Genomic DNA, 57,671 nt, shown 5'->3' on the forward strand with positions numbered 1-57,671 from the left:
ACAAAAATCGTGTCCGAAAACTGGTACTGGAATCCCCTGAGGATTTTACTTTTTTAACTCATAACAATGCACCCCAAAATACCTTGGAAAAAGCTGCTTACGATTACCTGAAGAATAGCATTCCGGGGCTCTTTAGCGAACTTCGAAATCTGGTAGAATCGCGAATGTCCGGTCAAAAAGGGGAGTCAACATATACGTTTTCGAGCCGGGGCGAAAGGATCAAAACCGGCAACGTACATGCCGACTACCTGATCTCCCTGATAAGAGATCCGGAAAACCCCTATACCGTAAAAGCATATAGAGGAGTAGTTTATTTGGAAGATCACTACCGGGAATTTGACAAACACGAGGTAACCTCCCGCATATTTGCCTGGGCAGAAAAAGATCAAGAAAACGAATCATTGACTGTTCCCTTAGAAGAACTTAAAAAATTTGTAAAAAGTGGCAGCAATTTCATACAAAAAGAATACGGTATAGTGTTGGAAGCTGGAAAAGACATCCCATCTGATGTTGGGGGATTAGCACCCTACACCCGGGTTTGGCAAAACTTTTCGGAAGCGTCACAAGTAAGACTTTTTGCAAACAGGCGAGCTCCTTCACCCGGATTCTTTGCCGGATTTTCAAAAGAGCGTTTGGAATTTATTGTGCAATGGGTACATCTGATCTATGAACAAAGAATTGCAGCAGAAAAAGAAAAAAGTACGGCAGAAAAGCAAGGAGAATGGGAAATGGCAGAAAAAGAGGCGTTAGAATCCTCAAAAGAAAATGCCGGAAAAGATAAAATAGAAGAGATTGATCAAAAACTAAAAGATCTGGACGACCAAATCCGGATACAACAGGAAAAGAAGGATTTTGATAAGGCTACGGAAGCATTTCCCTTAAAAAAACTGGATATGCTGTTAAAAAAACACCAAACCAAAGCCTGGGTATCGAAAAAAACCGAATTAACCAATTTTAAATACAAAGTATTAAACTTACTGTCCAGTACCAAAAAATGGGATGCACAGCTCGCCCTGATCAAATATTACCTACCTGATCAATGGGAAAAATATGAAACCGCAGCGATGATGTATGAGTATGATGAAAATGACAAACCGGTGTTAAAAACGGATATCAAAAACATCTTTGAAGAAAAACATCATGGGAAACAAGTCAAAATGGACGAATTTAAAAAAGATCTGGAAGCTGTTTTTAATAAACTGGCTGATCAATTGCATGAAACAAACCTGAGTTCACAACAGATAGAACAGATCAAAGGCATGGTATACCATAGAGGAGCTTTTGAAAATAAAGCTGCTAAAGAAGTGGATCAAGCCTTACATTATCCCGAAAGTGAAAAAACCGAAAAAGATTACAGCACAACGAATTACCAAAAACTAAAAAAACAAGCAAGAAAAAATCGTTTGAAAGATACCACCGGATTGGGAGAAGCCATGGAATTGTTCTTAAAAGCCAAACCGGAATCATACGAGCAATATCTTATGCTGAACGATCCTGAAATAAGCAAGTATTTAATGAGGAAAGCCGGAGGAATACATTCTAAAGACAGAGCGGAAAGAGTTGCTATGTTGATCGAACGATTAAAAGATCATGCCATTGTGCTTACTTACGATCTGAAAGAAGTGTTCTCCGATCTTGAAACAGGCGAAGATGTGATTATAACCGCCAGGGATGTCAAAAAAATAGGAGACCTTAAAAAGAACAAGGAAAAGGACCTGAAGGCCATACAATCGCTAGAAGGAACATCCGATGAATGGAAGCGGACAGAAAGTTTTGCCAAAGACATCAAAGAAGGCACCAAAGAGGTAAAAGAAATCACCGAGTATCTCGAAAAGAAGATCAAAAAAGAAGTGGAAGAACTGCCGGATTTAAGTGGAGAGTACGATCCTGAAAAGAAAAATAGAGAATTGCTGGATGATACGAAAGGAAAAGAAGAACTGACAGAAGATGAAAAAAATAAAATATGGGATAATGTATCCAAACTATTAATAATCTCACAAAGATCAGAAAAAATCCTGGTTTTGGATCGTAAGCTGAAGAAATGGAAAAAATCAATACAAAAAATCGAATTGAAAAAATGGAATGATGAGATGGCTCCATTATTAGCAGATGCATCAGAAATAAAGGAAAAGTTACAGCTTGAAAAAGAAAAGCTAAAACAGGCAAAAGAAAACAAAAATTCTGCAGAATATGTGGCAAACATCATCGGAAACATTGAACAGGTCATAGGAGTCATTGAAAATCTGGAAAAGGATGAAGAGATCAAATCGCTGAACGATAAGATGGGACAATGGAGAGAGAAATTAAAAAACATTGAACTTCAGAAATGGACCGATGAAAAAGGCGCACTGGAAGCAATACAGACCATAGATCAAGAAGTAAAAGAAACAAAAGAAAAAGTAAAAAAACATGAAGAAGACAAAGTAAAATACGAAAAAGAATTTCTACCCGACAAAAAGGAAAAACTCAACCCGCTATCCTCCGAAACCTATCAGGAACAAAGAACAGAATATTGGGCCATTATACTGGCCATGCAATACGACCGTGAAAAGATAAACCATGATCGCAATCGATTTTTGGAATATGCATTTAAAGCACAACAAGAAAAAGTATCAGGAACGGCTCTGGCAAAAATCATACAGGAATTGAATACAGAAGCCTACAAGGCAATGACTACATCAAAATTCAATGCTACCGAAGGGGAGAAAAAAGCGGTTGAAACGCTAAAATCATTTTTTGAAAACAGTCAGGCGATACAAGTGACAGACCTATTGGAAGCCTCTAAAGGAAAAAAATATGTTGAAAAATTGACTAGCGATACAGATGCACTCAAATTTGCCCATGACAGTCTCACCGACGATGAACTACTTACTACTTGGGTAGGTAAGAGCATGCAGGAGCTTAAAAAACTGGCCGACGAACGTTTTGACCATCAATTGCAACAAGGCCCCAATGGCCAGGAAAGTGATGCCCGAAACATCATTAACTTTCCCATAGAACTCAACAGCGAAATAGAGATACTCCTTCATGCAGTAGCTAAATCAGAAAAAAAAGTCTTTGAATCCAAACGCAAAATATTTGAAAAGCTAGGCAAGATCTTCATCGACAACAAAACCGAAGAAATGCGGAAATTAAGGCTTTCGCAACTGGAAAAAATACATATAGGAATACGTATCATGGCCGAAAATCAGGTAAAAGGTTATAAGCAAACACAAACCGGTGCCCAATGGCATTTTATGAATGCAGCAGGATTTGCGGCCTCAGGGGCTGAAAGCGAAATGTTACATGCTTTTCGAACCATTATAGAAGAAAAACAGGACGACCGGACTTACGAAGAAAAACTGGATAAAATTGCAAAACTGGTTACAAAAGCTGACCTGGCTATAGGGCATTGGCGTGATACACAAGACAGGCTTAACAAGCAGGTGATTAAAATAGTAACTTCTATTTTAACTTTTGCGGGAAGCACAGCAGGACTGGCTCTTGGACAGTTTCATGCCCCTTTGCTCACTAAAATAATTTGGAGTGTATTGCAAAAACTCATACTCATTTCCGTAGAAGAAGGTATGAAATCGTGTTTGGCTCGTGAAGGGGAACAGGACGCGCAAGATGTTTCCATAGATACTCTGGTGAAATTAACAAGCACTGCTCTGGATACTGTTATTAAACATGGTTTTAAAGAGTTATTGGCCACACAATTGGATCACATCATAGCCCGGAACCCTGCTAATGCGGGTCAAACCAAATTCATTAAAACCGGCTTAAAAATTGCACTTTCCATTCCCCAAAAAGAGATCAGCACTTTAAGTGAAGAATCCATCAAACTCATCCCGGATTTATTTCTCAAAAAAGACCCTGATGTATGGAATAAATTAAAAGACCACTCCACTGACTTGTTGAAGCGTCAAGCCAAAAACATCGCCCAAATTACTGTTCTGGGAACCGGCAAACTGTCTTATGGTATGGGCATTGGCGACAACAAATTCAACATGAAAACCTTTAGAGGAACCATTGCACCGGAAGAAATAAAATTCCTTGTCAGAGATGCCTTTTTTAAAAATATCCTGATCAAAAAAATTGCCGGTGAAGCCGGTGGAGCTGCCAAAACCGGTGTTGCGAATGTAACAGAATCCAAGCCGGCCAAAGAAGACAAAGCCAGGAAGGATTTTAAACTTGCAGAACCCGATTTTGATCTTCAGGAAAAGAAACTTGAAGAATTATGGCAAGACTTCAATCCGGATAAACTGGATGAGGTGACCGGAACCATCATGCGAGAGGTTCTTACCACTCTGGGGCTATCTATAGACAAGGAAGCAAAAAAAACCAAAGATGTAGTTGAGCAGCTCCAAAAAGAAATCACTCCTCAAAATCGCGAAAAACTAAAAACATGGCTAGAGGATACATTTGAAAGGATGTTTAATATCTTAGAAGAAGAATTTCCAAGCTATAAAAACAGACTGAGAAAGATCAAGACCGAAGCCTTAAAAAAATTAAAGGACTTAGCAGTGAAAAAGAAAGTAAAAGAAGCTACGGCAGATCATCCTCCGAAACAGAAAGAAAAGCAAGATGCAAGAGAAGCTCCCGAAGTTTCCGGTAAGCATGAAGAAACTTCAGCACAGGCAAATCAATCTCCAAAAAGATCGCAACGAGTCTCAAGAGAAGCTCCCGGGGTTACAGCGCAAACTTCCGCAGAAAGTAAATCACCTGAAAGCACTCCTGCAGGAGCTCAAGCAAATACTGCGGGTCTGCCCGAAGACATTCAAACCGGCATAGAAAATGCTACGGGATATGCTATGGACAGTACAACGGTACACTACAATTCAAACGAACCGGCAAAATACAACGCTCATGCAATTACCAAAGGAACAGATATTCATGTAGCACCGGGTCAGGAAGAACACCTGGAACATGAAGCTGTTCATGCATACCAGTATATAAGTGGAGAACTGGACAAATCTGAAAAGAAAGCCGAAGAAAAAGAAAAGAAAACCGGCAAAAAAAGCAAAAAGAAACGAGTACCGGTATTGGCAAAAAGCAAAGCAGGTAAAGAGGGAATAAAGATTAACAATGATCCTGATCTCGAAAAAGAAGCAGATGTTATGGCAACGAAGGTAAAGGCCCAACATACCTTACATCAGCCACCAAAACGTACACTAAAACGAAAAATGCTTCCTGAATCCAACGTAGTACAGCGTGTGGTAACACAGATTGGAATGAAAGAAGACGCTACTATCAATGCTGTGGATATTATAGGGCGACCTGCCAGTGTTTATTCAGGTACCATGGGCGATCACAGTACTGCCTTTGCCGTACAAAAGACAGCAGTGATAAAACAGTTACAGGGTAAAACCATAAATGAAGCCGTGACAAACATGGACAAACTGGCAGCAAAATTAAATGATTTACCCGGCCATAAATCAGAGGTGATAAGTCGATTGCCGGAATCACAAAAAGAAAAATTGAAAAATGCAGAAAAAGAACTGAACACTATAAAAGAAGTATTGAAAACAGCTATGGGTGATGGAAGTTCCGTTGACCGCCGGATTGATTTACTACAACGATATGTAGATGCTTATTTGGAAGTACGTGAACTCATCCCTTTCTCTACCCTCAACGTAGCAGCCAAGTCAAAAGGTTTGGCAGGAAAAGGGAAAGGAGAATCCAAGCCCTTGAATTCATTACTAAATAGTGGTAGCAGTATGTCAAATGAAGACAAACTAGAAGCCATCATGCAACTCTTCGACAGATCATCAGTCGCTATGGTTGCTGCAGAGCAGAACCCTGATTTAATGGAGCAAATGGCACCCGGCATAGATACAGGAAAGAGTATCATGGACAACCTTAAAATGCTTTTAAAACAACATTTCACAGCAATCAAACAAGCCTTTCCGGAACATGCAGGAGTTATAGATTCTATTACGGATGAGAATACATTTATTAAAAAATATTTTGATAAAATATTGGAAGAATTGCTTGTAAAACAATATAACGAATTCTTAAATGATTGGCGTTTAGAAGAAGGTCATATTCAACAAGCCAATAGTATAAGTCTGAAGAAACGCGAACTTATTACAAGAGTGGAAACTCATAAGAATACGATAGAGGAGTTGGAGGATAAACGAGACGAAATAAAAAAACAACTAGGTGTACTGGGACTAACACCAAGCTTGAAAGATTGGCCCAAAAAAATACAAGAATCTATCGGAGGTACACGCAAGCGCAAGGCTCCCGTAGCCTTTGACGGGGGAGACGATCCGGATAAAAAGAAAACAAAAGCTGAACCCAAGGTGAAAGCTGTTTTAAGTGAAGAAAAAACTGCTGGAGAAAATAAAAAAACGATTGGCATACAGGTGCTATTAGACGATCATGGAGTTATTACTTAAGTGCAGGCGAAGGGTCGTACGCCTTCTCCTTTTGCCTCTTCCGAAGGTATGGGAGCGCATACCACGGCTTGGATTGTCCATCTTGATGCGATTGAAACATCCCTCAAAGGGAAAACTGTAAAAGAGGGATTAAAAAAACTGGACGAAAAGAAACGGCATGCTGTAAAAGAAGCCAATAAGCGTAAAGCAGAATTTCCTGATATAGATGGATACAGCAGTCATGGTCTGGAGACTAGCGAGAAAAGACTGGATCAAATTGAAAAGGACAAGGAAAGTAGCAGAATACACGATATTATATGGCTACAAAACTATATAGCCGAGTTACTTACCTATACCAATTACATGCCTGGTGCTACCCTGCTAGCTGCAGATATAGGAGGCAAAGGTGAAGGCAAACACAGATCAACTCTTCTGGAATGGGAGAAAAAGTTATCGCAAGGCGATACTGCCTCTGAAGAGGAGAATAAAAAAATTAAATTAGCAGTATCTGGTCTGTTGGATTTAGGAAGTGCTGAAGGGAAACAAAAAGGAATACTAAAGAGATACCATAAAGAAGCGATAGCACAGGCGTATCCAAATGTTGCGAAATTACTGAATAAAATTGGATAGTTCTGAATGCGCAAATCCAGAGACATATAAATTTTTACGAATAGAGACACTATCCAAGTGAGATATTATCAACTCAACATTCGTCATGCACTATACTTTTCATAAGCCGCCGCTAGTTTAACGTCGTATTGATTCTCTGCGTACCCCGGACCGTTATAACCGTAGGCAAAAGCTGCCCAATCCTTGTTTTGCAGATGTCGTACCAAATTATTGGTTTCAATAAATCCGGCAAAGGCTTTTAAATGCTCGTCTTCACTAATGTACTGTGTCATGACATAATAGGTTACGGTATCAAAATGACAGGCTTTATAATTAAACCCCATAATTTGAAACATTCCCCATGAAGCAGATGCCAATGCAGCGGTTTCCTGTATGTTCATGGCCTTGTTCAACCGCATGTATTGATCTTCTCCGTAATAATCTCTTACCCAACTAGGATACAATACATTTTCGTTACCGACAACATAATCTTCAGGATTCATTCCTGCTTTTTCCAACTCACGCCAAAAAATATGTCCTTCAAATAAAATCTTAGGCCTACCGTCAGGTAAAAATCCTTCCCCATTAGATTCTACTTCACAGACGGCTTTCATGGCAGCCACTTCTATCTGCAATTGCAGTGCAACCTCCTCAATAGCTGTTTCTGTAAGTTTCCGGCAGGAAATAAGATCATTTCCGGAGGAAACTTCCGTTAATGCGTCCCATGTAGCAGGTCCCACTATTCCATCTATTGCCAATCCATTTTCTTGTTGAAATTTTTTTACGGCATTTTCTGTACCGTCACCAAAAATTCCGTCAACAGTCAAATTATATCCTGACTGATTCAATAATTGCTGAAGTTTTCGTACGTCTTCTCCTGTAGAGCCTTTTCTTAAAGTAGTCATTTAAATGGGGGTTTGGTATTTATTTTATTAAGCTAAATTAAATAATTTTTGGAAGAATACAATCCCAAAAACAATTAAATTTTAAACTCCCGCCTTTTTTAGGGATAAACTTTGTTCCTGTTGCACAAGTCTAATGTATTAAATAATTATGTATCTTAACATATGCAAGGCAAGAAAATCTATCAGGAAAAGTTATTCAACCATTTTCAGTTAAGTGATCGTATTCCCAAAAACAACTTTTACCGTGGTTTGTCAGAAGTCTTAAACTTAGATTATTTGTATAAATTTACTAAAGAATACTATGGAAGTAGTGAACAAAAAAGTATTGATTCCTGTGGTATTTTTTAAACTCTGTTTATTGAAAAGGGCAGCTATGAAAGATTAAAAGATAAATTCTCTGAAAAAATAAGCGATATTGAGATAGAAATTGACAATTGCTCTGATATATAGAAAGATGTCAAAAAATTTATTGAATTTGGTCTGGAGTTGCTTCTTAACCTTGATATTTACTACAAAAAATCAAATTCAGAAATTAAAAGGTAAATAATTGGTTCGATATTTTCCGAAAAATTAGTTTTTGAAAATAAAAAGTATCGAACCATAAAATTAAATGATGCGGTTGAACTTATTTTTAATTATAACAAGGAGTTACAAACTTTTGTAAATAAAATAAGACAGGCTAATAATAACCTGTCTTATTCAGTATCGGGAGTTGGACTCGAACCATCAACCTTCGGGTTATGATCCTCAATATTTGAATCTTAATATATATTATTTTACTTGATTATCAATATTTTAAAATTTTATCTTATTCAAATTAATACATATTAAACTGTATTAAAACAGTATTTGTTGTACCTATGTTGTACCTAAATTTCGTATCTTTACATCAGTAAAAATAAGCAACGGTATGAGTACAATTACGGCTGTATTAAGAAAAAAACCTAATAAGCAAGGTTTATACCCTATCTGTGTTCGGATTATCAAAAATAGGAAATCTACTTTTATTTATACCAAACAATACATTGAATTAAAGTATTGGGATAAACAAAACCGTCGTGTAAAAAAGTCTCATCCTAATTCTACTCGGTTGAATAATTTGATTTCAAAGAAAATATCTGAAGCTAATGAGGTTGTACTAGAAGATGAAATACAACATAGTAATTTATCTTCCAAGCAAATTCATACGAAAGTAAAACGAAAAGGAAAAAGTGTCTCTTTCTTTCAATTGGCTTCTGAAAGAATTAAAAATAAGTATTTAAAAGGAGCCTTTTCTGTGGCTAAAGAGAGCTATCTATTCTTTATAATATTCAAGAGTATGTAAACCGCAAACCTTCTGAATCTATCTTACAAGCAAGAGAAAATATTAAATTAAGAAGAAAAGAAAGAATTTCTCAGGGAAGGAAGTATCAGCATCATACAATGGAGGTCATCAAAAAATTCTCAAAAGATAAATCTTTGTATTTTGAAGATATTACTACTTCATTTTTAGAAGGGTTTAAAACTTTTTGTGTCTCACACTTAGGACAGAATAAAACCAGAACTGTTACCAATCAGCTAATTTTGATAAAAACATTATATAATCAAGCTATTAAAGAAGGTGTTGCCCTTGAAAAGCATTATCCTTTTGCAGGAGAAAAAGAAAAGATTAGTATTCAGGCAGGAAATAAAATTGGATTAACTATTACTGAAATAAAACGTATTGAGAATCTAGAATTAGAAGCAAAGACATCTATTTGGCAGACAAAAAATGTGTATTTATTCTCTTACTATTTTGCTGGTGTTCGTATCTCTGACGTTTTGGAACTCAAATGGAATAATTTTATTAATGGCAGGTTGTATTATGAAATGAACAAAAATGAAAAGGCTGTTAGTCTTAAAGTTCCTGAAAAAGCACAAGCTATCTTAGGTTTGTATTTGAATGATAAACAATCTGAAAATGATTATGTTTTCCCTTTTTTGAAAAAGGCAGATCAAAATAACAAGGAAGATATTTTTAAAAAAACTCGAAATGCTACTAGTCTTTTTAACAAGCATTTAAAGAGAATTGCCAAGTTATGTGATATCAAAATTAGTCTTAGCAATCATATTAGCAGGCATTCTTTTGGCAATATTGCTAAAAATAATATAAGTCCTGAAATACTTCAAAAGTTGTATCGTCATTCTAACTTGAAAACGACTATAAACTACCAAGCAAATTTTATTCATAAAGAAGCAGATGAGGCTTTGGATGCGGTGATTAATTTTAGCAAGTAATTCCTCTTTTATTTTTCACTATCTTTACAAATATTTATCAAATGTTTTTTGAAATGTTGAAAGAAATCTAAAAGTTGCTGATTTATGAGCACCCCGATAAAAACTATTTTTTGTATTGTATGCCTATTTGTTTGTCTCTGTACTTTTGGACAAAGTTTACCTGACCTTACACCTTCTCTTCCAACGACAAGCCACCTGTTTACTGCCCCCAAAATAGGCTACCCTCAAACATATATATCGCAATCAAATAAAAAACATTTGCGACAACTCTCGGATCAATCTCAAAAGTTGTGTGTGAATTTAAAATAGTATTGTGATCTTTGTAAAAAAAGGAGGTTGGATACTTATATAGATTTACTAAAATTAATTTTACCAGAGTTGTTAGTTGAACATTTTGATTTGTCAAAACATAGTGTTGAAAATGAAGTGATGCATTTGTATTTTGAAGAACGTAACATAGTTCCCAAAGAAGAATCAGAACGTATCTTGATAGCTCACGGATTTCATAAAGAGCTTACCATTCAAGACTTTCCATTACGAGGCAACACAGTATATCTTCACATTAAACGTCGTAGATGGTTAGATAGGAAGACCAAACAAATTGTACAAAGAGATTGGAATTTAGTAGCACAGGGGACTCGAATGACAGAGCAGTTCGCTGCTTTTTTAAAAGAAATTAGTAGATAGAGAAACCAGTGATTGTAGAACTATAGGTAGATTTTACGGAGTTGATGGTAAAAAACTTGGACGTCAATATCGTGATTATTTAAGTGAGTTTAAACAATGGAAACAAAAAAAACATGCTAAAGAGTGGCATGTTTTTCCTGAAAATATAGGTGCTTATTTATCTATTGATGAAACAGCATTGTCTAAAGGAGAACTCTACACCATTATTACCAATAAAAAAGCCAAAGGTAAAAAAGGAGCTATTGTAGGGGTTTTTGCAGGCACTAAGATAGAACCCATTATAGAACAGTTACTTAAAATATCCTCTAAAAAAAGAAACAAAGTCAAAGAAATTACACTAGATATGGCGAACTCTATGAAAAATATAGCCAAAACATGTTTCCCTAAGGCCATACAAGTAACTGATAGATTCCATGTGCAAAAACTAGCTCTAGAAGCGCTACAAGATATTAGAATAAAACATCGATGGAATGCAATAGACCTAGAAAATGACCTAATCAAGTTAGCAAAAACAAAAGGTAAAGAGTATCAACCTGAGATATTTGACAATGGGGACACTAGAAAACAACTCTTAGCTAGAAGTAGATATTTACTCTATAAATCTCCTGAAAAATGGACACAAAATCAATATCTAAGAAGCAAAATACTTTTTGAAAAATATCCTGATATTCAAAAGGCTTTTAACTTAAATCAGAGCCTTAGAAATATATTCAATACAGCTAAATCAATACAAATTGCATATACAAAACTAGCACATTGGTATAATGATGTAGAAAAATCTGGTTTTAAAGCTTTTAATACAATAGCAAATACAATTTCTATAAATTATCGGTCAATACTCAATTATTTTATCAATCGGAGTACAAATGCTTCTGCTGAATCTTTTAATGCTAAGATTAAAGCCTTTAGAGCGCAGTTTAGAGGTGTTAAAAATGTAGAATTCTTCCTGTTCAGATTAACACAAATTTTTGCCTAAAACACAACAATTAGTCTTGATCCGAGATTCCGGTAATTTAAGGAGCGGTATAAAAAAAGGCTATACGGTATCACATGTTCATATTAAAGCACAAGAAAACGGAGTAAGTGTAGATCCTTTAAACCATTTTAATACTCAAATATATCCTAATACAGGTCAAATAGTAACCCCATGTAATAACTAAAAATTTAAAAATCATGAAAAAAATATTAATAACAACATTATTTTTTATAATTATATTCTCATGTAAAATACAATTAAATAATTTAAATGATACCGAATTATTTGATGGAATTAAATTCAACAATGTATCGCTTAGATCAATTATGGATTCTAAAGGAGATGTAACTCAAATGAGGGCTTTATTTGGAAATGATATTCAACAGGAAGATAATAATTCTGGTCCATTTATTGGAAAAGATATTTTTAATAGTAAATTTTATTTTCATTATGAAGATGAAACTGATACAGGCCAAGATTTTGATTTGACTTATATAAAGGTCAAAAATTCCTCAGTTATTGTAAATATAAGAGGCTTGTCTATCAAAATAGGAGATGACAGGAGTAAATTTGGCAGTTTACTATTCAATACTCGTTTTAATGGCTATGTTTTTACAGATCAAGATACCGGAAGTGTTTCACTGTCTTTTCAAATTGATAATGATACTAATAAAGTTACTGAAATAAAATTTACTGCTTATTAGAAATGTAAAACGGGTGCATAACATTTTGTCGTTTTAAGCAGCTTTATTTTTCTCAGTACAGATTAGGTTAACTACTTTGTTCCATTTATCACTCAGTTTAGTTGTTCTTAATGTGAGCATATTTTGAGCTCCAATTTTAGACCAACGTTGTCCAGAGAGTTTCATTCTTTTTTGAACAACCTCCCTGTTAGCTGCTTCTATGGCTCCAGATCCTATAATACCTGCTCCTGTATTTTGATATTGCTGATAGTCCATACGCGACCTATTTTCGGTATAATATGTGATAAGTTGGCTTTGTTGTTTACGTTGATTTTGCTTTGTCAATTCTAAGTTTTTGATATTCTCAATGACTTGATTTACTTGACTGTTTTTTAGTAGTTGCTCCTGTTGACCAACCCAACTGTTATATGACTCTTGATTAGAGAGACAAACCTTAGCAAAATCGTGTAAATGTTCTAAAGCATGATACCAATCCAATATTTGTGTGGCAAAAGGGTAATGTTGATCTACCCATTTCCATATCCATCTAGCACCATCACCAACAAAAATCAGTCGCTTATCAATACTCCTGTAACAGCCTAAGTATCTATCCATTCTATCTGTAAACTTATCAGCTTTGCCTAAATATGCTTCATACAACGAATGGCGTATCCATCCACGTTTATTTGATATGTCCATACAGCTACTCTGTTTAAAAATTCTGCCTAATTTTACTTCTTTCCAAGCCTCTTCCCGAGTGAAAAGCATCGACCCATCGACCATAGCATATATGCACTCTTGGTTATCTACCTTAAGAATATCAGGTTCAACGGCATCAACCTCCAATACTTTTTCTTGCTCTAATAAACCACCATAAAAGTCTGTGACTCTGTAAAGCTGCATCGCATTGACTGAAACACCTAGAAGATTCGATAAAACTTCATGACCATCTCCATAACAATCGTTTTGACCAATATAAATCATTTTGTCTTGCATATAGGGACTTATCTTAAATCCATTGACTTTTTCACTAAAGGGATGAGTGTTGTTAATCTCTATCTTTCCGTAACGTGATAAGTTTTTTTTTACGCCTGTCTTTAGATGGTTCGCTTATACTTCTCTCTAAAACCTCTCGACCATAGTCCGTCCATATTTGATCAAAAGTCTTTTCGTAATCATAGTAACTCTTTATGTTTGATAATTTTGCTATCGCTTGATAACGCTTCTTGGCTTGGGCTAAAAATTCCTCTTCGCTAATCATAATGGTGTCGCTTTTAAAAGTTAATCCTTAAAAATAACTATTTCGCGACAAAATGTTATGCACCCTGTAAAACTATAAGAAAATGAGTTCTGTTTTTATTTGTATTCAATGGTAAAGAAAACCCATCGGGAGATCTGTGTAGACAAATGTGAAACGACCAAAGATGATCTAAAAAAGGTATTTACGGATACCGATGAAGATATTTTAGAAGAAATAGCAGATGCTATTAACAAACACGGAAAAGACTACGGTATTGATACTGATGAAAAACTACAACACTTTCTGGCACAAGCCGGACATGAAAGTAGTTTTGCTCCCGCAGGAAAAGACGAGTTTGAAGCTTTTGAAGAAAACCTGAATTACAGGTGGGCCAAGCTAGGAACTAAGGATTACTGGGAAAAATACTTTAATACTGTTGCCAGTCCTACGGCAGATTCCACAAAAGCAAACCCCAACGATTATAAGCGAGATTCTACATCTATATATGTAAACAAACAAAAATTTGCAAATAGAGTGTATGATGATACTTACAGAAGCGCAAAAACTAAATTAGGAAACGTAAATACCGGAGATGGTTATAAATTCAGGGGACGCGGTATTTTTCAGCTAACAGGAAGGTATAACTACCAGTTGTTTACTACATACTATCAAAGCAGGTATGGTAGCACATTGGATTTTACTACCAATCCGGGCTTGGTTGCTTCCGATACATTCACAGAATACACCAGGGCATCGCCCATTCTGACTTTATGCAGATATATAAAGGAATCTATAAATTCCAGTTCTTTTTTCAAAGCAATCAAATCATAATTTTTACTTTGTAAAAAATAGCGGTATACTTTCGATAGTTTACGTGTAAATTCTTCGGCGGCATTGGGATTGTGTTTTATTTCCGAAATCAATACATTCAGACTGTTAAACAAAAAATGAGGGTTTACCTGATTTTGCAATACCCGATAATCTGCCTTGAGTTTTTCTTGTTTATAATGTTCGGCTTTCAATAACGAGTTCTGCCATTGCTGGAAAAAATTGATGGTCATGGAAACCCCAATAAAAACCAATAAAAAAACAACCGAACCTACAAATATAATGACAGGCGCACGGGGATAGACCAATGACTGCCCATTAATGAAATACCAAACCGTAAAAGGAAGAGCAATAGAAATAAGAGCCCACAGAATAATAAAAACGAATTGAATAACCATTCGTTTTTTAGGAAAATCGAACCATGGTAGTTTTTGATTCAAATAACGGTCAAAAAACAGACTTCCCTCGGTACTCATATTAAATAACAAAATGTAAAAAAACAGAAAGACTTGTCTAGAAATGGTCGAGTTATATTTTATATCATTGTCGTGCATAACAAAACTCACCAATTTCAATACAAGAATGGCGTATAACGAAACCAATACGATACGAATCAACATCTTTCTGATACTCTTTGTCATTTGTAATTTCAACAAATCTAACTAGGGCGTGTTAACACTAAGCCAAAAATTGTCTTTTTTGCTCTTTTTCTGCCTTTTTTCGTTAGTTTTTTTAAACGTAGCTCGGCTATGTTCTGCAAAAACTGCCTCAAAATCCAAAAAAATAGCTAAAAAATCCATGATTCTCGTTTAGTGTTAACACGCCCTAATAAAATAAAAATTAACTTCTTCTATTTTATATCTATTTTCCTTTAGGTGGAACCCATACAATCCCAACATTGAAAAATGGAGCGGCTTCTGAATCAAATTCCAGCACATTATCATCAGCACCTACAAAGTTATACCTTTGGTTGGTACTGAGTCCGTCATAAGCTTCCAAACGGAGGATTTTGGTTAATTGATAATTAGCCAGAACCCCAAAATAGGCACGCGAATAATTTATTTTATCCACATCGGGCAAATTCCTATCTCGGATATTAAAATTAGCTCCATTAAGTGCATACTTCAGCCCCAATTCCAACTTTTCATCGGGCAATAGCGCATAGGTGTATTTAAAATTCACGGGTAAGATAGCATTCACTTCGTGTTTATTGTTTTTGTACTGAAAATTAAGAACAGGTAACACTCTAGGAGTTCCAAAACGATTCGTATTGGCAACACCAGCACCTATTTAACTTATCATTTAGTGTTCTTGTTGCAATTACAGCCCCTTGAAAAACAAAATCACCTGAACTTAACTTTTCTTCAAAATCTGACACAAGAGTAGGTTTTAGATTGACCATTAATCCCCATTTTTTATTCCATTGGTGTAGTATTACTAATTGATAATAAAATTCTTGTAATTTTTTATCATAAGGGTTTGAGGCTAAAGAAGGAAAATCATTCATCGTAGCTTCTACAAAACCGTAGCCTACACCATTAATCAATACCGTTTTATTGTTTTTTAACCTTTTTGGAAAATTTACAAAAACACCAAATTCTTGAAAATCTATCTCTTGATTTTCAGAACCGTCTTTTACTTCAGATTTTAAGTAATTGTTGTACTGAATTCCTGCCAATTTAAAATCTTGACCATACCCTTCTGCCACTAAAACGACCATTAATAAAGTAAGAAAACCCACTTTATTAATGGTTCTTATTTTGTTAAAATGCATATATCTTATTTCTCAACCCAAGTAATGGTTTTGTTAAAAAATCCAACGGATAATTCAATATTCAATTCCTTTTTATTTGGAATAAATGTTGTGTCGTACCATTTCTTACGTTTTGGAGAATATACTTTGCCTTTCCATTGCCCTTCTACCTGTTTTACATCTTTAACCATTAATTTCCCTATTTCAGCTTTTTCATTGTTAGATGAAACTATCTTTCCTGTATAGGCTTCATTTTCTTGTGCTATTTTAATAACGGTGTTTTGTTTTCCAACAACCCATTCTCCAACTACACTTTCTGATTGTGCATAAATAGTGATGCTAAATAATGTCATTAATACTAATGTAATTACGTTTCTTAAATTTTTCATTTTATTGTTTTTACTTGTTTAAACTGTTGTGCATTTTAAATAATGCTGATTTTAATATTGTTGATATTTCTATCAAAGAAAATTTGTTGATGTATTGAATTACAGTTAAAGCAGATATCTTAGATATTATTCTTGTTTTAAATCCTTCAAAAGTTTTAGCATAGTTTCTTCGAATCATAAACTGGTCATATAATTGTGAGAACAAAGTTTCTATACGTTTTCTAGATTTTCTAAAAATATAAGCTTGTTTCTTATACTGATTTTGATTATTTCTCATTGGTGTATTTAATTTAATATCATAGGTTTCAAATAAATTAAGTTGAACTTCTGCGGATAAATATCCTCTATCACCAATTAAAGTAGCGCTTTTAATCTGCATTTTAACCGCTTTAAGATAATTGATATCATGTACAGATGCTGGACTAAAATCGATACTCTGAAAAACACCGCTCACAGAACAAATTGCGTGCAACTTATACCCGTAATAATTAGTACCTTGAGATGCACAATAACCTTTGTCTGGAAAGGTATGCATTGTTTCTTTGCAGATTTTAGAACGATAACTCCTTGATAATTTGCAAACTTCCAAAGGCATACTGTCAACGATAAAATAATTCTCAAATTCATTAAAGTAGGAAGCTAATTTTAATCGAATACTGTCCAAATGATCTAATAATCTACGCCTTCTTTTGTTATAAACATTTCGTTCTATTTTCTGGTAAATTGCAATTGGGAGTTTCCTAAACAAATCATTCTCGCTATCAATTCCCATAAATTCTACCGTTAAACTTAAACTGATGAGTTCTAAATCACTAAGTTTAGGTTCACGCCTTTGATAAATTAAAAGTTGTTCTTTTGATATTTTTCTTAATACTTCCAATATTCTTTCGTAATTTGCATTTAAGTTGTTCATTATAAATGATTTGTGATTAAATCAATTTACTGATTTTCAGTAAGATGAACAACTTTTTTGTCCTAAATCATAATGCACAACGGGTTATATCTTATTAGGTAAAGAAGTTTCACCTGAAAATGCGGCTAAATTCTGCCGGGAATATGGATTAAATAAATTTATCAAAGAATTCCCACAAGGGTATGCCACAATTTTAGGTGAAGAAGGAATTAATTTATCAGGTGGGCAAAAACAGATCATTGCTCTTGCAAGAGTATTATACAAACAACCGCAACTACTTATTTTAGATGAGGCTACTTCTGCTATGGATAGAAAAACAGAGAAGTTTAGTATTGATCTTATTTCTGGGTTAAAACAGAAGATGGGAATTTTATTTATTTCTCATCGCCTGGAAACACTAAAAAAATATGCTGATACAATTTATGTTTTAGAAAATGGCACTATAACTAACAGCGGAAATCATCAGCAACTCTTGAAGACTCCTAATTTTTACAGTGAATATTGGGGTTCTATTAACACCGATTAAACGAGCTTTCATATTTTGCTGCTTTTCTATGTCATTTATATAAAGAATAACTCCAATTTTCACATTAATTCAAAAAATTTAAACAGACACCTTCGAATGAAATTTTGTACATTTATTGATATAATTTTTAGCTAAAACTGATTGTGAATAGTAAGATAATTCCATTTTATTGTTTTATCATATTGTTTTCTTTTTGTCAAAAGAAAGAATCAAAATATACTAGTTCCCAGGTATTTCGATACAATGAACATTCCAATATTACTTCATTAGATCCGGCATTTGCAAAAGACCAAAGAAATATATGGGCAGTACATCAACTGTATAATGGGCTGGTGCAATTGAACGATTCTTTGCGTATTGAACCTGACATTGCAAAACGTTGGAATATTTCCAAAGACGGAAAAACATATACATTTACGTTAAGAGATGACGTCTATTTTCACAAGCATCAATTATTTGGTGCTAAGGCTACAAGAAGGGTAAAAGCCGCCGATTTTGTATATAGTTTTGAGAGGTTGACAACTCCTGAAGTGGCTTCACCCGGGGGGTGGGCCATGCAGCATGTAAACGATTTCAGAGCGTTGAATGATTCCGTTTTTCAAATACAGCTTAAAAAAACGTTTCCGCCTTTTTTAGGTTTACTGGCAATGAAATATTGCGCTGTGGTTTCCAAGGAAGCCGTAACGTATTTTGGGGATGAATACAGAGCAAACCCTATAGGAACAGGCCCTTTTCAGTATAAGTTGTAGGTAGAAAACACCAAGCTGGTTTTAAGAAGAAATCCAAATTATTTTGAGAAAGATGATAAAGGGAATAGATTGCCCTATCTGGAAGCTATAGCGATCACTTTTTTACCGGATAAGCAAAGCGAGTTTTTACAATTTATCCAGGGGAACCTGGATTTTATGAAGAGCCTGGATGCTTCGTACAAAGATGATATACTGTCAAATAACGGGCAGTTAAAAGAGAAATATAAAAAACAGATAGTCATGCAAACAGGGCCGTATTTAAATACGGAATATCTGGGTTTTTATTTGGGAAGAAATGAAGAATCAGCCATTAAAAATAAGTGGCTTCGGCAGGCAATTAATTATGGATTTGACAGGAAAAAGATGATAACATTTTTGAGAAACGGCATTGGAGCTCCGGCATTGAACGGTTTTATTCCTAAAGGGCTACCTTCTTTTAATGGACAAAAAGGCTATGAATACAATCCTGACAAAGCCAAAAAACTTATGAAAAGATATATTAAAGAAACTCAAAATTCATCACCGGAAATCACCATTACTACAAATAGTAATTACCTGGATTTATGTGAATTTATTCAGCGAGAACTGGAAAAGATAGGCCTTTCTGTAAACATCAACGTTATTTCGCCTTCTACCTTACGCCAGGGTAAGGCGAATGGGAAACTTCCTGTTTTTAGAGCCAGTTGGATTGCCGATTACCCGGATGCGGAAAATTACCTGTCTTTGTTCTACAGTAAAAATTTTACACCTAACGGGCCTAATTATACCCACTTCAAAAATGATACTTTTGATGCACTTTACGAACAATCTGTTTCCGAAGTAGTCATGGAAAAACGACACCGGCTATACCAAAAAATGGATAGTATTTTAATTGCAGAAGCCCCGATAGTTCCATTGTATTATGATAAAGTGATTCGTTTTAATCAAAAAAATATAGTTGGATTAGGAATAAACGCCATAGATATGTTACACCTGAAAAGGGCCAGGAAATATTGATTTGATTAGTGTTTGTTTTGCTTTATATCGGGAAAAACGCGAAGAATTTGAAACGGAATATGACACTTTTAAACTCGGAGTTTTGATTCGGCAAGCAAGAGAAGAAAAAGGGCTTACCCAAGATCAGTTGGCTGAATTGGCAGGAACAAATAAATCTTACATCTCAAAGTTGGAAAGGAACTTAAAGGACATCCGTTTTTCAACTTTGCAGCGAATTATAAACGAAGGGCTGGGTGCGCACCTGGATATATCTATCAGGTTTGAATAAAGGGATCTATGGAAAATAGGTATATAACTTGTATTTACATTGATTTGAAAAAGATCTCTAATACCAAAAAGAATACTAAAGTATAACAAAGTGGTAGATTTTTCGGAGGTATATCAAAATACGAGTTCTTTAATTTTCTGTTTCATACGTTTTTTAACATCCGTAGGGTAGGAACGCTCTCCCATAAAAACATCTGCCATAGCTTCACAAAAACGTTGTCCATATCTTTTCAATAACAGATTTCTGATGGTTTTTTGCTCGTAGAAAAATTTGGCCAACCATTCACCTGTTTTTAGTTCCGGAAGTAATTTTTCTTGTAATTTTTCGATATAAATTCTTTCAGCCTCGTTTGTATTTGACGGAGCTTCCACAATGGCTTGCGCTGCTAACATCCCGCTGTAAATAGCATTGGAAATCCCTTCTGCGGTAACCTTTAGATTAGCAAATAGAAATAATTACTTAAAATAAAAACATAATAGTTATGATGAAATTTCTTTTTTTGCTTCTTTTTTTCTTTGTTAATAACTCTTATTTTGTTGATAACCAAAAACACAAAAGAACGGAGTGAACTTTAGCGGCCAGCTAGCTTTTTAGAGCCATCCCCCGTATTAGTCTCCGTTCTTTTTAAAAGTTACTTAGAACCATATAGAATTTCAGTTTCTGCCCTTATTAAAGGTCTTAGTTTAAGTAACTATTATTAATATCTAATTACAAAATTATGAAAACAAATGAAATTATCGGAATCGATGTCAGTAAATTATTAATTGATGTTTGTATCTATTCTAAACAAATTGTTCAACAGTTTGAGAACAGTAAATCTGGATTTAAATTAATGCTAAAGTGGAGTTTTAAAAATTCGTCTTTCTCTAAAGAAGAAACCATGTTTGTATTTGAACATACAGGAATGTACTCTCATTTATTATCTGTGTCTTTAACTGAACAAAAATTATCTTTTTTCATAGCTTCTGGTTTAGAAATTAAAAGATCTATTGGTATTGCTCGTGGAAAGGATGACCAAATTGATGCCAAACGCATTGCTCTATATGGGTATCGATTAAAAGAAGAACTTAAACCCAGTAAGCTACCTAAAAGAAGTATATTACAACTAAAAAGTCTCTTATCTTTAAGGACAAAACTTAACAAACAAAGAGCTGGTTTTAAAGTTACTTTGAAAGAACAAAAAAGAATTTATAAAGCAAAAGAGTATAAAATAATCTTTGACGTTCAACAAAAAATGATTGCAGAACTAACCAAACAAATACACAAGATTAATACTCAAATGCAAGCTATTATTGACCAAAATATAATGTTAAAAGAAACCTATAAACTTGTTACTAGTGTTAAAGGTATAGGAATGCAAACTGCTATAATGATGATTGTGTTTACTGACAATTTTTCAAAATTTGAAAACTGGAGAAAGTTTGCCTCTTATTGTGGTGTTGCTCCTTTTCCTTACCAATCTGGAACTAGTATTAAAGGACGTACAAAAGTCTCTCATTTGGCTAATAAAAAATTGAAAGCAATTATTAATATGTGCGCTATTTCTGCTATACAACATAACCCAGAAATGAAATTATACTATCATAAAAGAATAAAACAAGGCAAAAGTAAAATGAGTACCGTTAACATTATTAGAAACAAATTAATAGCAAGAGTGTTTGCCGTTGTCAAACGACAAACACCCTATGTAGATACTTTTAAATTTGCTGCATAAATTAGTAAAAATAATATCTCAACTTTTACTTGTTTTTATCATAGAATACGGGGTCTGCAAAACCGGCAGCATCTCCTGTCAGAAAAACATTGTTTTTTACAAAGCCATCCGTCCTTGATGTTACGGGAATTTGAAACCCGTGTTGTGATTCACTAAGGATGGCTGTCAAACCGATACTTGCCAGATACTCCTGATAGTATTTTTTTAAATTTATTTTTGCCCTTCTTGCAGATGCAATTCCAACTGACAGGTGATTTTTTTTAGGGAAACTCCATGCATATCCATAAGGAATAGCATCCATGTCAAAACGAACTTCTTTAGAAAAAAGGTCAAAGTTTTCATCGGAAACCTGTACTTCATATTCCAAAGCAGGAATTAAAAAGCGTGTATCTGTTTTCCATCCGGCCAATTTAGCAGTAGGACTTAGTGCTCCGTCTGCCGCAATCACAAATTTTGAAGTGATCGTTTGTTTGGAGGTAGTTATCGTAATTTTATCATTTTGATGTGTTATGGCTTTTAATTTGTTATCTTCTAATAATACCACACCTAATGCTGTTGCTTTTTCTGTCATGAGCTTGTCAAATGCATCTCGCATAATCATCGTAATGATAGGTTGTTCTCTTTCTGTTTTAAAGTGCAACTTTTTACCTAAGTAGATATCTACCTTGTAAAATTCTCTTTCCACAACGGAAGAAATATCAAAAGGCAATGCTTTACGTCCTCTGTATACAAAACCTCCGCCGCATGTTTTATAACGAGGTAGCGTTTCCTTTTCAATAATGACGGTAGAAACGCCATTTTTAGCCAGATGAAATGCTGTACTAGCTCCCGAAGGGCCACTCCCGATAATAGCGACATCAAAGTATTTCATGATTTTTAATTTTGAACAATATACTAGTGAGACCTTTGCAAAATAGTGATATATTCCGTATTTGAATTGATTTGACTTCAAATTTCTTCCTTCCCGAAAATTTTAAATCCTCAAAACCAATGGGTTATTCCGGTTGAAAATGTTCTTCGGGTGTCGAACTTTTTTGTCAAATCAATTCGGCAAAGGTCTCCTAATGCTATTTATTTTGAGATGCTTATAGAAAATATTTTTTATTGAATAGATTCTTTAGGTGCTTAATGCAGTTTAAAGTTAAAAAGTTTGAAAGGTAGGTTCCGGGTTAAAAGTCAAATATTTTATACGAATTATTGCTATTTTTAACTGCCTTTTCAGTTCTTTCTCTATGCGTATCAGTAATAAAAATCTGTCCGAAAACATCATCATGAACCAAATCTATGACCTGTGCTACTCTCTTTTCATCTAATTTATCAAAAATATCATCTAACAGTAAAATCGGTACTATCTTGGATTTTTGTTTCAGAAACTCAAACTGTGCTAATTTTAACGCAATTAAATACGATTTTTGCTGCCCCTGAGAGCCAAATTTCTTAATAGGGTGATTCCCTATATCAAAACTCAAATCATCTTTGTGAATTCCCACACCGGTATATTGCAACATTCGATCTCTTTCTATGGATTGTTCCAGTAATTTTTCCATAGAACCTTCGTGTAAATGACTTTTATAATGTAAATTCACTTGCTCTTTATTCCCGGAAATCATTTGGTATTTGGCATTAAAAATGGGCGAGAATTGCATCAAAAATACTTTTCTTTTTTTGAAAATTTTAGTCCCAAAAACGGGCAATTGCCCGTCATATACTTTCAAATTTAACGCATCGAAGGTTCTGTTGGCTCTAAAGTACTTTAACAATGCATTTCGCTGTATAATGATCCTATTATAAGAAATCAAATCTCTTAAATATTCTTTATCCAACATGGAAATAACGCTGTCTATAAATTTTCTCCTGACATCACTTCCTTCAACAATTAAATTACTATCTGCAGGTGAGATCATCACCAGTGGCAACCGACCGATATGTTCGGAGAGCTTGTCATATATTTTTCCATTCCTTTTTAAAACTTTCTTCTGTCCTTTTTTTAAACTGCATACTATTTTTTCTGTCCTGTCTTGTAAAACATAATCTCCGTTCAATACAAAAAAAGATTCCCCGTGTTTTATGTTTTGGACAGCTACAGGATTAAAATAACTTTTTGTAAAGGATAAATAGTAAATGGCATCTAATACATTTGTTTTTCCAATACCATTATCGCCTGTAAAACAATTAATCTTCTCATGAAAGTTAAATGTTTTATCAGTTATGTTCTTAAAATTCAGTATTGAGAGTTTTTGCAAGTGCATTATTAAGAATGATTCAAGAGTGCGCAAATTATTGAAAATTTTACAAATCCAATTAAAAAAACTATTTTTGCGCCAACAATTTTTAAAAAATATGGCAACATACAAAAAGAAAGGAGCCAAACCTAAATGGAAACAAGGACAGCAGGCAAAAGGTACAGGTGGCGCTACCGCCGAAGTTTTTAACACATTGGATGAGACGGCTTCAAAATCGGAACAGTGGATCGAAAAAAATAGCAAACCTCTGTTTTACGGGTTAATCGTGGTTGCTACCGTCATTCTGGGGTTTTTAGGATACAATAAATATATTGTTGAGCCTGCGGAAATAGAAGCGTCTAATGACCTGGCATTTCCGAAAAAATATTATGATGAAGCTGCTACTACAAGTATCGCCAGAGATTCTCTTTTAAACCTCGCTTTGGAAGGTGCCGAAGGCAAATATGGTTTTTTAGATATAGCCGCCGTACATAGTGGTACAAAAGCAGGAAATTTGGCAAATTACTATGCCGGGTTGTCTTATTTACAATTAAAAGACTACAAAGAAGCCATCAATTATTTGGAAAATTTTTCCGCAAATGATGAAATGTTAGGAGCTGTTGCTTTAGGTGCCATTGGTGATGCTTTTGCCGATATAGATCAAATGGAAGATGCATTGTATTATTACGAAAAAGCAGCTACTAAAAAAGACAACGAATATACGGCTCCGTTGTTCTTATTTAAAGCCGGTACCATTGCTATGAACGAAAAGCAATTTGGCAAAGCATTGGATCTGTTCACTCAAATTAAGGAAAAATACCCTAATTCCAACCAGGGTAAAGATATTGATAAGTACATTAGTATGGTTACCTATGTTCAATAATGGCTACCGAGAACTTATCACACTATGATAAAGCAACCGTACCGGACGCGACACCTTTTCGATTTGGAATTGTGGTTTCCGAGTGGAACCCGGAAATTACTTCGAACCTTCATAAAGGAGCTATAGCAACATTGCTGGATTGTGGTGCAAAAAAAGAACATATCATCTCCCGGACCGTGCCCGGAAGTTTTGAGCTGGTCTACGGCTGCAAAAAAATGATCGATTCTCAAAATGTAGATGCCGTTCTGGCAATAGGTAGTGTCATACAAGGCGAAACAAAGCACTTTGATTTTGTTTGTAACGGGGTTACACAAGGAATTGTTGATTTGAATATAAAATATGATGTTCCCGTTATTTTTTGTGTCTTGACAGATCAAACAAAACAGCAAGCTATTGACAGATCGGGAGGGAAACTTGGAAATAAAGGAATTGAATGTGCCATAGCCGCTGTAAAAATGGCAGCATTAAGACAGATTTAACAAGATACTTTTTAACATATCTTGACCACTACTCTTTTATTCTTTACATTTGACATACTAACAAAAACCGGTGTGGTTTTTGTTAGTAAATGCAGCAGTAATCACTTATGGCAATATTTAAGAATAAAATAAGGAAATTTGAATATAAACCCAGGTATTATAAGGGAGAAGGAAGTCCCTATGCAATAGAACATAAATTTGATAAATATAGAACCACCCTTAATAACAAAGGACTCAAAGCAAAATTTACCAATGCTATTGAAGAGCTTAAAAACTCAAAAGGGAAAGGTATAAATAAGACCATACTTATAATTGCTAGTATTCTCGTTTTATATTTTTTATATATTATAGATTTTGACTTGTCAATATTTTTTACCTCCAGTAAATAAATGTCAGATATCATTCAACTTTTACCGGATCATGTTGCTAACCAGATAGCTGCAGGAGAAGTAATACAAAGACCTTCTTCTGTTGTAAAAGAGCTGTTGGAAAACGCCATTGATGCGGGAGCTACGGATATAAAACTGCTTGTAAAAGATGCCGGTAAAACTTTGATCCAGGTAATTGACAACGGCAAAGGTATGAGCACCACAGATGCCCGCATGTGCTTTGAAAGACATGCGACTTCTAAAATCAAAAATGCTCAAGATTTATTTGATTTGCACACCAAAGGTTTTCGCGGGGAGGCTTTGGCATCTATTGCGGCCATAGCACATGTAGTGCTCAAAACCAAACCGGAAGGAGAAGAGCTCGGAAATCAGATAAAAATAGAAGGGAGTAAAATCATCAGCCAGGATTTTGTTTCTTCGGCTGTCGGAACCAGTATTGCTGTTAAAAACCTATTCTATAATCTTCCCGCAAGAAGAAATTTTTTAAAATCAGATGCCATAGAAACTCGCCATATGGTAGATCAATTTCAAAGAGTTGCACTGGCACATCCTGAAATTGCGTTTTCATTACATCATAATTCAAATGAATTGTATCATTTAAAAGCTGAAAATCTCAGAAAAAGGATCATCGCTATTTTTGGTAGTAAGATGAATGAAAAATTAGTTCCTATAAACGAGCAGACGGCTATTTTAACAATGACCGGGTTTATTACCAAACATGAATATGCCAAAAAAAAGAGAGGGGAACAGTTTTTCTTTGTCAACCATCGTTTTATTAAAAGTGCTTATTTAAATCATGCAGTGGTTGCTGCTTTTGACGGTTTGCTGGAACAAGGCGCATATCCTTCTTATTTTTTATATTTAACGGTTCCTCCCCACAGTGTTGATATCAATATACATCCTACCAAAACAGAAGTGAAGTTTGATAACGAAAAAGATCTGTATGCGATCATCAAAGCTGCTGTAAAACATAGTTTGGGACAATATAACATTGCTCCCGTACTGGATTTTAACAAAGATCCTAATTTGGACACTCCTTATCATTACAATAAAAAGGAGACATCATCTGTTCCGAAAATAACCGTAGACCCGAATTTTAATCCTTTTGAAAAACAAGAAGGAAAAAGAATACCAATTCCCCAAAAAAGAGAACAAGACTGGGAAGTGCTGTATTCCGATTTAGAGCCGGATACCTCTCGGATCCCAAAAGAATTGTTTGAAGTTGACACCCAAAAAGAAACCGGAAAAACATTTCAGATACAGAAAAAATATATCTTGAGTTCTATTAAGTCGGGAATCGTTCTCATTCATCAATCGCAGGCGCATCAACGCATCTTATATGAAGAATTTCTAAAAACCATCACTATTAAAGAAGTCAATAGCCAACAATTATTATTTCCGGTAAACATTCCCTTTGCTACTGCCGATATGGAAATGCTACAGACTATTAAACCGGATCTGGAAAGTGCAGGGTTTGTTTTTACGGAATTTACCAAAGAAAGTATAACGGTTACCGGGATTCCGGTTTCTGTTACCGATAGCCAGGCATCTTTGGTTATTGAGCAGTTATTGGAAGATGTTAAATCGGAAATTCCAAACACAGGTTTTAACCCTTTTGATGTGATGGCCAAATCTTTTGCCAAAACGCTGGCTGTTAAAACAGGTACATATTTATCAGAAAAAGAACAGGAAACTTTGGTTTACGATTTGTTCTTATGTAAAGAACCCGCTATTTCGCCGACAGGAAAAGCTACCTTTAAAACACTAACGTTACATGAATTAGATTCCTTATTTACCAATTAAAATGAATAGACTTACTGACGCCATAAAACATTTAATCATCATTAATATTATCTTATTTATTGCTCCGCAATTTTTGAATATTAATTTAGCAGATGTACTCGCTTTGTATTTTCCTCAAAATGAGCATTTTGGATTTTGGCAGTACATAACACATATGTTTATGCACGGCAGTTTCCCCCACATACTTTTTAATATGTACGGCTTATGGGCTTTTGGAACCCCTTTGGAACAAATGTGGGGACGAAATAAATTTTTATTCTTCTATTTTTCGGTTGGAATCGGAGCGACGGCAATTTATACGTTAGTTAATTATTATCAGTTTAATGGTTTTTATGAAGCTTTAGTTACTAATGGATTAAATAGCTCTGATATCAACTCAATTTTAACAACTGGTAATTATAGCAGATATGCAGATATTATTACCTTAAATAATGCTGAACTCACAGAATTTTATAATCTGTTTCATACTCCTGCTGTAGGCGCTTCCGGAGCTGTATATGGAGTATTAGTCGCTTTTGGTTTGCAATTTAAAGACGCTAAACTTGCATTGATATTCTTCCCTGTTCCTATTGCTGCCAAATATTTTATACCCATATTAATTGCAATAGATTTATTTTTTGGTATGACAAAATACTCTGTAGGAAATATTGCACACTTTGCTCACATTGGCGGCGCACTTTTTGGTTTTATCATTGCCTATTATTGGAAAAACAAACAATTTAATCGTTGGAGTTAGAAAAATGAGTTTTTTTAAAGAACTACAGCGTCGATATATAAAAGGCACCATTGTAGAGAAATTGATCTATATCAATCTCTTTGTTTTTTTGATTACACTGCTCTCTCAAACGGTTAGTGAATTGAACCAGGTTGATACGAATTTCGTGATAAAATGGTTTTCCCTGTACTCGGATTATGAACACCTGTTCTCTACTCCGTGGAGTATCCTCACCTACGGTTTTTTACATGCTGATTTTCTGCATATCTTATCAAATTTAATAGGCTTATATTTCATCGGGAACCTGTTTATTCAATATTTTACACAAAAGCAATTACTCACATTTTATATGCTGGGGACTTTTTTCGGAGGAATGCTGTTTTTAGCGGGGATTAACTATTTCCCTGCATTTAAAAATCAACTGTTTTCTTTAGTGGGAGCTTCTGCAGGAATCTCAGCGATCATTGTGGGTATTGCCACCCATATACCTCAATATCAGTTTAAAATCCGTTTCATAGGTTTTGTAAAGCTTTGGTATATCGCTGCTATTTGGGTACTTTTTGTCACTATACAACTCTCAAGTGATAATGCGGGCGGTCATTTTGCTCATTTGGGCGGAGCACTTTTCGGTTATCTATATGTACGTCAGGCAGGTACTCATAAAAAAACGCCTTTTTATAAGAGTATTTTTAACTTGTTTAAAATAAAACGTACCCCGTTAAGGACTGTTTATAAGTCAAAAACAAAACCTACATCAACCTTTAAAAGTATGAAAACGGATCATCAAAAAAAGATAGATATCATTTTAGAAAAGATTAGCAAATCAGGTTATGATACTTTATCTTCGGAGGAGAAAGCCTTTTTATTTAAACAAGGCAAAAAATAAGATGAAACATTTCTCCGGAAAAATACATACGATCTTATTTGCTTTAAATATCGTCCTGGCATTCTGTACGTTATTTTCTTATTTTGCGCCTTGTATATCACCGATACGTTACCCTTCTTTTGCTGTCATAGGCCTCGCCATTCCTGTTTTACTCATTGCAAATATATTTTTTACGATTTATTGGTTGATCCGATTAAAAAAACAGTTTCTTTTATCGTGCATTATCGTAATACTGGGAGCTAATTATATAGGTTCTTTATTCCTTATATCAGGAAAGAAAACTCCCATTGATGAAGACATAAAAATAATGAGTTATAATACCAAAGGGTTTAGTCATTTTGGGTGGGCAAAAAGAAATGAAACAGCACAGCGTGTTTTTGATTTTATCAATGCTCAAAACCCGGATATTTTGGCATTGCAAGAATATTATGTACATCCGAAAGTACGGCTTTCGTATCCGTATGAATATATCAAACTCAAAACTCCTACTAATAAATTTGGACAGGCTATTTATTCCAAATACCTTATAGTGAACTCCGGTTCTTTACATTTCGAAAACAGTGCGAACGACTGTATATATATTGATATTCTTATCGATAAGGACACAGTCAGGGTATATAATATTCATTTGGAATCTCTAAAAGTAAACCCGAATAAAGAGCATTTTGGCCAACAAAATTCTGAAAAGTTATATCAAAGAATAAAAAAAACATTTCTAAAACAAGCGAAACAGACTCATATTTTTTCAATTCATAAAAAAATGTGGAAAGGGAAAATGATCATTTGTGGCGACCTTAATAATACTGCTTTTTCCTGGGTCTATAACAAAATTTCCGATGCTATGTCAGATGCTTATATGGAGGCCGGTAGTGGATTTGGAAAAACCTATGATTACCTTTTCCCGTTACGCATAGATTTTATTCTGACAGATAAAGCAGCTCGTATTTGTCAATTTAAAACATTTAATGTTCCGTATTCCGATCATTTTCCTATTATGACACGTGTAAATTGGAAAGTTTCAAGTTTCAGGTAGTCAATGTCTAAATAAAATTGACCGTTTTATTTAACTTTCCAACTTTAAACTGCATTATAATATTCCAAACTTTCAATAATCAGTTTATTAGGTACCTTACAATCCAGTTGAAAATCTTCATAATCATTCAGTAAAACAAAATTCACTTGCCCGGCGATGTTTTTTTTATCGTGCTTTAATAATGAAAGAATGGCATCAAAATCTTCTTTTAGAATAGGTATTTTATCAAAAATAGAGCGTATGAGGTTTTTAACGGATGTAGTTTTTTCCATATCAAAATTTAGTATTCGGGAAGAGATATAACATTCACATATCATCCCGATAGCAATCGCTTCACCATGTGTTAATTTTTCTTTGTTCGGATTTTCCAGATAATAAGATTCAATTGCATGTCCGATGGTGTGTCCAAAATTTAAGACTTTGCGAACTCCTTTTTCTTTGGGATCTTTTAAAACAATGTCATTTTTGATCTTAACAGAAGAAAAAATTAATTGATTTATTGTTAAGATGTTAACATTTTTTACCTCTTGTAATAGTTTATAATGATGTGTCAGTCCATATTTGATAATTTCAGCCAACCCCGAAGTCATTTCCCGAGCTGCTAACGTATTTAAATACTCAGTATCAATAATGACCATTTCAGGATTTGAAAATACCCCTATTTGATTTTTTAAAACTCCCAGATCAACACCTGTTTTTCCACCTACGGAAGCATCTACCATACTCAACAAAGTAGTTGGGATATTTACAAAATCAAAACCTCTTTTAAAAGTAGCAGCAACAAATCCGCCCAAATCGGTAATAACACCCCCTCCAAGTGTAATCAATAAGCTTTTTCTATCTGCATCTGATTTACTTAACGTATTCCAGACATACATACAAGTATTCAGGTTTTTGTTTTCTTCTCCGGATGTTATCTCGATGACTTCAATCTGTTTATTTATCCTTAAAAAAGAAATGCATATCGGATAACAATGAGTGATGGTGTTTTCATCTGCCAGGATAAAAATGGAGGAGTAGTTGTTTTTTACCATCAAGGCATTTAGCTTTTGATAGCCATCTTTCTGAAAATGAATAGAGTATGTGTTTGCTTGAATAGTATTCATCTGTTTTAATATATACCCGCAAATTAAATAGAAATTATTGAATAATTCACGCTGACTAAGTACCTTTGTAATCATAGCAGGTTGTGTTCTTTATATTAGGATTAAAAGATTGAAAGATTTAAAAAAGTGTTCTGATTATTCTTTTATATCGTTTTAACTTTTTTCTCAAGAGAGTAATGTTGTTTTTGTAGTGTTTTAAAAAGGCTGAACGAACTTTAAACTTTGTAACTTTCAAACTGTATCAGGTATCTAAACAGATATTCAAATAATTTAAGATTAACATCAAAGAATGAAACTTTTTGACAATACCGAAATAGCTTTTTGTTTAAAATCTGATTCCGAATTGGAGCGTGCTTATTTTCTGTTTAAGATGATTCAAAATCAACCAATGGTTAGAATTGGAACAGCCGTTACAAATTTTGCGCTCAAAGCACATTTACCGATAGAAGGGCTGATTAGGTCTACAGTGTTTGATCACTTTTGTGGTGGAGTTACGGAAGAAGATTGTATTCCGAATATAGAACGAATGTATTCAAGGCAAGTGCATACCGTCCTGGATTATTCGGTAGAGGGTAGAGAAGAAGAGGCCCAGTTCGATGGCGCTAAAAATAAGATGTTAAAAAGTATTGAGTTTGCAAAAGGAAGAGCACCCGTACCTTTTATTGTTTTTAAACCAACAGCCGTTGGACGTTTTGCTTTGTATGAAAAAATAGCGGAAAAAACAGCGTTAACTCATAACGAAAAAAGTGAATGGTTAGCTGTTGTGAGTCGCTTTCGGGAAATTTGTAGTAAAGCCAAAGAATACGACGTTCCTGTTTTAATTGATGCCGAAGAAAGCTGGGTGCAGGGAGCCGCGGACAATCTGGCAGAAGAACTCATGGAAACGTATAATAAAGACAAAGCCATTGTATTTAGCACGCTCCAAATGTATCGTTATGACCGAATGGATTATCTAAAAAAATTACATCAGCGGGCAAAAGCAAAAGACTACTATCTCGGTTTAAAAATTGTCCGGGGTGCCTATATGGAAAAAGAACGCGAAAGAGCTGTAGAAAAAGGCTATCCGTCTCCAATTTGCGCAAATAAGCAAGCAACGGACGAGAATTATGACAACGCACTTCAGTATATGATGAGGCATCCTAAAATGGCATTATTTGCAGGAACACACAATGAGGAAAGTTCTTATTTGCTGATAAACCTGACCCATGCTTATAAAATAAAACCGGAAGATAAAAGATTATGGTTTGGTCAATTGTACGGTATGAGTGATCATATTAGTTTCAATTTAGCTAAAGAAGGATATAATGTTGCCAAATATGTACCTTATGGACCTGTACGGAATGTCATGCCCTATTTGATACGAAGAGCAGAAGAAAATACTTCCGTAGCAGGGCAAACTAACAGAGAATTGAATTTAATTAAAGAAGAACGAAAGCGCAGAAAAGTTTAAGTGAGCTCAATGAATTCCATAGATGAAATAAAAGAATTATTGCAAAAAAATAAAAAAAGATTAGTAAAAGAACTCAGGGAAAGTAAAGAAGCAATGGCGTTGATTAAAAAGTCGACACATGCCACCCTGAATGAAGAAGAGAAAGAAAAAATAAAAAAACAACTACTGGATATTTTTAAAGCAGTTCCTGCTTTTACGGTTTTTATGCTTCCCGGAGGTGCTTTATTACTTCCTCTTCTGATAAAACTAATTCCGGATATTTTATCAAGTGCATTTAGAGAGGATGAAGTCTGATATAGTTTCAAGTGCGAAAGTTGCAAAGTGTAAAAGTTGGAACGTTAAGTTCCGTATCATAACTCCAAAATCATTTTAATATTTGCTCTTTCATACCAAATGTCTTTTTCTAGCATTACTTCTTTAAACCCGGCTTTTTTATACAAATTGATTGCCGGAGTTAACATCTTATTTGAGTAGAGCATTATTTTTTTCCATCCTTGTTCTTTGGAAAAACGAATACAGTGGTTCATGAGTTGTTCTCCTATTCTTTGCCCTCTATATTCTGGAGAGACTGCCATTTTACTTAATTCGTAACATTCACTTTCATTAATAAGCGCTACGGTACCCACAATTTTAGTATTGAGTTTTGCAAAAAATATGTAGCCGTTATTGTTGATAATATAGAGCTGCGGGTTCTCCAGAACCTCTTTGTCATGCGGTTCCACATAAAAATACCTTTCTAACCATTCGACGTTTAATTTGTAAAAATCTGCTGCGTATTTAGCTTGGTAGTCAATGATCTCTATTCTTGACATGGTTAGATATTCGTATTTATGATGGCTATCATTTCTGTTTCCAAAGTCATTGCTTTTTCATAAACGGCTATTGCATCTGAAAGTATTTGATCGGCAAATGTTCTATCTTTTATATCTTTTGCATTGATTTTGACATTAAAATAAGCCCCTATGACGGCTGTTCTTGCACATAATGCACCAACACCTGCATCAGACAGGGAATTTTGCAATCCGTCTTTTGCCATAGCCATCATTACTTCCATGGAATTATAGGCTGTTTTCATTACTTTAAACGGAATCTCAGTAGCATATTTGGTTGCTTCTTCTATCGCTTGCTTTCTTACTTCTTGTTCTTCAGGGGTAGATTTAGGCAATCTAAAACTATCTATAATCTTATTAAAAGCACGGGTATCTTCATCTACAAGAAATAGCAGTTCATTTTTATATTGCTGTCCTTTTTCCGCCCATCGGGAATAAAATCCCCACTTGTCATCCCAGCCGGGTTTATGCGCAGATAAGTTAGCGACCATTGTTCCCAAAGAAACTCCTAACGCTCCTACATAGGCAGCAATACTCCCTCCGCCGGGAGCCATTGATTCGGAAGCCGTTTCTTCTGCAAACCCTTTTACGGAGTAATCAATCAGTTTTTTATCCGCATTTTTAGACAGTACATGCTCAATAATTCGTTCATCCGGATGAAATGGTTTTAAATCATCCAGCCCAAGCGATTTTACCGCTATTTTTATTTTTTCACTTTCATTAATACCTAAAGAGCGTTGCTGTTTTGTTAAAAAATAATTGGCTGCATCTATCATGGCCTGTAGTGGTACCAGACCCACTAATTCGGAACCGGTAACACGCAAACCTCTTTTTGTGGCGGCTTTAACCGTTTCGTCAAAAGCCGTATGCATTGCAGTGATGCTTATATTGGTAAGGTTATAAGAAATCTGGGCGATGCCATATTCTTTGATATACCAACCGATTCCTTTTACAGCTTTTAATTTTCCCGGAATCCTTACGGGTTCTCCGTTTTTACCCAATACTTTTTTACCGGTAATCGGGTGTCCTTCTCTTTTTATTCGTCCGGCTTCCCTGATATCAAAAGCAATGGCATTTGCACGCCTGGTAGAAGTGGTATTTAAATTGATATTGTATGCAATTAAAAAATCGCGGGCAGCTATTGCCGTAACTCCATAAGAGATGACCGTTTTACTGAATTTTGCAGGGCCAAAATCCGGTGCCCAGTTCGGGTCGGATAGTTTTTCTTTTAAACCTTCGTACTCCCCGGAACGGATCGTAGCGAGATTCTTTCGCCCTTCTCTTATAGCGGCATTTTCATAAAAATAGCCGCTAATACCTAACTCCTCCCCAATTTTTTTACCTAGTCGGTGTGCAAAAGAAACTGTTTCTTCCATACTTATATTTGCAATCGGAATGAGCGGACAAACATCTACCGCACCAAACCTGGGGTGTGCCCCGGAGTGCTTGCTCATATCTATTAATTTTGACGCTTTTTTTATCAATAAAAAAGCAGCTTGAATTACTTTTTCAGGTTCACCTACGAGAGTAATCACAGTTCTGTTTGTGGCTTTTCCGGGATCAACATCCAGAAGTTGAACACCTTCTACGGTTGTAATCGTATTGGCAATTGCATTTATTTTCGTTTGGTCACGCCCTTCACTAATATTGGGAACGCACTCTATTAATTGTCTATTCATTCTTTATCATTATTATATACAAGAGCCCTTTGCAAAATAATGATATATTCCGTATTTGAATTGATTTGACTTCAAATTTCTTCCTTCTCGAAAATTTTAAATCCTCAAAACCAATAGGTTATTCCGGTTGAAAATTTTCTTCGGGCGTCGAACTTTTTTGCCAAATCAATTCTGCAAAGGCCTCTATAATATGGTAAATGTAGCAGATAAATAACTGGATTCAAAATGTTTTTTTATTACAGTAATTTCAAGTGATAAATGAGTTCACTTTTAAAAAAATGTTACTGTACTTTATAAGTGAGTAAATAAAAATACCGAACCCCCAGTAAAAGTAATAAAGGAATCGCTGCTATTGAAAATAATTGGATTCCGGTAGTCCAGAAGAATATGAGTATCAGTAACAGTATGGAAATAAAGTACACGTATTTTTTCAGATATCCCTTTACTTCATTTTTAAGCAGGTAGAATGCCACTAACAGGTTAGGGGCAAATGCCCATAGCATATTGAAATTATTTGGTGTGGTGTAATGATTGGTGAAAAACCATAAAAAAACAATTCCTATGCCTATAACACCGGTTGTAAAAAAGAGTATAAAATCAAACTTCTTTGACCTTTTACCACTTTTTTTATCTCTAAAAGTGATATACCATCCTACTAACAAAAAAACAGAAAAAATGATCAGGGGACTAGTACTACTGAATTTTTGTACAGGCTCGTCAAAAATCAGAAGGTCATTTTGTTTTTTTACCAATGGTTTTTCTTCCCCGTTGATCTTAATTTTTCCTTTTTCAAAGGCTAGAAATACAAAATCCGGCAGGTATAAATACTCAGTCGGAGTGGCTATTTTATCGAGTTTAGTCCCCAATGCCAAATGGATCCCAAAACTTCCCCAGGTATTCCAGTACAACTCATCATTCATGAGTTGTCTTAATGTTTTATCGGATGTATAGGCTTTGTAAAAAGTAACGTTGTCTTTCAGAATGGATTTTGTTATATCTCTTAATTTCGTAGCGCAATTATTGAAATACGGATCGTATAAATAAGAAGCATTTTCAGGCCTTGCATTGTGTTCCAAGTATTCAAAAAATGCTTGCTTTTGCTCTTGAGTAAGGTCTAATATTTGTTCTTTAATCCAGCGTTTGTCTGCCTTGTAACCATCTAAAAATGTTTGAAAATGATATCTGGCTAAAAAATAAACTAATTTTCCTTTGGCAAAATTGGAATAGAAATCAGGAGCGTTGAAATCAAAAACGCCATAATTATATGCAATGTCAAAATTGAGAACAGGGTCTTTGATTCTAATAGTGCTATGCCCAAAAACTTCATATAAATTTTCTCCGGCTCCTACGGTAATAATACTCACTTCAGCATAAACAGATAGTTTTAAATATTGCGTGTATGAAGAATGAAAAAAGAGGATAAATGGAAGTAGAAGTAATCGCTTTCTCATAAATTAACGTCTAAAAAAGCTATAGTCCAGTTTTATGGAAAATATATTAGAGAATAATGCATTACCAACACTGCCTATATTTGTAAGTGCATAATCAACTTGAATACCGTTATATATAAAACCAACGCCAAAGTTGGGTTGTAAAGACAAAGATTTTTGACCGTTAAATTCCGTTGTATTCTGAAAATTACCAACACCTGCTCTTAAAAAAACAAAATCATCAAAATCCAGTTGAAAGCCTATTGCAGGGTCTATACTGACAAAACTTGTAGAAATCAGATCGTTCGTTTGTGAAAAACGCATATTGAGATCAATTTCGGAAAGCAAGTTAAAAAACCGCCCGATACGAAATTTCTTTGCCACACCAAACTGGACTTTTGGTTTTGTAATTTCTGTTGTTTCCGGTAATTCCTGATTTTGCCCGGGAATAGCATTTTGGATTTTGGCAAATTCTGCCTCATCAATATTCCATACATTAAAAGTAGTGGTAATATCCCTTACCATTAATCCTACACTCCAATGATTTCTTTCAAATTGGATACCGGCATCCAAACCAATTCCCCAGGAAGAGGCAAAATTACCGATAATTCTTCGCACTATTTTTGCGCTCCCGCCTATATGTACATCTTTAAAAATGAGGTTTCTTGCGTATGCAATATTAAAAGCGTAGTCCACGGCAGAAAATAAACTAATTCTATTGTAATCTATATTTCCCTGGCTATCGATTAATTCGGTAGTATTTAAAATATCATCGACACCGAAACGGATAATGGAAAACCCCAGAGCACTATCTCTATCTATAGGTATTGCAAAAGCAGCATAGTTATAATTGGCAATGCCTGCAAAATAAGAAGCATGCATCAATGAACCTTGATAATCTTCAATATTTACCAAGCCTGCGGGGTTCCAATAGATAGCATTCACATCGTTAGTAGTAGCCACAACAGATTTACTCATCCCAAGGGCGGCCGCATCTACGCCAATATTCAGAAATTCATTAGAATAATTACGAAAAACTTGTGCATGAATAAGCACTGGCAATGCAAGAAGAAGAACAAGTAATTTATTTCCGAACATATAAGATTAGAATCAAAAACAAATATCCGAATATATATTTGATTAAACTTCTGTTTCTTATAGATATTGTCTTATTTATAAAAACTTTCGCCCGGATTGCAAATTAGAACTTTGTAATAAAGGTTGAAATTATGATAGATTTTTTTTTAGTATAAATGCATCATCCGGATTAAGTGAGTGCTTTTTAATAAAAGGAAGGGATATAGGGTTTTGAACTGGCTTTTCCACAGTAATCTTTAGCACTTTTAAAACCAAAAACCGGAGCAGTATAAAGCGTATCAAAGTCTTTAAAAGTTCTGACTTTGTATAATGCTTTTTTATCTAATCGATATTCAGGAAACTTTTGACTTTTCTGTCAGACTTTCAACCGCAGTGTTTTCAAAAATGCTTTCATATATCTTATTCTTTGGTTTGCTCATTTCTTTTCCGCAAGAGGCTAAATCTACCGGAGCAGAGATTGCAATGGCTACTTTTATTTTGTCAGACATTTTATAGGTATATTCTCCCATGTATTTAAGTACGAGATTGCCTCCTAAGCCATAACCGGCAATCGCTATTTTTTGATACGTATATTAATTTGATATATAGTGTATTATAAAATCCAGGTCATCGGTTTTTCCACTATGATAAGTAGGCAACAATAGATTATCTGTTCCGCTACACCCTCTTAGATTAACACAGACAGTATCTCTAGTCCCGCTCTATTGAATTTAGCTGTGGCAGCAATCATATATGCCGATTCGGAGCTACCCTTCAGCCCATGAATCAATATCACCAAGGTATCAGCACCTACAAAAGAAAAATCCAGATATATAAAATCATTATAAGGTACTAAAATACCCATTTCTAAAAGGTAGAGAAGGCTTAAAATCAGAGAGGGTGCATAACATTTTGTCGTTTTAAGCAGCTTTATTTTTCTCAGTACAGATTAGGTTAACTACTTTGTTCCATTTATCACTCAGTTTAGTTGTTCTTAATGTGAGCATATTTTGAGCTCCAATTTTAGACCAACGTTGTCCAGAGAGTTTCATTCTTTTTTGAACAACCTCCCTGTTAGCTGCTTCTATGGCTCCAGATCCTATAATACCTGCTCCTGTATTTTGATATTGCTGATAGTCCATACGCGACCTATTTTCGGTATAATATGTGATAAGTTGGCTTTGTTGTTTACGTTGATTTTGCTTTGTCAATTCTAAGTTTTTGATATTCTCAATGACTTGATTTACTTGACTGTTTTTTAGTAGTTGCTCCTGTTGACCAACCCAACTGTTATATGACTCTTGATTAGAGAGACAAACCTTAGCAAAATCGTGTAAATGTTCTAAAGCATGATACCAATCCAATATTTGTGTGGCAAAAGGGTAATGTTGATCTACCCATTTCCATATCCATCTAGCACCATCACCAACAAAAATCAGTCGCTTATCAATACTCCTGTAACAGCCTAAGTATCTATCCATTCTATCTGTAAACTTATCAGCTTTGCCTAAATATGCTTCATACAACGAATGGCGTATCCATCCACGTTTATTTGATATGTCCATACAGCTACTCTGTTTAAAAATTCTGCCTAATTTTACTTCTTTCCAAGCCTCTTCCCGAGTGAAAAGCATCGACCCATCGACCATAGCATATATGCACTCTTGGTTATCTACCTTAAGAATATCAGGTTCAACGGCATCAACCTCCAATACTTTTTCTTGCTCTAATAAACCACCATAAAAGTCTGTGACTCTGTAAAGCTGCATCGCATTGACTGAAACACCTAGAAGATTCGATAAAACTTCATGACCATCTCCATAACAATCGTTTTGACCAATATAAATCATTTTGTCTTGCATATAGGGACTTATCTTAAATCCATTGACTTTTTCACTAAAGGGATGAGTGTTGTTAATCTCTATCTTTCCGTAACGTGATAAGTTTTTTTTTACGCCTGTCTTTAGATGGTTCGCTTATACTTCTCTCTAAAACCTCTCGACCATAGTCCGTCCATATTTGATCAAAAGTCTTTTCGTAATCATAGTAACTCTTTATGTTTGATAATTTTGCTATCGCTTGATAACGCTTCTTGGCTTGGGCTAAAAATTCCTCTTCGCTAATCATAATGGTGTCGCTTTTAAAAGTTAATCCTTAAAAATAACTATTTCGCGACAAAATGTTATGCACCCAATCAGAGATTATGATTGGCATTTTACAATTAAGAATATTATTAAAAACCATTTTTTATTATGAATAGCTACAATACGCAACTACTTCATTATCAGGTATGCTTTATTTTAAATATAGTAACGACGACACCTGTGGAATATTTTACTCTTTGTTTTTCCTTAAAGTTTTTGCTGTTCTTCATACGAAGCCGGTTTTTAGAAATCTTGATAAGATAAAACAAATATGCTAAAAAAACAGGATTTTAAAAAGGTAGTCATAGGATTTACTATTTTTGCGGTACATTTGAAAACTATGAGCATTAAAAAATATATTCCCAATTTGTTTACGCTTGGCAATCTTTTGTGTGGTACAATTGCGCTTATTTTTACTGCGCAATACGATTTTGTCAATGCAGCAATAGCTGTCTTTTTAGGAATTATTTTTGATTTTTTAGACGGGCTCTTGGCCCGGGTGTTAAAAATTCAGGGGACATTAGGGAGGTATCTGGATTCGCTTTCCGATATGGTTACCAGTGGTGTTGTTCCCGGAATTGTGATGTTTTGTTTACTGGGAATGAACCTTCCGGAAGGAGATGGATACCATCTTGAATTGGATGTCAGTAATTTTTATAAGGATATAAGATTAATAGGACTTATATTGACATTATCTGCATGTTATCGATTGGCAAAATTTAATGTAGATGTGAAACCCTCCGGATCCTTTACCGGTTTGCCTACGCCTGCAATGAGTTTGTTTGTAGTTTCTTTGCCATTAATTCAAAAGTATACGGATATTCTTTTTCTAAAAGAATTAGTTACAAATAACTATGTTTTAATTGGAATTACGCTTGTATTTAGCTATTTAATGAACTCCGGAATGGATATGTTCTCTTTAAAATTTAAAAACTTTAAGTGGGAAGAGAATATTTTTAAGTACCTGTTAATTTTGGTTTCAGCAGTGCTGTTATTAACGGTGGGTTATATGGCTATTCCTCTGATTATTTTGATTTATATTTTCTTGTCGATTATAGATAACTTAAAATGGAGTTAAAGTGAAGTTTGGAGTTACACTTTCGAGCAGAGCTGGCAATGGAAATGATTTTTTACACGATCTTTCCAGTGTTCTTTGGCACATAGGAACGTTTGAAAATTAGAAAACCTTTTCTTTTAACTCGAAACCTTTTCCCAAATATACTTTGCGAACCAACTTATCATCAGCTAATTCTTTTGGGGTTCCTTCTTTTAAGATACCTCCTTCAAACATCAAATACGTTTTATCGGTAATCGCCAGGGTGGCTTGTACATCATGATCTGTAATCAAAATGCCTATGTTCCGATGTTTCAGATGTGCTACAATACTTTGTATGTCTTCTACGGCAATGGGATCTACACCGGCAAAAGGTTCGTCTAAGAGTATAAAACTCGGATCAGAGGCCAAACATCTGGCAATTTCTGTTCTACGCCTTTCTCCTCCGGAGAGCAAATCGCCACGGTTCTTACGAACATGTCCGATATTAAACTCTTCGATCAAAGATTCCAATTTTACGTGTTGCTCTTTTTGAGTAAGCTTGGTAAATTGTAAGACAGATAAAATATTCTCTTCTACGGATAATTTTCTAAAAACAGAGGCTTCCTGGGCTAAATATCCAATTCCTTTCTGCGCACGTTTGTGCATTGGATATTCGGTAATATTTTCATTATTTAAAAAAATATTTCCCCCATTAGGCCTTATCATTCCTACGATTATGTAAAAAGAAGTTGTTTTTCCCGCACCGTTGGGGCCCAACAAACCGGTAATTTCACCTTGTTGAACTTCTAAAGAAATGTCTTTCACCACTTTTCTGCGGCCATACATTTTTTGAATATTCTCAACTCTTAAAATCATTTGTATATGAAATTCATTACTATAACAGGGGTAAAAATAGTCAATTACATTTTTTCAAATCTTAAAAAGCTCTTAATTATATGGTTTTTCAATTAGCGCTTTCCAAAGCTTCCCAAAATTCTACCGCTCTTCTCAGATGCGGAATTACAATAGTACCTCCGACTAATGTTGCTATGGACATGGTTTCCATCATTTCTTCTTTGGTAACTCCTGATTTGTATGAGGTTTCGAGATGGTAAGCAATGCAGTCATCACAACGCAAAACTGCAGAGACAACCAGACCAGGTAATTCTTTAGTTTTTACAGATAAATGCCCTTCTTTATAGGCATTGGTATCTAAGTTAAAAATTCTTTTAAGGATTTTGTGATCGCCATTGAGGATTTTTACCATTCATCTTTTGACGATATGCGTTAAATTCAACTACTTTATCAGTCATATTTCTTTTCTTGATTTTTAATCACTCTTTTGGATACTTTTATACTCACTTCATAGAGTATCAAAATGGGAATGGATACAATGATTTGACTTGCTACATCCGGAGGTGTAATAATAGCCGACAATATTAAGACCAAAACCAAAGCATGTTTTCTATATCTTTTTAGAAATTCAGGGGTAATCAAACCTATTTTGGATAAAAAATAGATAATTACCGGGAGTTCAAACATAATGGCTACTCCCAGTAAAGTGTTGGTTACCAATCCAATATGTGATTGCAAAGTAATTTGATTTTCTACTGAGCTTGTAATTTGAAAATTATAAAAGAAATATACCGACATAGGTAGAATTACATAGTAACTAAATAAAACACCTATAAAAAAAAGCAGTGAGGCAATGAATATAAACCCTCTGGATTTTTTGATTTCATTTTCATGTAATCCCGGAGCTATAAACCTCCATATTTCCCATAGCACATAGGGAAATGAAAAAATAAGACCTAAAACAAAAGAAACCCAGATGGCATTCATAAATTGTTGGGTAACTTTTAGTACTTGTAATTTATCTTTAAAAGTAATAGTACAAAACCCGCTTTCGGACCCAAGGATGGAAAAAAAGTTACAAAAAGCTCTATAGGTTAAAAAATTGGCATCTCTGTGTGCTAATAAAAAATCATCATATATGGTTTCTTTAAAAATAAAAATAACCGCAGCCACAATGATAATCGCTAAAAAACTTCGTACCAGATGCCATCTTAGTTCCTCTAAGTGAGTCAAAAATGACATTTCTTTTCCTTGATTTGACATTTAAAATATTCCTTCTTTGATTAAATCGTGTAAATGAATAACTCCTGTATAATTTCCATACGAGTCTGTAATTAAAATTTGCGAGATATTATTACTCTCCATCGTTTCTAAAGCCGCTATGGCCATAGCTTCGCAAGAAATGATCTTTGGGTTTCGCCCCATAATATCTTTGGCCTTTACATTTGTAATATCAGGTTGTGTAGCCAGCATTCTTCTAATATCTCCGTCTGTAATAATTCCGGAAATTTTCCCGTTTTCAGATAAAACGGCGGTTGCTCCCAATCTTTTTTCTGTTATTTCAACAATCACTTTTGCAACCGTACAGGTTTCATTAACTTTCGGTAGCTGATTTTGCTTGATTACATCCGAAACCTTTAAATACAGACGTTTACCTAATGCTCCTCCCGGATGGTATTTTGCAAAATCATCCTTTGAGAATGCTCTTAATTTTAGTAAGCATACTGCCAACGCATCACCTATGACCAACTGAGCAGTTGTGCTTGTTGTTGGAGTTAAGTTATTTGGGCAGGCTTCTTTTTCTACATAGGAATTCAGTATGAAATCCGCATGATTTGCCAAAAATGAGTCGCTATTCCCTGTAATTGCTATGATCTTATTTTTTGAATTTTTTATCAGCGGAATTAAGACTTTTATTTCTGCTGTATTTCCACTTTTGGAAATACAAACCACCATGTCATCATTTTGTATCATTCCCAAATCCCCGTGAATTGCATCGGCAGCATGCATAAATATAGATGGAGTTCCGGTTGAATTAAATGTTGCCACAATTTTTGCTGCAATATTAGCACTTTTACCTATACCAGTAACAATGATCCTGCCTTTAGATGCTAAGATACATGCAACCGCTTTTTCAAAATTTTCATCGACAAAGTTTACGAGATTTGAAATTGCATTGCCCTCCATAAGTATTGTTTCTTTAGCTACGACAATACTATTTTTTAAATTTTTCAATAATTGATGTTTTTAACAGTAAAAAAAGTTATATCTTTAGTTAACCAAGTGGAACAAAATTACTATAAAAAAATATAGAACTCAAATATTTGTTTTTAGTTATCTTAAGGTAAAAAATGATATGTAATGGATTTATATAGCCCCTTAAAAAAGTTTTTTGGCTTTAATCAGTTCAAGGGGCTGCAAGAAGAGGTCATTAAAAGCATTATTAATAACAATAATACTTTTGTGGTGATGCCTACCGGAGGAGGTAAATCTCTTTGTTATCAGTTACCTGCTTTAATGAAAGAGGGCACTGCTATTGTGGTTTCCCCTTTAATTGCCTTAATGAAAAATCAGGTGGATGCCATTAGAGGTATTTCCGAAAATAAGGGAATAGCTCACGTATTAAATTCTTCATTAAATAAAACTGAAATTGCCAAGGTAAAAAGCGACATTTCGGCAGGAATAACCAAATTATTATATGTGGCGCCGGAATCTCTGATTAAAGAAGAATATGTTACGTTCTTACGATCCGAAAAAATATCTTTTGTAGCTATAGATGAAGCACATTGTATTTCCGAATGGGGGCATGATTTCAGACCCGAATATAGGAATTTACGAAATATTATTAAACAAATTGATAATGTTTCGGTTATTGGTTTAACAGCTACTGCTAAGGAAAAAGTTCAGGAAGATATTTTAAAAACATTAGGTATTACGAATGCCAAAACATTTAAAGCTTCATTTAACAGGGCAAATTTATTTTATGAAGTACGACCGAAAACAAAAGAGGTTGAAAAAGATATGATCCGTTTTGTAAAACAACGCAAAAATAAATCCGGGATTATTTATTGTTTGAGTAGAAAAAAAGTAGAAGAAATTGCCCAGGTACTACAAGTAAACGGAATTAGAGCCGTACCATATCATGCCGGCTTAGATGCTAAAACACGAATAAAACATCAGGATATGTTTTTAATGGAAAATTGTGATGTTGTAGTAGCAACTATTGCTTTTGGAATGGGTATAGACAAACCGGATGTCCGGTATGTTATACACTATGATATGCCAAAAAGTTTGGAAAGTTATTATCAGGAAACCGGAAGAGCCGGACGAGATGGAGGGGAAGGTTATTGTTTGGCTTTTTATGCGTATAAAGACATTGAAAAATTAGAGAAATTTATGGCTGGAAAACCTGTAGCCGAACAAGAAATAGGACATGCTTTATTACAGGAAGTTGTGGGTTATGCGGAAACTTCCATGAGTAGGCGTAAGTATTTATTACATTATTTCGGAGAGGAGTTTGACGAAAAAAACGGAGAGGGTGCCGATATGGATGATAACAGTAAAAACCCTAAAAAAGAGCATGAAGCAAAGAATGATGTCGTAAAATTACTATGTATTATAAGAGATACTAAAGAAAAATACAAGCCAAAGGAAATTGTAAACACACTAACAGGAAAGGAAAATGCTATGTTAAACTCTCACAAAACATATTTACAAGATTTTTTTGGGATAGGAAAAGATAAAAGTGGTTCATATTGGATGGCTTTGTTAAGACAAATATTAGTTGCCAATCTAATTAAAAAAGAAATTGAGCAATATGGTGTTATTAAACTAACGGATATAGGAAAAAAATTTATAATAACCCCCCAATCTTTTATGATGACCGAAGATCATATTTACTTAGAGGAAGATACGTCATCAGAGATTATTACAAATACGAAAGCAACAATGATTAGCACTGACGAACATCTCATAAAGATGTTAAGAGATTTGCGTAAAAAAATTGCAGTGAAGCAGGGTGTCCCTCCTTATGCAGTTTTTCAGAATCCTTCTTTAGATGATATGACGTTAAAATATCCAATTACTACAGAAGAAATGGCCACAGTACACGGAGTTGGAGAAGGGAAAGCCCGTAAATTCGGAGAGGAGTTTATACGGTTGATCTCCAAATATGTAGAAGAAAATGATATCATTCGTCCGGATGATTTAATTGTGAAAAGTACGGGTGTAAATTCAGGACTAAAATTATATATTATTCAAAATACAGATAGAAAATTGCCTTTAATTGATATAGCAAAAGCAAAAGGATTGGAGATGGAGGAATTAATTAAAGAGATGGAAGTTATCATTTATTCCGGTACAAAATTGAATATAAACTATATTTTGGATGAGCTTTTGGATGAAGATCAACAAGAAGAAATCTACAACTATTTTATGGAGGCAGAGAATGACAAAATTCAGAATGCTTTAGACGAATTTGGTGGCGATTATGAAGAGGAAGAACTGCGACTCATGCGTATTAAATTTATTAGCGAAGTAGCCAATTAATACTTTCTGATTTATTTAAGAGTTGACCGTACAAATTTTGAACTTTTAAACTATAATAATAAAGCGTCTCCAGGAAAATATTGAAGACACTTTATAAGTTTGTTATCTATACCATTTATTACAATAATTTCAAATAATAATTGGCATAAAATTTTAGAGAAGGAAGAAATTTGAAGTCAAATCAATTCAAATACACAATATATCACTAACAACGGCAAAGGTCTCCTGAGTTTAATCCAAAGAAATAGTCTCTAAAACTGACGACTGGATTTTATCTTTATGCTTATTATACAATTCTAACCAAGTATCCCAATCTTTTTTTCTCGCATTTACCTCGGTTACTTTTATGTGAATGGACTTAATAGGATTGATAGTGGGGACAAAAGTAAAAATATCTTCTAAATCTTTTGAATTGTTTTTTGCATCGGGAATCATATTATTAAAATTAAATGTACCTAATGTAAAAGTTTTAAGTTCTCCTAAACTATTGTAATACTCAAGGAATAATTCTACCACAACATTTACATGATGATGATTATTTTTCAATTTTACATTAGTATAGTTATATGCTAAGCTTTCAAAATGTACTATTTTAAAATTCTTGTTATTCTTAAAATCTTTCAACGTAAGATTTATGACAAGAGATTCTTTATTGCCATTCGTTTTTTTATATTGTAAGCACCTTATATTGTCAATATGTTCAATTGCATTTTCTTTAAAAAGCGGATAAGAATCAGAGTGCTCTTTAACATATTTGTTCGGATTGTAAAATAATTTGGAAATATTATTGAAAACATATGGTAAGACCAAATGAGCAACAATAAAGCTTGCAATATTTTTAGGGCCTATCTTTTTTTGACATTTTTTAGTGATACTGGTTTTTGTTTTTTTAGCAAAACCTATCATTACTTTTTTATTTTCATAGCTGTATATTTTTCCCAAATCTTTTTTATTTTGACTTACACTTATATTATAAGACAGTATTGTTAATAGTACGGTTATTATAAATTTGAATTTCATGATTTTCTATTTTAAAAGTTTATTACAATTTAATCTGAGTCTGTTATTTACGATATCTGATTTTGTTTTTAAATCGTGTTTCAGATGGTTGAGGTTTTTATACGAGTGTATGGCTAAATTTAGTGCCAATGCTCCGGAAACATGTGGAGTTGCCATAGATGTCCCGTCTTTATAAGCATATCCGTTTGTGCCTCTTTCTAAAGATAATATGTCTTTTCCGGGGGCATATACAGTGATGCCTTTTCCGAAATTAGAAAAACGGGGCTTATCATCATTTTTGTCCGTAGCACCTACCGAAATGGTATTTTTATAATTAGCAGGAGAATAGTATTTTACATTATCGTTTTCATTGCCGGCAGCAAATACACAGATACCTCCCTTAGCGTGTACATAATCGATGGCTGCTTCAATAGTCGGAGAAGAAGGAGTTCGCTCGGTAAACCCCCAGCTATTATTCAGGATTTTTGCTCCGTTATCTGCAGCATATTTTAAAGCCTTTACAATACTATCCGGATTATCATCACGATAAGGGAAAATTTTTACAGCCATAATTTTCACCTTTGGAGACACCCCTGCAATGCCGAGGTTGTTATTTGCTATGGCTCCTATGGTTCCCGCAACATGAGTTCCGTGTCCGCTATAATCCATAGGATCATTGTTATTGCTGGAGAAATCATATCCGTAACTTCCGTTTTTTTGCCACATATTGTTTTTGATATCCGGATGGTTGTAATCCACTCCCGTATCAATTACAGCAACGGTAATACCGTCTCCTTTTGATATATTCCAGGCATCCTCGCATTCAATTTTTTGTAATCCATATAGTTTTGGATAGGAAGGGTCGTTTGGAGAGTATTTTGTTTCAATGGTTTTACTGACTTCGAAAAAATCCACGTCCGGATTTGTACTAAGCTGATTTTTAACCGCTTCCAATTCAGATGTGTCAACTTCTAATTTGTACAATCTGTATAGCTTTCTTTCCTCCGGATTCATGGTTTCATAAGAAGCAATAAATGACCTGTTTTTATCTTTTTTACGTTGTAAAAAAGGTTCAAGTTTTAGTTCTCTTTTAAATGCGCCACTCTTAACTCCAATCGTATTGAAATTGTTTTTAACCTCGGCGTTTTCGCTAAGGCATACTGTTATTGTTTTTTTCATGTGATATGTTTTAAATTATTTAAAATAGGTAGTTAGTGTAAAATTTTGATTACCGGTTTTTGTAGTGATGTTACCCTCTCTGCTTCTTTGAATTGTTTTTGTAACCACTTGCAGTATTTTTTTTATGACAATAGGGTAAAATAAAGCGGTTATAAAAAGCTTGGCATGATCACCAAGATTTACATTTAATATGATGAAATCATCAATGTAAATGGTAGTTAATCCAAAAAAGACGGTAGAAATAAATACAATCAGCCAGTACGTTTTTGATTTATCTAACACGATACTGTCATCAAGTTCTAATCTTAGATTATACCAGTGAAGGACTTCTTGCCCTGTAGCTCCTAAAAAACTTACTAAAAATGTTTGAATTGTTAAATGTTCCATATAATATGAGTTTTGAATACTCAAATCTATGGTACATGTCATTTCGATTGTATCCCTACAAATAGGTAAATTTTAATTCGGGATATCTCTGTCAAATCACTGCTGTAAAGATCTCCTTAAAATAAACTCTTTGAAAGCTCCAAATCTCAAGTCATAAGATATAATTATTTAAGATATTGGCTTTATTACGGAATCATTTTTTTCCAATTTATTTAACTCTTTATAGTTCTTATTTAATTTTTTAAGGAGTATTCCATATAACAAATAATAGAATAAGAGTAAAAGTGCCAATATGACAATAATGAGTATAATTTGTACAATAATCATTGCACTCATGACTTTATCAGGATCAACATTCATATCTTGTAAATTGAAAGCGATCTTTATATTCTCCGGACTATTAAAAATTAAAATATTTACAATAGCGGCAGAGACTACAAAGCTGATAAGGTTATAGTAGACATAAAATTTTACGGTTTTACGAGTTACTAAAATTTTCTTTATAAGCGTTTTGGTATTATCGATAGTAGAAATAGAAGTATAATTTTTATAAAAGATAGCTAAAAACAAAATAATTAAAGCATAATGGATATAAGATAATGTGCGTATAAAACCCATTAGGTTTAATTTTTCATAAATGTCAAGATTGTCTTTAGGCATTACTAAATTTAATCCAAACCAAAAGGCAAACTCCAGTAATCCGATAATAAAAATCCATTTTACAATAGAAGATGATCTGGATTGCGACATTTTATAAATTTCTACAGCCGATAGTTTTTCTGTTGTTTCAGGCTGATTATCCCACGCTTTTTTATATTGATCTAAATCCATAGTACTCATGGTTTATGGGTTTAATATATTTTTAAGTTTATCTTTTGCTCTGTTCATTTTTACTCTTGCATTTACTTCGGAAATACCTAATGTTTCCGAAATTTCTTTATAAGGTTTATTTTCCAGATATAAGAAAATCAACGCTTTATCAATATCATTTAAACGATGTATGGCTTTGTACAAAGCATTTAATTGCCGCTCTTGAGTATCATCATAATCATTCGACTGAATTTTAAACGCAACATCACCTATGTCTTGTGTTTTAATAGTTCTGGTAGATTTTCTGTATAAAGAAATTGCCGTGTTTAATGCAACTCTATACATCCAGGTACTAAATTTGGAATCCCCTCTGAATTTCCCATAATTTTTCCAAACTTGAATCGTAATTTCCTGAAACAAATCTTTGTGTGCATCTTGATCTGTAGTATATATCCTACAGATCTTATGGACTATATTTTGATTTTTTTCAAAATCTAATAAGAAATTCTCCTCAACCTTTTTAGTCACGTTTATAAAATTGATTTCATAATAAGTAGGTATAAAAGAAAAAAAGTTACAAAAAATAAAAACGAGTTCTTCGTCATAAAAATAAAAGGGTGCATAACATTTTGTCGCGAAATAGTTATTTTTAAGGATTAACTTTTAAAAGCGACACCATTATGATTAGCGAAGAGGAATTTTTAGCCCAAGCCAAGAAGCGTTATCAAGCGATAGCAAAATTATCAAACATAAAGAGTTACTATGATTACGAAAAGACTTTTGATCAAATATGGACGGACTATGGTCGAGAGGTTTTAGAGAGAAGTATAAGCGAACCATCTAAAGACAGGCGTAAAAAAAAACTTATCACGTTACGGAAAGATAGAGATTAACAACACTCATCCCTTTAGTGAAAAAGTCAATGGATTTAAGATAAGTCCCTATATGCAAGACAAAATGATTTATATTGGTCAAAACGATTGTTATGGAGATGGTCATGAAGTTTTATCGAATCTTCTAGGTGTTTCAGTCAATGCGATGCAGCTTTACAGAGTCACAGACTTTTATGGTGGTTTATTAGAGCAAGAAAAAGTATTGGAGGTTGATGCCGTTGAACCTGATATTCTTAAGGTAGATAACCAAGAGTGCATATATGCTATGGTCGATGGGTCGATGCTTTTCACTCGGGAAGAGGCTTGGAAAGAAGTAAAATTAGGCAGAATTTTTAAACAGAGTAGCTGTATGGACATATCAAATAAACGTGGATGGATACGCCATTCGTTGTATGAAGCATATTTAGGCAAAGCTGATAAGTTTACAGATAGAATGGATAGATACTTAGGCTGTTACAGGAGTATTGATAAGCGACTGATTTTTGTTGGTGATGGTGCTAGATGGATATGGAAATGGGTAGATCAACATTACCCTTTTGCCACACAAATATTGGATTGGTATCATGCTTTAGAACATTTACACGATTTTGCTAAGGTTTGTCTCTCTAATCAAGAGTCATATAACAGTTGGGTTGGTCAACAGGAGCAACTACTAAAAAACAGTCAAGTAAATCAAGTCATTGAGAATATCAAAAACTTAGAATTGACAAAGCAAAATCAACGTAAACAACAAAGCCAACTTATCACATATTATACCGAAAATAGGTCGCGTATGGACTATCAGCAATATCAAAATACAGGAGCAGGTATTATAGGATCTGGAGCCATAGAAGCAGCTAACAGGGAGGTTGTTCAAAAAAGAATGAAACTCTCTGGACAACGTTGGTCTAAAATTGGAGCTCAAAATATGCTCACATTAAGAACAACTAAACTGAGTGATAAATGGAACAAAGTAGTTAACCTAATCTGTACTGAGAAAAATAAAGCTGCTTAAAACGACAAAATGTTATGCACCCAAATAAAATCAATATATTTGTTTAATAAAAAATAAAATAAATTGAACAATATAAAAAGAGATTTTACCATAAAAGACCTTGAAAATATTTCGGGAATCAAAGCACATACGATTCGCATTTGGGAAAAACGTTATGGTCTTTTGCAGCCTCAAAGGACAAATACTAATATCAGATATTATTCTAATCAAAATTTAACGAAGCTTTTAAATATTGTTTTGTTAAATAAAAATAACTATAAAATATCTAAGATTGCTCAAATGTCTGAAGATATGATCACATTAAATGCCAGGGAATTAGCTTTTAAAATTGCCGTCAATGATGAAGCTATAAATTCGTTCAAACTAGCGATGTTCCAATTTGATAAAGTGTTATTCAATACAACCTATAATAAATTGCTTCATAAAAAAACATTTCGAGATATTTTTAAAGATATTTTTATTCCTTTTTTGCAACATATAGGCCTCTTGTGGCAAACAGAAACCTTATTGCCGGCCCATGAACATTTTATTTCTAATTTAATTGCTCAAAAGATTCAAATTAATATAGAAAAATTACAATATAATGTTACCGAAAATACCACCACGTATGTCTTATTTCTTCCTGAAAACGAGATACATGAATTAGGGCTTTTATATTTGAATTACGAACTGGTTCTCAGAGGTAATCACACTATATACTTGGGGCAGAGCCTCCCTTTGGATAACTTAAATTACTTTTTTGATGGTCATAAAGAGGTTTGCTTTGTCACTTCGCTAACGGTACAGCCTTACGACGATAAAGTAGCCGAATATTTTTATACTATAGATACTATCTTAAAAGAAAGTAGACATAAGTTAATAGCTATTGGCAGGAAAGCCATGAATATGCAAGATTATGATTTTAAATCTTCTATTGAACTATATCCGGAAGTTTCCGATTTGTTAAATGTATTATAATGGATACGGTTTTTATATTTAAGTGTTTAATAAAGTTGTATATTTGTTAAACAAATGAGAAAAAATATTCATATCATAGGTGCCGGTTTTTCTGCACTTGCTGCTTCTTGTTATTTGGCTAAAGCCGGGTATAATGTTACTGTTTTGGAAAAAAATGCAACCATAGGGGGGAGGGCAAGGCAGCTAAAAAAAGAAGGCTTTACCTTTGATATGGGGCCTTCATGGTATTGGATGCCTGATGTATTCGAACGTTTTTTTGCTGATTTTGGAAGAAAACCTTCGGATTATTATCAATTGGATAAATTAGACCCCGGATATCGCGTATATTTTGAAGATAAGAGTTTTGTTGAGATATCCGCAAATATAGATGAGATATACGAACTTTTTGAGTCCGAAGAAAAAGGAAGTTCCAAACATTTAAAAAAATTCCTGGAAGCAGCTGAATTTAATTATAAAACAGCTATTGAGAATTTGGTGTATAAACCCGGAGTTTCCCCGTTAGAGTTAATCACTCCGGTTACTTTGATGAGGTCTCATCAATTTTTCTCCACCATATCAAAAACTGTCAGAAAGCATATCAAAAGTAAAAAACTCATTCAAATTTTAGAATTTCCCGTACTTTTTCTGGGAGCAAAACCTGCCAATACCCCGGCGTTTTATAATTTCATGAACTATGCTGATTTCGGACTGGGAACCTGGCACCCTAAAGGAGGGATGTATAAGGTCGTTGAAGCTATGATAACTCTTGCTAAAGAACTGGATGTAAACCTGATAACTCATGCAAATGTAGAGAAAATACACGTAAACCATCATCAGGTATCCGGCATTACGGTAAATTCAAAAATTATAGAAAGCGATATTCTGTTGAGTGGTGCCGATTACCACTATACAGAAACTTTATTAGACACAAAGTACAAACAATATTCCGAAACATACTGGAGTAAAAAAGTGTTTGCACCCTCATCACTGTTATTTTATGTGGCATTTGATAAAAAAATTAAAAATGTAAACCATCATACATTATTTTTTGATACTGATTTTGATATTCATGCTACAGAAATTTACGATGCTCCCGCCTGGCCCAAAAACCCGCTGTTCTATGCAAGTTTTCCCAGTATAACGGATCCGAGTTGCGCCCCGGAGGGAAATGAAAGCGGAGTATTTCTGATACCATTAGCTCCCGGTATTGAAGATACAAATGAATTAAGAGAAAAATACTTTAACATGATTATGCAAAGATTTGAGCATTTAACGAACCAGAAAATTAAAAATAATATTATCTTTAGGGAGTCTTTTTGTGTAAATGATTTTATAAGGGATTATAATTCTTATAAAGGAAATGCTTACGGTATGGCAAATACCTTATTACAAACAGCATTTCTGAGACCAAAAATTAAAAGCGGTAAAGTACAAAATTTATATTTTACAGGTCAGCTGACGGTTCCGGGGCCAGGTGTTCCACCGGCTTTGATATCCGGAAAAATAGCTTCCGAATTAATACACAAAAAACACTCCTGAAATGAAACAATTATTTGACGAAGTTTCTTTAAATTGTAGTAGAATTGTTACTAAAAAATACAGTACCTCATTCTCCATGGCAGTGAAGTTGCTATCTCCCGGAATTAGAAATGCTATTTATAGTATATACGGATTTGTAAGATTTGCCGATGAAATTGTGGATACGTTTCACGACTACGATAAAGAGAGGCTTCTGGAAGATTTTGAAAAGCAATATTACGATGCACTGGAAACAGGGATCAGTTTAAACCCAATTTTAAACTCGTTTCAAAATACAGTGAAAAAATATGGTATTACAGATGATATGGTAAAGGCATTTCTGAAAAGTATGCGGGCCGATTTATACAAAGCAAACTATACGACAAAAGAAGAATACGATGCCTATATTTATGGTTCTGCCGATGTTGTGGGGCTTATGTGTTTAAAAGTATTTGTAAACGGTGATGACACTAAATATCAAGAACTTAAAGATGCTGCCATGAGACTGGGATCTGCATTTCAGAAAGTAAATTTTTTGAGAGACTTAAAGAATGACTATGAATTATTAAACAGATCTTATTTTCCAAATGTAGACTTATCATCTTTAGATGCAAATTCTAAAAAGCAAATCATTGAAGAAATTGAAAATGATTTTAATTATGCTTTTACTAACGGAGTTTTGAAACTACCGGCAGAAGCTAAATTCGGAGTCTATATGGCATATCGGTATTATAGAAGATTATTAAAAAAGTTAAAAAAAGTACCTTCTTCTAAAATTATAGAGACCAGAATCCGAATTTCCGATCCCATGAAAATAAATTTACTGGCCAGGAGCTATGTAAAATACAAACTAAATATGATATAATGCTTTTTGCTCTTGTCACAATAATAACATTTTTGATAATGGAAGGTATTACTTGGTGTACACATAAATACGTGATGCACGGTTTTATGTGGTATTTTCATGAAGATCACCATCAGCCCAAGTATGAAACTCCGTTAGAAAGAAACGATATCTTTTTTGTAATTTTTGCTGCTCCCAGTATTGCATTGTTCTATTTTGGACTTCATCCGACATTAAATATCTTATTTTTTATAGGGCTAGGCATTTTATGCTATGGTATTGCCTATTTTTTGGTGCACGATGTATTAATTCATCAGCGTTTTAAATGGTTTAAAAATACAAACAACAGGTATCTGAAAGGGCTGAGAAAAGCACATAAAATTCATCACAAAAAATTGCACAAGCACGATGGAGAATGTTTTGGAATGCTATTTGTACCTTTCAAATACTTTCGAAAACCTAAGATTTAATGTATTTATACCTAATTCTGAATATAGCCTCTTTGAGTATTCCTTTGATATACTCATTCGATAAAAAAATGCGCTTCATCAGACATTGGAGAGCAGTATTACTTTCTTTAGTAATTATTGCTTCTGTTTTTCTGCTTTGGGATGCTGTTTTTACGAAAAACGGAGTATGGGGGTTTAACCCCAAATACCATTTAAACTGTACGCTTTTGGGAATGCCAATAGAAGAATGGCTATTTTTTTTCTGTATTCCGTATGCAAGTATATTTATTCATTATTCTTTTGAATATTTCAAACCGAATCTGTTACTGTCAAAACATGTTACACAGGCGATTACTATCGGGCTTATACTGACACTCATTCCGGTTATTATTGTGCATACGGATAAAGACTACACTTATGTCAATTATAGCGCTTTGGTGTTTTTATTGGCAATTAGTCTAAAGTATGGAATAAAATACTTACAAAGATTTTATATTGCTTTTTTGGCAATACTGATTCCGTTTTTTATAGTGAACGGAATTCTTACGGGAATAAGACTGGACGAACCGATAGTATGGTATAATGATGAGGAAAATTTAGGAATACGAATTGCTACCATACCTGTTGAGGATATCGGTTATGCCTTTACGATGATTTTTGGCAATATATTTCTCATAGAAAAGTTTAAAAAATAAATTTAAGGGATATTTTTAGAATTGATTTGGCAAAAGCTTGATTATTTAGCATCATAATGATATAGACCTCATAGGTTTCAAAATCCGTCCTTGAAATTGACATATTGAAATGCCGAAGTGGTGGAATTGGTAGACACGAGGGATTCAAAATCCCTTGCTATTATTAGCGTGTGAGTTCGAGTCTCATCTTCGGTACAGATTTTAAAAGCTGAGTTTTTAACTCGGCTTTTTTTATTTTACTAAAACATACCTAAAACATTTTGAGGTTTGTTTACATTAGTATGATTTCTAGAAATTTCTTTAGATATTAATAATTTCTAATATTTGAACCTGTCCATTTTCCTCGCCCACAGCAATAGTTTTCTCATCCTCGCTCAAAGATAAACTGGAAATATTACGACCAATACTAAGTGATGAAATTTCTTTACCTATGAGAATATCCCAAATTATTATCCTACCATCTTTTGAGTAAGAAAGTATTTTCGGAAAGTTTTTAAATAAGATTAAGTCGATACTTTTTCTGAAATAGGGATTATCGATATGCCCTTCAAGTGACATAAGACAATCTGATTTTTCTATATCCCATACTTTTATTGTTCCATCATTACAAGCTGATATAAAATACGAGTCTTTTGGTGCTAAAGAACTATCCGAAACTTGCTTAAACTTTTTTGAATCAACGTCATATGCGATGTTGTAATTAAGAAACAATACTTTTTCTATGGTTCTGGTGTGACCAGTAAAAGTATTAGTGCAAATTGGGTCGCTATAAAAGTTGATTTTCCATAATTTTATGGTTTTATCTCTAGAACCTGTGAGCATTAATGTGCCTTTTTTGTTAATTTCTATTGATGCTACTAATTCATCGTGCCCTTTGAATTCAACTATTGGATATTCCGAACTTGTGCGCCATATTCTTAGCCACCCAATTTCATCACCAGATATAAAATCAATACCAAAATTATATACCTTAAAAATTTCTGCACCCCTGTGTAATTTATTTGGTGGTAATTTGTAATTAAGAACCTCATTTCCTTTAACTATATCCCATTTCTTAATTGCATTATTGGTTGAAGTAATAGCAAATTGAAAATCTTTAAATGGTATTGCATTTTTAATATGCGATGTATGTCCGCGAAATGTTTTTAATTTTTTCTTTCTAGTTAAATTCAAAACGCTTGTCTCATAATTTTCCTTGTGATTTTTATTTTGATAAGAGGCAAGTGAAAAATATTCATCATCCTTTTTAAAAATCGCTAAATTATCAATTGATTCAGCAAATCCAGAAAAAGAATGGAAACAAGTAAAATCTTTTTTAAGACTAATTTTTATTGAACCATCTTTCGATGAAGTTAAAATTTTTCTATCATCATCGAATATCTTTATTTCATTAATAGCTCCATTGTGAATTATGTTTTTTATCAAACTTTCATTTTTGCCTCCCCAATCCTCAATTTGATAATCCAATGAATATTTAATTCTCCAATATGTCAATTCATTGTTTTTTCCACTTAATATTTTTTCTTCATCTATAAACTTAATAAAATG

Annotated in this window: 55 protein-coding genes, 1 tRNA gene and 5 pseudogenes (2 of these 61 only partly in view); 31 read left to right on the top strand and 30 right to left on the bottom strand. The window is 34.0% G+C overall.

Features of this window, described 5'->3' with window-relative positions; genetic code table 11:
* Together GKR88_10970 and GKR88_10975 are read left to right on the top strand one after the other, a co-directional pair.
* A protein-coding gene (locus GKR88_10970) for a DUF4157 domain-containing protein (GenBank protein QMU64758.1) crosses the window boundary here: on the top strand, positions 1-6,383 show its 3' portion. It extends 973 nt beyond the left edge of the window; only the last 6,383 of its 7,356 coding nucleotides appear in the window; the start codon falls outside the window, past its left edge; the stop codon is at positions 6,381-6,383.
* Positions 6,384-6,992, top strand: a complete 609-nt coding sequence (locus GKR88_10975; protein QMU64759.1) for a hypothetical protein — start codon at positions 6,384-6,386, stop codon at positions 6,990-6,992. It abuts the gene before it with no gap.
* 83 nt (positions 6,993-7,075) lie between these two features.
* On the opposite strand, the gene GKR88_10980 is transcribed toward GKR88_10975, so the two are convergent.
* Positions 7,076-7,876, bottom strand: coding sequence for a DUF3380 domain-containing protein (locus GKR88_10980; GenBank protein QMU64760.1), 801 nt, complete (start codon positions 7,874-7,876; stop codon positions 7,076-7,078).
* Positions 7,877-8,038: 162 nt separating this feature from the next.
* On the opposite strand from GKR88_10980, the pseudogene GKR88_10985 reads away from it, so the two are divergent.
* From GKR88_10985 to GKR88_11010, 6 genes and pseudogenes are all read left to right on the top strand, one after another.
* Positions 8,039-8,237, top strand: a pseudogene (locus tag GKR88_10985) (IS1182 family transposase).
* Between the two features lie 549 nt (positions 8,238-8,786).
* Positions 8,787-10,132, top strand: a pseudogene (locus GKR88_10990) (tyrosine-type recombinase/integrase).
* Between the two features lie 336 nt (positions 10,133-10,468).
* Positions 10,469-10,819: a transposase gene (locus tag GKR88_10995; protein QMU64761.1), complete on the top strand. Its 351-nt coding sequence runs from the start codon at positions 10,469-10,471 to the stop codon at positions 10,817-10,819.
* A gap of 22 nt (positions 10,820-10,841) precedes the next feature.
* Positions 10,842-11,795: a DDE transposase gene (locus GKR88_11000; protein QMU64762.1), complete on the top strand. Its 954-nt coding sequence runs from the start codon at positions 10,842-10,844 to the stop codon at positions 11,793-11,795.
* On the top strand, positions 11,788-11,979 hold the full coding sequence (locus GKR88_11005; protein ID QMU64763.1) for a hypothetical protein: 192 nt from the start codon (positions 11,788-11,790) through the stop codon (positions 11,977-11,979). The genes GKR88_11000 and GKR88_11005 overlap by 8 nt, the downstream gene beginning before the upstream one ends.
* Before the next feature lie 13 nt (positions 11,980-11,992).
* Positions 11,993-12,499: a hypothetical protein gene (locus GKR88_11010; protein QMU64764.1), complete on the top strand. Its 507-nt coding sequence runs from the start codon at positions 11,993-11,995 to the stop codon at positions 12,497-12,499.
* A gap of 33 nt (positions 12,500-12,532) precedes the next feature.
* Here GKR88_11010 and GKR88_11015 read toward each other — a convergent pair whose 3' ends face one another.
* The 7 genes and pseudogenes from GKR88_11015 to GKR88_11045 form a co-directional block, all read right to left on the bottom strand.
* Positions 12,533-13,474, bottom strand: a complete 942-nt coding sequence (locus tag GKR88_11015; protein QMU64765.1) for a hypothetical protein — start codon at positions 13,472-13,474, stop codon at positions 12,533-12,535.
* Positions 13,475-13,526: 52 nt separating this feature from the next.
* The gene (locus GKR88_11020; protein ID QMU64766.1) at positions 13,527-13,739 is read right to left on the bottom strand and encodes a hypothetical protein; all 213 of its coding nucleotides are present in this window, start codon (positions 13,737-13,739) and stop codon (positions 13,527-13,529) included.
* 647 nt (positions 13,740-14,386) lie between these two features.
* Positions 14,387-15,187, bottom strand: coding sequence for a hypothetical protein (locus tag GKR88_11025; GenBank protein QMU64767.1), 801 nt, complete (start codon positions 15,185-15,187; stop codon positions 14,387-14,389).
* Positions 15,188-15,407: 220 nt separating this feature from the next.
* Positions 15,408-15,746 carry a hypothetical protein gene (locus tag GKR88_11030; GenBank protein ID QMU64768.1) on the bottom strand — a complete coding sequence of 113 codons (339 nt, stop codon included), beginning with the start codon at positions 15,744-15,746 and terminating at the stop codon, positions 15,408-15,410.
* Positions 15,747-15,792: 46 nt separating this feature from the next.
* A complete protein-coding gene (locus GKR88_11035; GenBank protein QMU64769.1) occupies positions 15,793-16,320 on the bottom strand; it encodes a hypothetical protein in 528 nt (175 codons plus the stop codon).
* Between the two features lie 5 nt (positions 16,321-16,325).
* A complete protein-coding gene (locus GKR88_11040) occupies positions 16,326-16,688 on the bottom strand; it encodes a DUF2147 domain-containing protein (GenBank protein QMU64770.1) in 363 nt (120 codons plus the stop codon).
* Positions 16,689-16,723: 35 nt separating this feature from the next.
* Positions 16,724-17,601, bottom strand: a pseudogene (locus GKR88_11045) (IS982 family transposase).
* An 88-nt stretch (positions 17,602-17,689) separates the two neighbouring features.
* On the opposite strand from GKR88_11045, the gene GKR88_11050 reads away from it, so the two are divergent.
* The 3 genes and pseudogenes from GKR88_11050 (at position 17,690) to GKR88_11060 (ending at position 20,140) form a co-directional block, all read left to right on the top strand.
* Positions 17,690-18,127, top strand: a complete 438-nt coding sequence (locus GKR88_11050; protein ID QMU64771.1) for an ATP-binding cassette domain-containing protein — start codon at positions 17,690-17,692, stop codon at positions 18,125-18,127.
* A gap of 155 nt (positions 18,128-18,282) precedes the next feature.
* Positions 18,283-19,872 (top strand): annotated as a pseudogene (locus GKR88_11055) (ABC transporter substrate-binding protein).
* The gene (locus GKR88_11060) at positions 19,868-20,140 is read left to right on the top strand and encodes a helix-turn-helix domain-containing protein (protein ID QMU64772.1); all 273 of its coding nucleotides are present in this window, start codon (positions 19,868-19,870) and stop codon (positions 20,138-20,140) included. Before GKR88_11055 ends, GKR88_11060 begins: the two are co-directional and overlap by 5 nt.
* A 113-nt stretch (positions 20,141-20,253) precedes the next feature.
* On the opposite strand, the gene GKR88_11065 is transcribed toward GKR88_11060, so the two are convergent.
* Positions 20,254-20,532, bottom strand: a complete 279-nt coding sequence (locus GKR88_11065) for a hypothetical protein (protein ID QMU64773.1) — start codon at positions 20,530-20,532, stop codon at positions 20,254-20,256.
* Between the two features lie 326 nt (positions 20,533-20,858).
* Between GKR88_11065 and GKR88_11070 the strand changes: the two genes are divergently transcribed.
* Positions 20,859-21,854, top strand: coding sequence for a transposase (locus GKR88_11070; protein ID QMU64774.1), 996 nt, complete (start codon positions 20,859-20,861; stop codon positions 21,852-21,854).
* Positions 21,855-21,879: 25 nt separating this feature from the next.
* On the opposite strand, the gene GKR88_11075 is transcribed toward GKR88_11070, so the two are convergent.
* Both GKR88_11075 and recF read right to left on the bottom strand, forming a co-directional pair.
* Positions 21,880-22,725 (bottom strand): geranylgeranyl reductase family protein, encoded by an 846-nt coding sequence (locus GKR88_11075; GenBank protein QMU64775.1) that lies wholly within the window; start codon positions 22,723-22,725, stop codon positions 21,880-21,882.
* A 298-nt stretch (positions 22,726-23,023) separates the two neighbouring features.
* Complete coding sequence (recF, locus tag GKR88_11080) at positions 23,024-24,103, bottom strand: DNA replication and repair protein RecF (protein ID QMU66694.1); 1,080 nt, start codon at positions 24,101-24,103, stop codon at positions 23,024-23,026.
* Between the two features lie 91 nt (positions 24,104-24,194).
* Here recF and GKR88_11085 point away from each other — a divergent pair, with 91 nt between their 5' ends.
* The 7 genes from GKR88_11085 to GKR88_11115 all read left to right on the top strand — a co-directional run bounded on the left by GKR88_11085 (position 24,195) and on the right by GKR88_11115 (position 30,264).
* Complete coding sequence (locus tag GKR88_11085) at positions 24,195-24,959, top strand: tetratricopeptide repeat protein (GenBank protein QMU64776.1); 765 nt, start codon at positions 24,195-24,197, stop codon at positions 24,957-24,959.
* Positions 24,959-25,438, top strand: a complete 480-nt coding sequence (locus GKR88_11090) for a 6,7-dimethyl-8-ribityllumazine synthase (protein ID QMU64777.1) — start codon at positions 24,959-24,961, stop codon at positions 25,436-25,438. Before GKR88_11085 ends, GKR88_11090 begins: the two co-directional genes overlap by 1 nt.
* Before the next feature lie 107 nt (positions 25,439-25,545).
* Entirely contained in the window at positions 25,546-25,827 is a 282-nt protein-coding gene (locus GKR88_11095) for a riboflavin synthase subunit beta (protein ID QMU64778.1), read from the top strand.
* The gene (gene mutL / locus GKR88_11100; GenBank protein QMU64779.1) at positions 25,828-27,630 is read left to right on the top strand and encodes a DNA mismatch repair endonuclease MutL; all 1,803 of its coding nucleotides are present in this window, start codon (positions 25,828-25,830) and stop codon (positions 27,628-27,630) included. It begins immediately after the preceding gene.
* 1 nt (position 27,631) lies between these two features.
* On the top strand, positions 27,632-28,366 hold the full coding sequence (locus GKR88_11105; GenBank protein ID QMU64780.1) for a rhomboid family intramembrane serine protease: 735 nt from the start codon (positions 27,632-27,634) through the stop codon (positions 28,364-28,366).
* 4 nt (positions 28,367-28,370) lie between these two features.
* Positions 28,371-29,231: a rhomboid family intramembrane serine protease gene (locus GKR88_11110; protein ID QMU64781.1), complete on the top strand. Its 861-nt coding sequence runs from the start codon at positions 28,371-28,373 to the stop codon at positions 29,229-29,231.
* 1 nt (position 29,232) lies between these two features.
* Positions 29,233-30,264, top strand: coding sequence for an endonuclease (locus tag GKR88_11115; protein ID QMU64782.1), 1,032 nt, complete (start codon positions 29,233-29,235; stop codon positions 30,262-30,264).
* A 44-nt stretch (positions 30,265-30,308) separates the two neighbouring features.
* Here GKR88_11115 and aroB read toward each other — a convergent pair whose 3' ends face one another.
* The gene (gene aroB, locus GKR88_11120; protein QMU66695.1) at positions 30,309-31,370 is read right to left on the bottom strand and encodes a 3-dehydroquinate synthase; all 1,062 of its coding nucleotides are present in this window, start codon (positions 31,368-31,370) and stop codon (positions 30,309-30,311) included.
* Positions 31,371-31,659: 289 nt separating this feature from the next.
* Here aroB and GKR88_11125 point away from each other — a divergent pair, with 289 nt between their 5' ends.
* Together GKR88_11125 and GKR88_11130 are read left to right on the top strand one after the other, a co-directional pair.
* Positions 31,660-32,820 (top strand): proline dehydrogenase, encoded by a 1,161-nt coding sequence (locus tag GKR88_11125; protein ID QMU64783.1) that lies wholly within the window; start codon positions 31,660-31,662, stop codon positions 32,818-32,820.
* A gap of 9 nt (positions 32,821-32,829) precedes the next feature.
* A complete protein-coding gene (locus GKR88_11130) occupies positions 32,830-33,114 on the top strand; it encodes a hypothetical protein (protein QMU64784.1) in 285 nt (94 codons plus the stop codon).
* A gap of 56 nt (positions 33,115-33,170) precedes the next feature.
* On the opposite strand, the gene GKR88_11135 is transcribed toward GKR88_11130, so the two are convergent.
* The 8 genes from GKR88_11135 to GKR88_11170 all read right to left on the bottom strand — a co-directional run bounded on the left by GKR88_11135 (position 33,171) and on the right by GKR88_11170 (position 39,963).
* Positions 33,171-33,632, bottom strand: a complete 462-nt coding sequence (locus GKR88_11135) for a GNAT family N-acetyltransferase (protein QMU64785.1) — start codon at positions 33,630-33,632, stop codon at positions 33,171-33,173.
* A 2-nt stretch (positions 33,633-33,634) separates the two neighbouring features.
* Positions 33,635-35,329 carry a glutamate formimidoyltransferase gene (gene ftcD / locus GKR88_11140; GenBank protein ID QMU64786.1) on the bottom strand — a complete coding sequence of 565 codons (1,695 nt, stop codon included), beginning with the start codon at positions 35,327-35,329 and terminating at the stop codon, positions 33,635-33,637.
* A 281-nt stretch (positions 35,330-35,610) separates the two neighbouring features.
* The gene (locus GKR88_11145) at positions 35,611-36,780 is read right to left on the bottom strand and encodes a DUF4105 domain-containing protein (protein ID QMU64787.1); all 1,170 of its coding nucleotides are present in this window, start codon (positions 36,778-36,780) and stop codon (positions 35,611-35,613) included.
* Between the two features lie 3 nt (positions 36,781-36,783).
* Positions 36,784-37,857, bottom strand: a complete 1,074-nt coding sequence (locus tag GKR88_11150; protein QMU64788.1) for a PorV/PorQ family protein — start codon at positions 37,855-37,857, stop codon at positions 36,784-36,786.
* Positions 37,858-38,189: 332 nt separating this feature from the next.
* Positions 38,190-38,366: a hypothetical protein gene (locus GKR88_11155; GenBank protein QMU64789.1), complete on the bottom strand. Its 177-nt coding sequence runs from the start codon at positions 38,364-38,366 to the stop codon at positions 38,190-38,192.
* A gap of 158 nt (positions 38,367-38,524) precedes the next feature.
* Positions 38,525-38,701, bottom strand: a complete 177-nt coding sequence (locus tag GKR88_11160) for a hypothetical protein (protein ID QMU64790.1) — start codon at positions 38,699-38,701, stop codon at positions 38,525-38,527.
* Between the two features lie 55 nt (positions 38,702-38,756).
* Positions 38,757-39,698 (bottom strand): hypothetical protein, encoded by a 942-nt coding sequence (locus tag GKR88_11165; GenBank protein ID QMU64791.1) that lies wholly within the window; start codon positions 39,696-39,698, stop codon positions 38,757-38,759.
* Positions 39,699-39,750: 52 nt separating this feature from the next.
* On the bottom strand, positions 39,751-39,963 hold the full coding sequence (locus GKR88_11170; protein ID QMU64792.1) for a hypothetical protein: 213 nt from the start codon (positions 39,961-39,963) through the stop codon (positions 39,751-39,753).
* 363 nt (positions 39,964-40,326) lie between these two features.
* Between GKR88_11170 and GKR88_11175 the strand changes: the two genes are divergently transcribed.
* Complete coding sequence (locus tag GKR88_11175) at positions 40,327-41,058, top strand: phosphatidylserine synthase (protein QMU66696.1); 732 nt, start codon at positions 40,327-40,329, stop codon at positions 41,056-41,058.
* Between the two features lie 99 nt (positions 41,059-41,157).
* Here GKR88_11175 and lptB read toward each other — a convergent pair whose 3' ends face one another.
* From lptB to GKR88_11195, 4 genes and pseudogenes are all read right to left on the bottom strand, one after another.
* The gene (lptB, locus tag GKR88_11180) at positions 41,158-41,892 is read right to left on the bottom strand and encodes an LPS export ABC transporter ATP-binding protein (protein QMU64793.1); all 735 of its coding nucleotides are present in this window, start codon (positions 41,890-41,892) and stop codon (positions 41,158-41,160) included.
* 88 nt (positions 41,893-41,980) lie between these two features.
* Positions 41,981-42,329: pseudogene (locus GKR88_11185) on the bottom strand (carboxymuconolactone decarboxylase family protein).
* Positions 42,322-43,134 (bottom strand): twin-arginine translocase subunit TatC, encoded by an 813-nt coding sequence (gene tatC / locus GKR88_11190; protein QMU64794.1) that lies wholly within the window; start codon positions 43,132-43,134, stop codon positions 42,322-42,324. Before tatC ends, GKR88_11185 begins: the two are co-directional and overlap by 8 nt.
* On the bottom strand, positions 43,135-44,058 hold the full coding sequence (locus GKR88_11195; GenBank protein ID QMU66697.1) for a KpsF/GutQ family sugar-phosphate isomerase: 924 nt from the start codon (positions 44,056-44,058) through the stop codon (positions 43,135-43,137).
* A 174-nt stretch (positions 44,059-44,232) separates the two neighbouring features.
* Here GKR88_11195 and GKR88_11200 point away from each other — a divergent pair, with 174 nt between their 5' ends.
* A complete protein-coding gene (locus tag GKR88_11200) occupies positions 44,233-46,419 on the top strand; it encodes a RecQ family ATP-dependent DNA helicase (protein QMU64795.1) in 2,187 nt (728 codons plus the stop codon).
* Positions 46,420-46,650: 231 nt separating this feature from the next.
* On the opposite strand, the gene GKR88_11205 is transcribed toward GKR88_11200, so the two are convergent.
* From GKR88_11205 to GKR88_11225, 5 genes are all read right to left on the bottom strand, one after another.
* Positions 46,651-47,439 carry a hypothetical protein gene (locus GKR88_11205; protein QMU64796.1) on the bottom strand — a complete coding sequence of 263 codons (789 nt, stop codon included), beginning with the start codon at positions 47,437-47,439 and terminating at the stop codon, positions 46,651-46,653.
* A gap of 6 nt (positions 47,440-47,445) precedes the next feature.
* Positions 47,446-48,597, bottom strand: coding sequence for a S8 family serine peptidase (locus tag GKR88_11210; protein QMU64797.1), 1,152 nt, complete (start codon positions 48,595-48,597; stop codon positions 47,446-47,448).
* 15 nt (positions 48,598-48,612) lie between these two features.
* Positions 48,613-48,984 (bottom strand): hypothetical protein, encoded by a 372-nt coding sequence (locus tag GKR88_11215; protein ID QMU64798.1) that lies wholly within the window; start codon positions 48,982-48,984, stop codon positions 48,613-48,615.
* A gap of 168 nt (positions 48,985-49,152) precedes the next feature.
* Positions 49,153-49,815 (bottom strand): hypothetical protein, encoded by a 663-nt coding sequence (locus GKR88_11220; GenBank protein QMU64799.1) that lies wholly within the window; start codon positions 49,813-49,815, stop codon positions 49,153-49,155.
* A 12-nt stretch (positions 49,816-49,827) separates the two neighbouring features.
* A complete protein-coding gene (locus tag GKR88_11225) occupies positions 49,828-50,322 on the bottom strand; it encodes a sigma-70 family RNA polymerase sigma factor (protein ID QMU64800.1) in 495 nt (164 codons plus the stop codon).
* Between the two features lie 152 nt (positions 50,323-50,474).
* On the opposite strand from GKR88_11225, the gene GKR88_11230 reads away from it, so the two are divergent.
* The 8 genes from GKR88_11230 to GKR88_11265 all read left to right on the top strand — a co-directional run bounded on the left by GKR88_11230 (position 50,475) and on the right by GKR88_11265 (position 56,318).
* On the top strand, positions 50,475-50,687 hold the full coding sequence (locus tag GKR88_11230) for a hypothetical protein (protein ID QMU64801.1): 213 nt from the start codon (positions 50,475-50,477) through the stop codon (positions 50,685-50,687).
* Positions 50,688-50,739: 52 nt separating this feature from the next.
* On the top strand, positions 50,740-51,681 hold the full coding sequence (locus GKR88_11235; protein QMU64802.1) for a hypothetical protein: 942 nt from the start codon (positions 50,740-50,742) through the stop codon (positions 51,679-51,681).
* A gap of 63 nt (positions 51,682-51,744) precedes the next feature.
* On the top strand, positions 51,745-52,638 hold the full coding sequence (locus GKR88_11240; GenBank protein QMU64803.1) for a MerR family transcriptional regulator: 894 nt from the start codon (positions 51,745-51,747) through the stop codon (positions 52,636-52,638).
* Between the two features lie 54 nt (positions 52,639-52,692).
* Positions 52,693-54,156, top strand: coding sequence for a phytoene desaturase (crtI, locus tag GKR88_11245; protein ID QMU64804.1), 1,464 nt, complete (start codon positions 52,693-52,695; stop codon positions 54,154-54,156).
* Between the two features lies 1 nt (position 54,157).
* Positions 54,158-55,000: a phytoene/squalene synthase family protein gene (locus GKR88_11250; protein QMU64805.1), complete on the top strand. Its 843-nt coding sequence runs from the start codon at positions 54,158-54,160 to the stop codon at positions 54,998-55,000.
* A complete protein-coding gene (locus tag GKR88_11255) occupies positions 55,000-55,449 on the top strand; it encodes a carotene hydroxylase (protein ID QMU64806.1) in 450 nt (149 codons plus the stop codon). The genes GKR88_11250 and GKR88_11255 overlap by 1 nt, the downstream gene beginning before the upstream one ends.
* On the top strand, positions 55,449-56,123 hold the full coding sequence (locus GKR88_11260; GenBank protein ID QMU64807.1) for a lycopene cyclase domain-containing protein: 675 nt from the start codon (positions 55,449-55,451) through the stop codon (positions 56,121-56,123). The genes GKR88_11255 and GKR88_11260 overlap by 1 nt, the downstream gene beginning before the upstream one ends.
* A gap of 111 nt (positions 56,124-56,234) precedes the next feature.
* Positions 56,235-56,318, top strand: a tRNA-Leu gene (locus GKR88_11265).
* Between the two features lie 105 nt (positions 56,319-56,423).
* On the opposite strand, the gene GKR88_11270 is transcribed toward GKR88_11265, so the two are convergent.
* On the bottom strand, positions 56,424-57,671 hold the 3' portion of the coding sequence (locus GKR88_11270) for a hypothetical protein (GenBank protein ID QMU64808.1). The gene runs 585 nt beyond the window's last position; the window shows 1,248 of its 1,833 coding nt (coding positions 586-1,833); its start codon lies off the right edge, out of view; the stop codon is at positions 56,424-56,426.

It is taken from the genome of Flavobacteriaceae bacterium (assembly GCA_014075215.1).
Lineage (GTDB): Bacteria > Bacteroidota > Bacteroidia > Flavobacteriales > Flavobacteriaceae > Polaribacter.

Coding starts and splice junctions, on each gene's coding strand:
- GKR88_11150 (QMU64788.1), bottom strand. CDS start 37,857: ATGTTCGGAAATAAATTACTTGTTCTTCTTCTTGCATTGCCAGTGCTT.
- GKR88_11040 (QMU64770.1), bottom strand. CDS start 16,688: ATGAAAAATTTAAGAAACGTAATTACATTAGTATTAATGACATTATTT.
- GKR88_11085 (QMU64776.1), top strand. CDS start 24,195: ATGGCAACATACAAAAAGAAAGGAGCCAAACCTAAATGGAAACAAGGA.
- GKR88_11010 (QMU64764.1), top strand. CDS start 11,993: ATGAAAAAAATATTAATAACAACATTATTTTTTATAATTATATTCTCA.
- GKR88_11090 (QMU64777.1), top strand. CDS start 24,959: ATGGCTACCGAGAACTTATCACACTATGATAAAGCAACCGTACCGGAC.
- GKR88_11075 (QMU64775.1), bottom strand. CDS start 22,725: ATGAAATACTTTGATGTCGCTATTATCGGGAGTGGCCCTTCGGGAGCT.
- GKR88_11155 (QMU64789.1), bottom strand. CDS start 38,366: ATGGGAGAATATACCTATAAAATGTCTGACAAAATAAAAGTAGCCATT.
- GKR88_11260 (QMU64807.1), top strand. CDS start 55,449: ATGTATTTATACCTAATTCTGAATATAGCCTCTTTGAGTATTCCTTTG.
- GKR88_11020 (QMU64766.1), bottom strand. CDS start 13,739: ATGATTAGCGAAGAGGAATTTTTAGCCCAAGCCAAGAAGCGTTATCAA.
- GKR88_11255 (QMU64806.1), top strand. CDS start 55,000: ATGCTTTTTGCTCTTGTCACAATAATAACATTTTTGATAATGGAAGGT.
- GKR88_11250 (QMU64805.1), top strand. CDS start 54,158: ATGAAACAATTATTTGACGAAGTTTCTTTAAATTGTAGTAGAATTGTT.
- crtI (QMU64804.1), top strand. CDS start 52,693: ATGAGAAAAAATATTCATATCATAGGTGCCGGTTTTTCTGCACTTGCT.
- GKR88_10980 (QMU64760.1), bottom strand. CDS start 7,876: ATGACTACTTTAAGAAAAGGCTCTACAGGAGAAGACGTACGAAAACTT.
- GKR88_11210 (QMU64797.1), bottom strand. CDS start 48,597: ATGAAAAAAACAATAACAGTATGCCTTAGCGAAAACGCCGAGGTTAAA.
- GKR88_11220 (QMU64799.1), bottom strand. CDS start 49,815: ATGGATTTAGATCAATATAAAAAAGCGTGGGATAATCAGCCTGAAACA.
- GKR88_11195 (QMU66697.1), bottom strand. CDS start 44,058: ATGGAGGGCAATGCAATTTCAAATCTCGTAAACTTTGTCGATGAAAAT.
- GKR88_11235 (QMU64802.1), top strand. CDS start 50,740: ATGCAAGACAAAATGATTTATATTGGTCAAAACGATTGTTATGGAGAT.
- GKR88_11025 (QMU64767.1), bottom strand. CDS start 15,187: ATGACAAAGAGTATCAGAAAGATGTTGATTCGTATCGTATTGGTTTCG.
- GKR88_11095 (QMU64778.1), top strand. CDS start 25,546: ATGGCAATATTTAAGAATAAAATAAGGAAATTTGAATATAAACCCAGG.
- ftcD (QMU64786.1), bottom strand. CDS start 35,329: ATGAATAGACAATTAATAGAGTGCGTTCCCAATATTAGTGAAGGGCGT.
- GKR88_11200 (QMU64795.1), top strand. CDS start 44,233: ATGGATTTATATAGCCCCTTAAAAAAGTTTTTTGGCTTTAATCAGTTC.
- GKR88_11065 (QMU64773.1), bottom strand. CDS start 20,532: ATGTTAGCAGCGCAAGCCATTGTGGAAGCTCCGTCAAATACAAACGAG.
- GKR88_11205 (QMU64796.1), bottom strand. CDS start 47,439: ATGAAATTCAAATTTATAATAACCGTACTATTAACAATACTGTCTTAT.
- GKR88_11230 (QMU64801.1), top strand. CDS start 50,475: ATGATTAGCGAAGAGGAATTTTTAGCCCAAGCCAAGAAGCGTTATCAA.
- GKR88_11125 (QMU64783.1), top strand. CDS start 31,660: ATGAAACTTTTTGACAATACCGAAATAGCTTTTTGTTTAAAATCTGAT.
- GKR88_11110 (QMU64781.1), top strand. CDS start 28,371: ATGAGTTTTTTTAAAGAACTACAGCGTCGATATATAAAAGGCACCATT.
- GKR88_11145 (QMU64787.1), bottom strand. CDS start 36,780: ATGAGAAAGCGATTACTTCTACTTCCATTTATCCTCTTTTTTCATTCT.
- GKR88_11115 (QMU64782.1), top strand. CDS start 29,233: ATGAAACATTTCTCCGGAAAAATACATACGATCTTATTTGCTTTAAAT.
- GKR88_11130 (QMU64784.1), top strand. CDS start 32,830: ATGAATTCCATAGATGAAATAAAAGAATTATTGCAAAAAAATAAAAAA.
- recF (QMU66694.1), bottom strand. CDS start 24,103: ATGCACTTGCAAAAACTCTCAATACTGAATTTTAAGAACATAACTGAT.
- GKR88_11215 (QMU64798.1), bottom strand. CDS start 48,984: ATGGAACATTTAACAATTCAAACATTTTTAGTAAGTTTTTTAGGAGCT.
- GKR88_11035 (QMU64769.1), bottom strand. CDS start 16,320: ATGCATTTTAACAAAATAAGAACCATTAATAAAGTGGGTTTTCTTACT.
- GKR88_11160 (QMU64790.1), bottom strand. CDS start 38,701: ATGGGTATTTTAGTACCTTATAATGATTTTATATATCTGGATTTTTCT.
- mutL (QMU64779.1), top strand. CDS start 25,828: ATGTCAGATATCATTCAACTTTTACCGGATCATGTTGCTAACCAGATA.
- lptB (QMU64793.1), bottom strand. CDS start 41,892: ATGATTTTAAGAGTTGAGAATATTCAAAAAATGTATGGCCGCAGAAAA.
- GKR88_11170 (QMU64792.1), bottom strand. CDS start 39,963: ATGATTAGCGAAGAGGAATTTTTAGCCCAAGCCAAGAAGCGTTATCAA.
- tatC (QMU64794.1), bottom strand. CDS start 43,134: ATGTCAAATCAAGGAAAAGAAATGTCATTTTTGACTCACTTAGAGGAA.
- GKR88_11165 (QMU64791.1), bottom strand. CDS start 39,698: ATGCAAGACAAAATGATTTATATTGGTCAAAACGATTGTTATGGAGAT.
- GKR88_11015 (QMU64765.1), bottom strand. CDS start 13,474: ATGCAAGACAAAATGATTTATATTGGTCAAAACGATTGTTATGGAGAT.
- GKR88_11135 (QMU64785.1), bottom strand. CDS start 33,632: ATGTCAAGAATAGAGATCATTGACTACCAAGCTAAATACGCAGCAGAT.
- GKR88_11070 (QMU64774.1), top strand. CDS start 20,859: ATGAAAACAAATGAAATTATCGGAATCGATGTCAGTAAATTATTAATT.
- aroB (QMU66695.1), bottom strand. CDS start 31,370: ATGAATACTATTCAAGCAAACACATACTCTATTCATTTTCAGAAAGAT.
- GKR88_11105 (QMU64780.1), top strand. CDS start 27,632: ATGAATAGACTTACTGACGCCATAAAACATTTAATCATCATTAATATT.